This window comes from Actinoplanes rectilineatus, from assembly GCF_000962825.1.
Taxonomy (GTDB): Bacteria; Actinomycetota; Actinomycetes; order Mycobacteriales; family Micromonosporaceae; genus Actinoplanes; species Actinoplanes rectilineatus.
The window spans coordinates 1-41470 of sequence record NZ_JZKF01000080.1; the positions used below are offsets into that span (position 1 = coordinate 1).

Consider the following 41470-nt stretch of genomic DNA (forward strand, 5'->3'; position numbering starts at 1 on the left):
CTGGCAGCCCTCGGCAAAGCCACCTCGGACGCCGAACGACTCGACATCTTCGAAGCCGCCCTGAAAATGATCCGCACCGTGGCGGACCAGGACACCGCCATCGGTCTGGCCGGGATGGCGTCCGCCCTTGTAGGTGTCCGTCTGAGCAGCGTTAAAGTGGAAGAACATTGGAGGAGAATCATGGCCTTTGATCTGAATGATTCCAGCGTCATCCGTGATGCGCGCGCCAAGACTGCCAGGGCCGCCGTCTTCAAGGTCATCAACTACAGGTTCAACAATGATCCACAGGCTGGCGAGATCGCCGACCGGCTGGTCGCCGAAGATCCGGACACCGCTGTCGATCGTGTGCTGGCGGCTGAGTCGATCGAGGTTCTGATCGCCTGAGGCGTCAGAGGTGGAGTGGGGCCGCTGTCTCCGAGGTGCGCAGCGGCCCCACCCGCCGCGGGTTGGAGCCGACCTTCTTGCGGAGGACGTGGTTGATCTGGGCGGCGGGCCAGCGCAGCCACCGCTCCTCCGACGAGTGGATGGTCCGGCCGTCGGCGTGCTTGACGGTCGCCACCATCACGTGTTCGTGGTTGACGGTGGAGACCCGCAGGGCCGTCGGGTCGTCCGACGGGAGCACCGTCTTCTCGGCGTCCCACGCGTCGGTGGCGCTCGAGAACCAGATGATCTCCACGTGGGTGACCGCGTCGCTGTCGGTGGTGGTGAACGCGAACTCGGCGGTGTGCCCGCACTTCGGGTACTGACCGGAGCAGCCCTGCCAGTCCGACGCCGACACCCGGGTCAGGGTGGATCCCGCGCTGGTCAGGGTGGCGTCCGGGAAGAGCTGTGCCACGGTGACCAGCGCCTCGGCGTCGTCGTTGTGGTTGTCGGCGTACGCGAAGACGCCGCCCAGGACCAGCGTGGTGCTCACGCAGACGAACGGGATGAACCCGGAACCGGAGAACAGCCGGTTGATGCCCAGTCCGATCGCCAGCAGCACGGCGCCCACGACGATGGTGCCGACACCCCACAGCATCCCGTCCGCGAGGAAGGCCGCGCCGTCCCCGCTCATCCGGTCCCGCGGGTCCGGCGTCATCAGCACCACGAAGGTGAGCGTCATCGTCCCCAGCGCGAGCAGCACGACCCGCCCGCGGGTGCCGCTGTGCGGGAACAGGAACCAGGTGACCAGCACGAGCACCAACGGCACGAGGGTCAGCGCCCAGCCGATGAGTGCCAGGCCGCCGTCGGCGCAGCCGGTCATCCAGCAGAGGCCCGCGGCGAGCCCGTCCCCGACGACCATCGACGCCGGGGAGGCGCCCAGCCCGATGCCGACCACGGTCGCCAGCAGTACGCAGACGATCCACACCCACAGCCAGTTGACCGTCCGGTCGGCGGCGGGCTCGGTGCGCTGAACACGCTTGCCCTTGGTGCGCTGGGCGCGCTTGCCCTCGGTGCGCTGGACGCGCTCGACAGATGACCGTATGTGCGGCTCGCGCCGTCTATTCCCCGCAGACATAGGGTGCCGATGATACGGAACGATCACCGCGGCCTCGCCTGATGAGACCGGTGACCATCAACTCAACGTATCGGCGTCGATCAGCGATCGATCGCGTGAGCTATCCGGGGATCGGGGTCCAGGAGACGAATTTGCCGGTCCGGTTGTCGCCGGACGACCGGCCCCGCAAACGCCGGTTGATCCACGGCAGCACGTGCTCGCGGTAGTACTGCAGCTCGTTCACGATGCTCCGTGTCTGCGGGTTCGGGTCGACGATGTGCGCCTCCACCGGGTACCCCAGTTTCGCCAGCACGTGGCTCGCCACCCGCCGGTGGCCGGCCTCGTTGAGGTGCAGCCGGTCCGACGACCAGTACTGCCGCTTCTGGATCTCCTTGTCGTGGAACATGTCCACGAACGTCAGGTCCTTGTCCGCGGCGAACGCGGCCACCGTGTCGGTGAGCTGGTCGCCCTTCTTGCGCATCGACGCGCCGAACGGCAGGTGGTCGGACGGGTCCGGGCCGCTGAGCAGCAGCACCCGGACGCCCGCGTCGAGGCAGCGCTGCACCGCCTGCTCGGTCATCGCGATCAGCTTCGTCATGTCGCTGCCCGGCCGCAGCATGTCGTTGCCGCCGCCGTTGAGGGACAGCAGCGTCGGCTTCGGCGACAGGGCCAGGGCCGCGTCGAGCTGGTCGGTGACGATCGGAGCCAGCAGGCGGCCACGGATCGCCAGGTTCGCGTACTCGATCGGCTCGCCCTCACCGGCGGCGATACCGGCCGCGACCAGGTCGGCCCAGCCCCGCTCGGTGCCGTCCGGGAGCGTGTCGCCCAGCCCTTCGGTGAAGCTGTCCCCGATGGCGACATACCGCATCGTCATTCCCGTCCCCCTAGACTCGGCACAGCTGATCACCGTATCGGGTGAAAGGACCGCCGGGTCAGAGACCCCAGTCGACGCTCAGGTACTGGGTCTCCTGGAACTCGCGCAGCCCCTCGCGGGCGCCCTCCCGGCCCAGGCCGCTCTGCTTGACCCCACCGAACGGCGCCGACGGGTCGGAGACCAGGCCCCGGTTGATGCCGACCATGCCCGCGTCGATCGCCTCGCCGATCCGCACCGCCTGTCGCAGATCACCGGCGAAGACGTACGCGGCAAGACCGTATTCGGTGTCGTTGACCAGTGTCAGCAACTCCTCCTCGTCGGTCCAGCGGGCGATCGGCGCGACCGGCCCGAAGATCTCCTCCTGCAGGATGGCCGCCGTCGCGGGCACGTCGGCGAGCACCGTCGGCGGGTAGAACCAGCCCGTCTGCGGCCCGTCCGCCGCCCGGTGGCTGATCCGGGCACCCTCGGCGATCGCCTCCTCGACGGCGGCCCGGACCCGTACCAGCGCCTTCTCGTTGATCAGCGGACCGATGGCCGCGCCGTCGGCGGCCGCGCCCACGGTCAGCTTCTCGACCTCCGCGCCGAACCGGGCGACGAACGTGTCGTAGACCGCGTCGTGCACGTAGAACCGGTTCGCCGCGGTGCACGCCTGGCCGCCGTTGCGGAACTTCGCGATCATCGCCCCGGCCACCGCGGCTTCCACGTCGGCGTCCGCGGTGACCACGAACGGCGCGTTGCCGCCCAGCTCCATCGACGAGTTGACCACGCGTTCGGCGGCCTGCCTCAGCAGGATCCGGCCGATCGGGGTGCTGCCGGTGAACGAGATCTTGCGGACCCGCGGGTCGTCCAGCCAGGTGCCGACGACGCTCGCCGGATCGCTGGTGGTGACCACGGTGACCACGCCGTCCGGCAGCCCGGCCTCAACGAGGAGCTCGACGATCGCGATCGCGGTCAGTGGGGTCTCGGCGGCCGGCTTGAGTACCGCGGTGCATCCCGCCGCGATCGCCGGGCCGATCTTGCGGGTGACCATCGCCGCCGGGAAGTTCCACGGCGTGATCAGCGCGGCGACACCTACCGGCCGGTGCGAGACGAGGGTACGCGCACCGCCGGCCGGCGCGGATCCGTACTCGCCTCCCGGGCGTACCGCCTCCTCGGCGAACCAGCGGAGGAACTCGGCCGCGTACGTGACCTCGCCGGTCGCGTCGGCGAGCGACTTGCCGTTCTCCCGGCTGATCAGCAGGGCCAGCTCGTCGCGGTCCCGCAGCATCAGCTCGAAGGCCTTGTGCAGCACCTCGGACCGCCGCCGGGGTGCCGTCCGCGACCAGTCCCGGAACGCCGCCGCCGCGGTGTCGACCGCCTGCCGGGCCTCGCCGGGTCCGAGGTCGGCGACGGTGGCCACGGTTTCCAGGGTCGCCGGGTCGATCACCGGAATGCTCACAGGGACTCCTCCGTTCGGGGGCGGTACACCTCTAGTGTCCGAGCTGCTGCTATGCCCGTCCATTACCGTTGAGGCAGTCCGACTATGCCCCGGAGGCATGATGGAGTTACGCGCTTTACGGTATTTCGTGACTGTCGTCGAGGCAGGCACGGTCAGCGCCGCCGCGGACCGCCTCCACCTCACCCAGCCCGGCCTGTCCCGCCAGCTGCGCCAGCTCGAACGCGAACTCGGCGTCCCCCTGTTCGACCGGGTCGGCGGCCGTCTCGAACTCTCCACCACCGGCCGCGCCCTGCTGCCGCTGGCCCGTGACGTCCTGACCCGGGCCGACGCGCTGCGCTGGGCCGCCGCCCTGCACGCCCAGGGCGGCCTGCACCGGCTGACCATCGGCGCGCCCACGGTCACGCTGACCGACGTGGTGTCCCCGTTCATCGCCACCCTGGCCCCGGACGACCCGACGATCGACGTGCTGGGCGCGGACGGCCGCACTCCGGCCGAGACGCTGCGCCTCGGCACCGACCTGGCCGTCGGCACCACCCGCGAGCCGCCGCCGCTGGCCTGCCGGCCGTTGGCGGTGCTGCCCGTCTGGGCGTACGTCACAGCCGGCCATCCGTGGTCCGCCCGCGACGCCGTCACCCTGGCGGAGCTACTGGCGGAGCCGCTGATCGTGCTGCCGGCCGCCTTCACCGCACGGCAGGCCCTGGACGCCGCCCTGACCGAGGCCGGGCTGAGCCGGGGCGTGCCGATCGAGGCCGCCAACGGCACGGTCGCCCAGGCGCTGGCCGCGGCCGGACGCGGCATCGCGGTCGCCTCCGACGACCCGCGCTACGGCCTGGTCCCGCTGAGCATCGACCTGGGCGGACGCCGCCTGACCATCCGCCTGACCGCGGTCTGGGATCCGGCCCATCCCGCGGCGGCGACCGTCGAGGCCTTCGCCGCCCGGCTGGGCACCTTCGTCCGGGCCCGCTACGACGCACCCCCCGACTGAGGCTGATCGATACGTGACAAGCTGTCGCCCATGTCTCCCAAGATCCGCCGATCGGCCGGCTCCTTCACACCCCTCGAATCGTGGCTCGCCCGGGCGGGCGTCAAGCGCCGTGATCCGGCCCGGGACCTCGAGGCCTTCGGCAACGGGCAGCCCTTCAAGATGTTCTGCATGACGTGGACCGTCGGGCAGGCCCGCAAACGGCGTGTCGGCGCGGCCGAGGTCGTCGTGCCGAGGGGCGGCTGGCTGCATCTCACCCCGGGCGCGGAGGCCGTGTGGCACAGCTCGCCGGCGCGCGAGACCGTCATCGTCCCGCCGCAGGCCACGCTCGCCCGATCGGACCGGCAGCTGTACTTCCGCAATCAGGCGGCGTTCACCCTGGGGACGCTCAGCGGGCTGCACGACTTCGCCATCCGCAAGGTCGACGAGGAACTGCTCAGGCTGGCCCTGGTCACCGGAGTTCCGGCGGCGGACGGACCGTCGTAGGTACGGCACGACGCTCACACCCACTGCGGGTGTGAGCGTCGAACCGAAGAACTACCTCCGGGTCAGGAGAGGCGGACCGCGAGGGACGACTGCCCGGGCTGGACCGTGACGACGGTCCCGGCCGGGTAGCGCAGCGTGTGGTCACGGTCGGTGGAGATCAGGACCAGCCCCAGGCGGTGACCGGCCGCGAAGACGTGATCCGTGGACTGCAGGTCCCAGCGGAAGGTGTACGACCGCCCGTCCCGCACCGGCGTGGTCCGGGCCGGGGAGAGGCGATTGCGTACGTCCAGCCAGCCCTGCGTGACGATCTCGTACGGGGTGGTGGCCGTCACGTACTCCCGCCGGTTGAAGCACCCCGGATCGCCCTCGATGCCGGGCCCGATGCAGTCCTGGGTGGTCAGCGTGCGCAGTCCGGCGTAACGCTCGGCCGGCCCGTAGTCCACGAGCAGCGCCGTGAGGTAGGGCGAGTCCCCGCTCAGGGCCGCCTTCACGGTCACCGACGGGGTCCCGGAGAGCCGGGTCGCCCTCGTGAACGGCTGCGTCAGGTAGGCCAGCCGGTTCGGGTCGACAGCCGTCTCGTCGGCGGTCAGCGAGGCCGCCGTCCGGGCCGGGTCGTCCACGAACGTCTGCGGGACGGTGGGGGACAGGGCGCTCAGTCGCAGCGACTTCTCCCGTCCGTCGGGAAGCGGCCAGGTCCGCGACGTCACCCACCGGTTCGGGGCGATCTCCACGTCGGCGACCGGCTCCCGCATGATCCCGGTGTCGATCTTGTAGAGCCACTGGTCGAACCAGCGGTGGAGAGTGGAGAGCCACTGCTCACGGCGTACGTTGAAGGGGTCGGTGTGCCCGGCCTGATGCAACCAGATCTTGCGCGGCACACCCCGCGCCGCCAGCGCGTCCCACCACTGACCCGCCTGGAGGGTGCGCACGTTGTCGTCGTGCAGCCCGTGCACCAGCAGCACGCTGGCCCGCACCTCGTCCACGTCGCGCAGATAGTCGCGTTCCGCCCAGTACCGGCTGTAGTCCCCGGTGATCCGGTCCTGATCACGCTCCAGAGCCGCCATGACGGGAGCGCACATCTCCGGATTCTTCCGAGTCAGCACCGCCTTGGCCAGTACGTCGGTGTCCTCACCCTGATACCCGCCGGGCGCGACCACTCCGCCGTTGGCCCGGTAGTAGTCGTACCAGCTGCTGATGGCCGCGATGGGGACGATGGTCTCCAGTCCCTCGACCCCGGTGGTGGCGACCGCGTTGGGCAACGTCCCGTTGTAGGAGGCGCCGATCATCCCGGTCCGACCGGTGGACCAGCCCGCGGTGACCGGAGCGCCGGAGGCGTCGAAGCCGGGCGCCCGTCCGTTGAGCCAGTCGACCACGGCCTTCATGCCGAGGGTCTCGTTGCGGCCGCCGGTGGTCGGGCAGCCCTCCGAGCCGCCGCTGCCCAGGCTGTCCGCGAAGACCACCGCATAGCCGCGCGGGACGAAGTAGTTGTCCAGGTATCCGGCGAAGGTGATCGCCTCGGCCCGGTTCGCGGACACGGCGGCGCTCAGCGCGGCGTCGTCACCGGTCCGGTCGATGTCGTCGTGGTTGGGCACGTCGTTGAGGCCGGCGTAGTACGGGCTGGCCTGGAAGACGACCGGCACCCTCCGGTCGGTGGACGGCCGGATGATCCGGACGGCCACCCGGTCGGGCCGGCCGTCGGCGTCACTGTCCACCTGACTCTGCACCCAGACCTCCTCGCGGACGGCCTGGGTGTAGTCGTAGACCGGCTGGGTGCCCGTCGGCGGCGCCGCGGACGCGGGGACGGCGGGGGCGGTGAGGGCTGCGGTGAGAACGGCGATCCATGCGAGTCGCATCGCGTCACGATATCGCCAGGCATCGATCGCCGGTGTCCCCCGCGGTCAGCGGATCTGGAACTCGAAGAGCGAGTAGCCGTACTGGTTGGACCGCTCGGTGCCGTACATCCGGACGTACCGGGCGACGGTCCTCTTGCCGGCGACACTGACCGTGCCGCCCTTGCCGGCGGTGGTCGACCACAGGGTCTTCCAGGTCTTGCCGTCCACCGAGGTGTCCACCCGGTACCGGACGCCGTGCGCGTTCTCCCACATCAGCGTCACCTCGGAGAGCTCCCAGCGCTGCCCCAGGTCGACCTTGAGCCACTGCGGGTCGGAGAAGGCGCTGGACCACCGGGTGGACGGGTCGCCGTCGGTGGCGTTGATCGCCCGCCACGGGTCGCCCTCGGTGCCGGAGGCGGTGGTGGTGGCGTTCAGTGCCAGGTTCGTCCCGGAAGGGTTCTTCTTGCCGGCCGGGGCCGCGGCCTTGGTCGCGCTGGGCGCCGCAGACGTGGGCGACTCCGAGGGCGACACCGTCACCGAGGCGGAGATCGAGGTGGTGGCCGAGGCGGAGGCGGCGGGGGACGGTGAGGAGGCGGTGCCGGCCGCCGACGGGGTCTCGAAAGCGGGGTACTCCACCGGTGCGGCCCCGGACGTGCCCGGCGTGACCGTGGTGGAGGCGGCCGGCATGGTCTCGTACACGAAGGCGGTGGTCCCCGCGGTCAGCGCGACGGCCAGGGCGACGCCGCCGCCGATCAACCATCCCGTGCGGCGCGGGCCGGTTGCCTGCGCCGCGTCCTGGGCGGGTTCTTCGTGGGGTACGCCTGGCGTGACGGTGCCGAAGCCGCCGAGTCCGGCCGGTCTCTCGTGCGGGACCGGGCCACCCGCGCGCGGGGCCGGTCGCGCGGGCATCCGGCCCAGCCTCAGGCTGTCCGCGCGGGACGACCGCTGCGGGTGCTCCGCGCCGGGATCGTCACCCGTGGGCTGACGGGTGTCATCTGACCCCTCCACAACAGTTCCTCCGGCTCTCGCGCGCAACGACGCGCAGTATCCTGACGTATGACGGTGTCCGGCGATACACCAGGACTGTCCACTTCCGGCCCGGTCACGGCCGGATCGTGCGAGGACGTCCGCAGATGTGATGCCAGTCACTCCACGATGGGCGCGGTTCGCGTTACCGCTGGTCATGCACCGGCTACGTCGCGCAGCCGTTCGATGCCGGTCACGATGGTCCGCAGTCCGGCGGTCAACTCCCGGGACCGCCGTGCGGGGAGCCCGCCCATGACCCGCGACTCGATCGCGTTGAACCGGGGATAGATCTCGCGCAGCAGTGCCGCCCCGGCCGGGGTCAGCCGCAGCTGGACCAGCCGGCGGTCGTCGTGCCGCGGCTCCCGGGCCAGCAGCCCACGGCTCTGGAGTGTGCGGACCACTCCGGTCAGCGTGGCCTTCGAGACGGCGGCCGCGTCGGCGGCGTACCGGGTCTCCAGCCCGTCGCCGATCCACACCGCCCGGAGCACCGCGAAACCGGTCCAGCTCAGGTCGTGCGGGCGGAGCACCTCGGCGGTCACGTGGGCCCGCAGTGCGGCGGCGGCCCGGTGCACGGCGGCGGCCGTCCGTGCCGCGTCGAGGTCCAGGTCCGGTCCGAGTTGTCCGATGCGGGCGCGGGCCGCCTGCTCGCCGGCGTCGAAGGGGTGCCGATCCGTCATGCGGGCCGATGGTAGGCCCCCGGAGTGGATCAGAAGTGCTGGTGGCGGGCCACCCCGGCGGCCGGTGGCGGGATCTCTGCTGGCAAGCTTCCTGCTCGTGCAAGCACTTCGGCTGATTCTCCTCTTCATTCACCTGGTCGGGTTCGCGCTGCTGCTCGGCGGCGCGGTGGCTCAGTTCCTGTCCGGAAGGATCCGGATCAACCCGGCGGTCCTCTGGGGCTCGATCATCCAGCTGGTCAGCGGCATCGCGCTGTCCGCGCCGCTGCGGGGCGGCGGCGACCACGAGCCCGACCCGATCAAGCTCGGCGTGAAGCTGCTCTTCGCCGTGCTGATCTTCATCATGGTGTTCGTCCCGCGGAAGCGGGACGAGGTCAACAAGGGCCACTTCATCGGCATCCTCACGCTGACCCTGGTGAACGCCGCGGTCGCCGTCTTCTGGCGCTGACCGCCCGGACGCGGACGGGGAGGCCCGGCGGCAGGCACTCGCCGGACTCCCGTCCGTGTCCACCGCCCGGGGGATGTCGCGTGGGGTCATCCGCCCGGGGGCGGGTCGAAGTGGTCCCGTGACCAGCGGCCCAGCTCGTCGAGCAGTGGACGGAGCTGCTCGGCCAGCGGGGTGGGGGAGTACTCCACCCGTGGCGGCGCCCCGGCGTGCTGGACCCGGGTCAGCAGGCCGTCCTCCTCGAGGCGGCGCAGCCGTCCACTCAGCATCGGCGGGCTGATACCCGGAATCCGCCGCTGGATCTCGGTGAACCGCATCCCACCGCTGTGCAGCACGACCCAGAGGATCTGCAGCACCCAGCGACCGGAGATCGCCGCGATCGCGCGGGTGGGGGGTTCGGTGACCACTCGGACGTCGTGCATCCGGTCAGACCATCATCACCGGCATGACGTCCGATCGACGTCCGATCAACGTTCGGTCGACGAACGTGTGACCGGCAACACAAGAGACGGTTTTTGCCGGGGTTAGGTCGCTTGTGCGGCTTATATGCGATCTGATCGATTGCTGTCTTCGTGCAGCGGGTGTGCACTAATGCCACCCGGATCGGCCTCGGTCATCGCCGGAGCAGACGTCGGAGCAGCTGTCTGTACAGTCCGCGAACGGGGGGTGACCCGGGTCTCTCGCCCGCGAACGGGCCGGTGAACCGGTACCCTTCGGCGGTCGGGTCCGGATGTCGGATCCGGTGATCATGCCCACGGCGCCCGGGCGGGGGCCGTTGCGTAGGATTTTCGGGCCGCACGATCGCAACAGACGGGAACCGAGAAACGCGATGCCGCTCACTCCAGCAGACATTCACAACATGGCCTTCAAGAAGCCGCCGATAGGCAAGCGTGGATACGACGAGGAGGAGGTCGACGCCTTCCTCGACGAGGTCGAGCAGGAGCTGATCCGCCTTCTGGAGGAGAACGGCGCGCTGAAGGACACCCTCCAGCGTGGTCCCGGAGCCCCGCCGAGCGCGGCCTCCACGATGGTGCTCAACAACGAGTTCGCCGACCTCGCCCAGCAGCTCGAGCGCCTGCAGGAGGCCCGGGCCCGCGCCGAGCAGAACGCGCGCAGCGTCCAGTCGCAGCTCGAGCGCGCCCGCAGCCAGCCGCCGTCCGGCGCGATGCCCACCGTCGGTGACGACGACCGCAACGCCCGGGTGCTGATGATGGCGCAGCGGACCGCCGACGAGCACATGCGTGACGCCCAGCGCGAGTCCGACTCGTTGATCTCCACGGCCCGCAACAAGTCGGAGCAGATCACCAGCGAGGCGCAGCTCAAGGCCGCCACCATCGAGAGCGACGCCCGCCGCAACCACACCGAGGCGATGGAGAGCCTGGTGGAGAAGCGGGGTTCCGCCCTCGACGAGATCGACCGCCTGGGACAGCTCGCGCAGAGCTACCAGGAGGCGCTCACCAACCACGTCACGCAGCAGCTGATGGACCTGACCAGCACGCCGGACGCCCAGTCGTCGCGTGAGCTGTCGTCCCGCGAGCTGCCCTGACGTCCACCCCGCCCGGTGCCGGACACCGGGCGGGGACCCGGTCGCACGAGCCCCGCGGTGCCGGACATCCGGCGGGACCCGGTTGACGATCCCGCGGTGCCGGGCATCCGGCGGGACGCGGTGAACGAACCCCGCGGGGCCGGACACCGGGCGGGGACGCGGTGAACGAACCCCGCGCCGCCGTGGTACATCCCGGCGACAGGTCTCCGGGACGGGGTGTGGTGAACCATGAACGACGTATGGACCGGCGAGGCCGCCGACGGCCGGGTCCGGGTGGAGTTGGACAACGCCGGGCGGCTGCACGACCTGAGGCTCGACCCGAGCGTTGCCTATCTGGCCACCGAGGAGCTGCGGCGGGCACTGATCGCCGCCTTCACCGCGGCGCAGACGGCCGTGACCGGCCCGGCCGGTCCGGGAGGCACCCCCGTCGATCCGGAGCGGCTGACGGCCCTCCTGGACGAGACCACGGACACCGCCGAGCGCCGCTTCGCGGAGATCTCCACCGCGCTGTACGACATCAACCGGCGGGCGGCCCGGCAGTGGTGAGCGCGCGGCTGCACCTGGACCCGGAGATCGTCGCCGCCTGCGGCCGGGAGCTGGCCGGCGTGGCACAGCGGCTGGCCGAGGAGAACGCGGCCCTGCAGGCGACGATCACCGGATCGGCCGGCCCGTGGGGCGCCGACGAGTCGGCAAGCGTGTTCGCGGTGGCCTACCAGGCGGTGCTCGGGCAGGCGATGGTGGCGCTCGGGTCGTACACCGAACAGCTCGGTTTCGCGGCGGCCACCCTGGTCTTCGAGGCGCGCGCGGTGGTCGAGGCCGACGAGGCGGCCGCCGCCGACCTGTACGCCGCAGGCGGCCTGCCCGGAGCCTGAGCCGCTGATGCGGCCGGAGAGCACTCCGCCCGGCGGTGGCGGCCGCCGGGCGGAGCGGTCGGTCAGCGCCGGACCAGGTGCACCCGGTAGACGCTGCGGGTGTTCCCGTCCTCACTGGTCGTCGTCACGATGTGCAGCTGGCCCTCCCGGGTCACCGCCACCGTCGCGTACGGGTCGAGGGTCTCCGCCGTCACCGTCGCCCGGTTCGGGTTCTTCACCAGGACCCGGTACGTGTGCGTGTCCGGGTCGAAGCCGCGGAACAGCACGCCGTCGACACGTAACCCGGTGACGGTCGCGTCGGTCCCGGCACCGGGGGCTTTCGCGTACACCTGAATCTCGGCGACCGTGAGATAGCCGTCCGGCACCGCCGTGAGCACCAGGCAGATCGGACCGGCGGAGCCGGCCGGGACGGGGAGATCCACCGAGAGCGGGCCGGCCGCACCCACCGGCACCGGCGACCCGGCGGGCCGGCATCCGTCGCTGGTGGCGACGCCCGCCTGGATGCTCGCCGGGAGGCCGCCGCCGGACGCGTTGTCCTTGTAGAAGTGGGTGACGACCCGGCTCGGCTCGCGTCCGGCCGGCACGGTCAGGGTGAGTGTCTCGGCCGGGTTGCGGCCCGAGGACTTCCAGTTCGACCAGGCCTTGTCGGTGGTGTCGCCGTTGGTGAGGCCGGTCGTGGTGTAGCCGCCCTCGGTGTACGACGCGGCCACGGTCACCCCGTCGGCGACGCTCTCCGACGGCTCGGTGACCTGGACCCGGACGGTCGCCTTCAGGGTGCGGCCGGGTACCACCGTCGCGGTGCCGGTCAGGGTGACCACCCCGGTGGCGCCGAACGTCCCGGACGACCAGGTGACCGGTACGTTCGCGGTGCCGCCGTGGGTGCCGGTGGCCACCACGGTCGCCGGCAGCGCGGGCTGACCGTTCACGTAGGTCTTGGCGCGGGCCGGCCGGGTGGCGGTGAAGAGATCCACGGTGACCTCGGCGGTCGCCGTGACGGCCTGACCGCGTACGTCGGTGGCGGTGCCCCGGACCTTGACGACGCCCGGCTTGATCCAGCGTTGTCCGGCCGGGACGGTCCAGGTCACCGGCAGGGTGGTGGTCCCGCCGCCGGCCAGTGTCGCGGTGACGGTGGCCGGCAGCGCCGGGGCCCGTCCCGGCACGGTGTAGGTCTGCACGGTCTCGGTGCCGGTCACCGTCTCGTCCTTGATCGTCCAGCGCTGGTTGGTCGCCGAGGAGGGCTGCCAGACGCCGACCGCGGTGCCGTCGGCGGTGCCGCCGCCGGAGACGTCGAGCAGTCGCCGGGCGGCCACGTTGATCAGCGTGTACGTGCCGTCGCCGGTGGTCGAGGCGACCCAGAGCGCGCCGTCGTCGGGGCTTGCGGTGGCGGGCTCCACGACCGGTGTGCCGCCGCGGACCGCGAGGCGCTTGCCGTCCGCGGCGTTGGTGAGCGTCCAGCGGGCCCGGTTGGTGCCGTCCCCGCCGGCCGGGGTGACGGTCCACAGCTGCTCGGCGGTGGCGGCGCCGGTCCGGATGGCCAGGGTGCCGGTGGCGGTGGGGGCCAGTGAGCGGCCGCCGGCCACGCTCTGGAGGCGGTACGTGTGACCGGCCCGCAGGTGGGCGGCCCCGGGATCCGCCGAGGACACCCCTTCGACCAGGAACGTGGTGACGGACTGGCCGGGCACGGTGAGGGTGGCCTGGCCGCCGGTGACGCGTACCGGGGTGCCGCGGACGAGTTTGCCCGTGGCGCTGGTGACGACCGGGGTGACGGTCGCGTTCGTGGCGATCGTCTGGAACTTGGCGAGGTTCAGGCGGACGGTCGCGGGGGTGGTGGCGGCGTTGGCGTGCACGACCGTGGCGCCCTTGCCGTCGGCGCGGACCGCGGCGACGCTGTGCGTGTCGTCCACCTTGACGACGTGGTCGCCGGGCTGCACGTAGTGGGTGAAGTTCCGGATCGTGTCGAACTTCGTGTTGGTCTGGATCGGACAGGTGGTCAGATCATCCGAGCTGTCACAATCGAAGGGAACGTGGATCGAGCCCCACTGCAGGTTGCCCTCGGCGACCATGTTGTCGGCGTCCTCGACCGGCTGCCACAGCACCCAGGCCGACGGCTCCAGCTCCCGCAGGTCGTCGATGATCCGCTGGGCCATGCCGAGGCCGGAGTTCATGCTGGTGAAGTCGTTGCCCCAGCTGCCCTCGATCTCGCTCATCCAGAGCGGGCGCTGTTCGGCCTTGGCGATGTCGCGGACCGCGGTGCGCTGGCCGGTGCCGTAGGTGTGCACGTTGATCCGGTCCACCGCGGCGCGGGCGGGATCGGTCAGGCCGTACCAGTCGGTGATGAGCGTGCCCGGGTTGGTCTCGTCCGGTGCCGCGATCCTCCGGTCCGGCGCGGCCCGGTGAAGCGCTTCGATGATCGCCGCCTGCAGCGCGGGGGAGGCGTGGGCACCCTCCTGACGGCCGCCGGTGGGCTGGCCGTCGGCTCCCAGTTGGGTACGCCAGTAGTTCGTGTTCGGCTCGTTGAGCGGCTCGATGGTGTCCACCGTGATCCCGTGCGCCTGTTCGAGGTACTCGGTGACGCGGACCAGGTAGGTGGCGAAGTCGTCGGCGGTGTCGGCGCGGATCTGGTCGGTGGTGGCGTCGAAGCCGCCGGAGACGTACCCGCTGACGGTCTGGAACCACGGCGGCGAGTTGCTGAAGGTCTCCCAGTGGTCGACCTCGCTCTTGATCCGGTCGACCCACCAGCGCTGGTTCGCGTCGGCGTCCCAGTCCCAGTCCGCCGGGTCGTCCGGGTCCCACCAGTCCTTGTCGGCCGGGGTGTACTGCTCGGACGCCTTCCACCAGCCGGGGACGTCGCCGCCCGGACGCAGGTAGTCCCGTACGGTCGGGGCGTTGCCGCCGCCGATGTTGTAGCGGGCGATGTTGAGGTTCAGGCCGTCGTCGGAGAAGAGCAGGTCGGCGAGGCGTTCCCGGATCTCGTCGGGGTAACCGCCGGTGGCGTGCGCGAGCCAGGCCAGGCTGGTGCCCCAGCCCTCCCAGGCCGGGCCCTGGTAGGACGGGTCGGGTGTGATGGTGACGGCGGACGCGGTGGTGTCCGCGGCGGCGGCCGGTGGCGGCGGTGTGAGGGGAACGAGCACGAGGCCGGCGCCCAGAACCGCGGCGGCCAGGCCTTCTCGGAACGTCATATGTCTCCTCAGGGGAAACCGACTGTTACGGGGGCAATGATGTTTGCGTAAACATCAGCGGCATTGTCACGACGCCCGTCGATCGATGTCAAGCATTCGTGGTAGAGCAGTGGTCATGCCCGCCGATGCGACCGCGCACCCGACACCGAGCCTCCACGCCCGCGAGATCGTCCGCGGGGCCTACGACACCCACGTGCACGTCGCGCCGGACGTGATGAGACGCCGCATCGACGACGTCGGCCTGGCCCGCCGCTTCGCCGAGGTGGGGATGGCGGGCTTCGTCCTCAAGTCCCACTACGTGCCGACCGCCGAACGGGCCGAGGTGGTCCGCGGCGTCGTCCCCGGCGTCGACGCGCTCGGCGCCCTCACCCTCAACGGCTCGGTCGGCGGCCTCAACCCGGTGGCCGTGGAGATCGCCGGCCGGCAGGGTGCCCGCATCGTCTGGCTGCCCACGGTCGACTGCGCCAACGAACGCGCCAGCCGGGCCGCCCTGGCCCCCGGCACCCCGGTGCCGATGTGGGCCGCGCTCCAGGACGAGCTCGCGGAACAGGGCATCGTCGCGCCGGCCATCGAGGTGCTCGACGACGACGGCGCGATCGTGCCCGACCTGATCGCCGTCCTCACGGTGATAGCCAAGCACGGCATGGTGCTGGCCACCGGCCACCTGAGCGGTCCGGAGATCGTCAAGGCGGTGGACGCGGCCGCCGGCGCCGGGGTTCGCGACATCATCGTCACCCACCCCGAGTTCACCTCGCAGCAGCTCGACGTCGCGACCCAGCGGCACCTGGCCGGCCGCGGCGCGCTGCTGGAACGGTGCTTCACCACCCCGTACACCGGGAAGGTCTCCTGGGATCTGGTCTTCGAGCACATCCGGGCGGTCGGCCCGGAACACTCGATCCTCTCCAGCGATCTGGGTCAGCCGTTCAACCCGCCGGTGGAGGACGGACTCGCGCTGCTCGCCGACCGGCTCCTCGGCGCCGGGTTCACCGACGACGAGGTGCACACCATGGCGGTGACCAACACCCGGCGTCTCGCCCGTCCGGGAAATCTCCCGGCAACATCTTGACTACCTGACTGTTACCGCTCACATTCAAATGACCTCCTTCGATGCGGCTGTGCTCACCCCGTACCCCCGGAGAGGCCGCACCGAATCCCCCGCCGTGCCCCACGGAAGGATCCCCATGCACCGGTCGAGGTGGTGGCCGATTCCGGTCATCCTCGCGCTGCTCGCCGGCCTGTTCGCCGCACCCACCGCGGCACAGGCCTCACCGGCCGTGTCCTACACCAACCCCATCGCCGCGCAGCGAGCCGATCCGCACATCTACAAGCACACCGACGGGTACTACTACTACACCGCGACCGTCCCCGCCTACGACAAGATCGTGCTGCGCCGGGCCACCACGCTGCAGGGCCTGGCCACCGCCGCGGAGACGACGATCTGGACCAAGCACGCCAGCGGCGTGATGGGCGCCCACATCTGGGCGCCGGAGATCCACTACATCGACGGCAAGTGGTACGTCTACTTCGCCGCCGGCTCCACCACCGACGTCTGGGCCATCCGGATGTACGTGCTGGAGGGCACCGGCAGCAACGCGCTCACCGCCACCTGGACCGAGAAGGGCCAGATCGCCACGCCGTGGAGCAGCTTCGCGCTGGACGCCACCACCTTCGTCGTGAACAACGTGCGCTACCTCGCCTGGGCACAGTCCGAATCGGGCATCGCCACCAACTCCAACCTCTACATCGCCCGGCTGTCGAACCCGTGGACGCTGGCCACCGCGCCGACCCGGATCGCCGTGCCGACGCTGAGCTGGGAGAAGATCGGGTACGCGGTGAACGAGGGCCCGAGCGTGATCGTCCGCAACGGTAGGGTGTTCATGTCGTACTCGGCCAGCGCGACCGACGCGAACTACTGCCTCGGACTGCTCACCGCGTCCGCGTCCAGCAACCTGCTCGCCGCGTCGTCGTGGACCAAATCGGCCACCCCGGTGTTCACCAGCAACGCCGGCACCGGACAGTACGGCCCCGGCCACAACTCGTTCACCGTCTCCGAGGACGGCCAGAGCGACGTCCTCGTCTACCACGACCGCAACTACAAGGACATCTCCGGCGACCCGCTCAACGACCCGAACCGCCGCACCCGCATCCAGAAGCTGTACTGGAACGCCGACGGCACCCCCAACTTCGGCATCCCGATCCCGGACGGCGCCCACCCGGTGCGGCTGGCCAGTCACAACTATCCGGACCGGTACATCCGGCACTGGGAGTTCCGCGGCCGGCTCGAAGCGAACGTGACAGCCCTGGCCGACTCCCAGTTCCGCATCGTGACCGGCCTCGCCGGATCCGGGACGGTCGCGCTGGAGTCCACCAACTACCCCGGCTACTACCTGCGGCACCGCAACTTCGAGGCGTACGTGGAGAAGAACGACGGCACGGCGACGTTCGCCGGGGACGCCAGCTTCTTCCGGCGGACCGGTCTGGCGTCGTCGAGCGGCATCTCCCTGGAGTCGCAGAACTACCCGGGACGGTACGTCCGGCACTCCAGCAACCTGCTGTACGTGCAGGCGGTGACCGACTCACTCGGCCAGGCGGACGCCACCTTCACCCTCGAATAGCGGCGCACTGCTGCGGACACCGTCCGGGTGGACCTCCTGCCGGATCCGGGCGGTGTTCACATCCGGCGAGGCGTCGATCATCCGCAGCACCATCGTCGAGAACTTGGCCATCGTGTTCCGGCCCGGGATGAAGATCGACCACTCGTCCCGGGCCGGCTCCTCCCGGACCTCCAGCCCGTCCGGAAGCTCTTGCACCGGCGGGCCGTCGACCGGCACCGTGACGATCCAGAACGGGCCCATGCCGTCCTCCGGGGTCTTCAGATCCAGCATCCGCCACGGGTGGCCGATCACCTCCGCTCCCGCGTCCGTCACGGCCGCGACCAGCCGCTCGATCGCCGCATCGATCATCGCCTCGGCCTCGGCCCACTCCTGCGCGTCCCGCCCGGGCGGCGTGCCGTGCACCAGCGCCGACACCACGGTCACCGCCGGGGCGTGGCGCAGCTCCGGCGCGGGCTGCGCGGCGAACACCGACAGCGCCGCCTCGATCGCCTCGTTCTGCGCCCGCTGCTGCTGTTCGACCTCGTCCCGGTGCCCGGTCAGCAGGGCCACCGCCCGGTCCGGCTCGTCGAGCACCTGCCGCACCTGCTTGACGCTCATCCCGGCATCCCGCAGCAGCGTCACCAGCATGGCCCGCTCCACCTGGGTGAAGTCGTACGACCGGTACCCGGTCCGCTCGTCGACCTCAGCCGGAACGAGCAGCCCCTCCGCGTGATAGAACCGCAGGGCCTGCGGCGACAGGTGACACATGTCGCTGAAATCGCTGATCGACAACATGCGTCAAGCGTGACCCCTGCGGTAACCACAAGGTCAAGACCGCGGGTCCGGGCTGCCGTTCTCCCCGATGCACGGCGAGCTGCCACTGAGCGTGAAGTCGTAGTGGTCGGCCCGCTGATAGCCGGCGACGGAGACCCGGTAGCCGTCGGTGCTTTCGACGACAGGGGCGGAGACGACAGCGAGAGCCGCCCGGATCGATCCGGGCGGCTCTCTGAACAAGGGAACCTAGGAGACGACGATGCCGCCTCCGGCTGGGCGGACGTTGGTGACGTCCAGGACGAAGCGGCCGGTCCGGGCGTCCCACACCTTCAGCGTCAGGGTGTCCTTCCCGTCCACCGCGCTCACCAGGAACCGGTACGAGCCGCCCCCGTTGACCGTGCCGGTTCCGGAGTAGACCGCGCCGGAGCCGATGACGATCGCGGGCAGGTGGCCGGTGGAACGGAAGACGTCGCCGTTCGGCAGGGTCAGCCAGGTGCTGCCGCTGCCCTTGCCCGCGCGGGCGGTGAACGCGAAGTCGACGCCCTGGGCGAGCCGGCCGCTGCCGGAGACCCCGGCGGTGCGGGGCACGTAGGTGACCACGCCCGGAACGGTGGTGCCCGCCCCGGCCCCATCGTCGTCGCTCACCGTGACGGTGGGGCGGAAGACGCCGGCGGTCGTGTACTTGTGCGTGCCGGTGCAGGACGTCGAGCGGGATGTCGAACCGTCACCCCAGGCGAACGTGCACGTGAGCGTGTCGGCGCTGCCCGGGTCGCTGACCTGGACGGTCCGGGTGACCGTGGTGCCGGTGGCCACCGGCGCGTCCGGGAACGGGTGGCCGCCCGGTGTCACCACCGCCGGTGACGCGTTGCTCAGGGTCACGGTCGCCGAGTCGCGGCTGGCGCCCGCCGTCAGGGTGACGGTCACCGTCCCGTCGTCGGTGCAGGTGATCGTCGTGGCCGGAGCCGTGTCGTCCGCGAACACACACTCGATACCTTCCGTGCCCTTATATGACCATTTAAGCGGTTTGGAGGTGTTGGTCGCCGAGCCCGTCACCGCGACCGGTGCCCCTTCGAGCCCGCTGACGTCCGGCCCGGCGTGCACCACCGTGACCGGGTCGACACTGGTCAACGTCGGCACGACCGGTTCGATCGACCCGTCCGCCGCGAACGTCAGCCGGTCGATCGTCGTCTCGCGATGGGTGCCGTCGCCGCCCGGAATGGCGAACCGGTGATAGGCGATGTACCACTCGTCGCTGCCGGGGAGGCGTACCACCGAATGGTGTCCGGTGCCGAGAATGCCGAGCGACGCGTCCTTCTGCAGGATCACACCGACCCGGTCGCTCCACGGTCCGAGCGGCGACGTCCCGGTCGCGTAGGCCACCCGGTAGTTCGGGTCCCGGGTGTCGTTCTCCGACCACATGAAGTAGTAGACGCCGTCGCGTTCGACGACGAAACTGCCCTCGTTGTAATCGGCCGGCTTGTAGGTCTTCACCGAAGCGGCCGGGAACGACACCATGTCGTCGTTCAGCTGCACCTGGTAGGAGTTCCCGTTACCCCAGTACAGGTACGATTTCCCGTCGTCGTCGGTGAACACCGCCGGGTCGATCATCTGCCCGCTGTAGGTTCCGCCCGCGACCAGCGGTTTTCCGAGCGCATCCGTGAACGGCCCGGCCGGTGAGTCGGCGACCGCCACACCCAGGTGCTTGACGCCGCCGGCCAGTCCGCCGCTGAAATAGAAGTAGTACTTCCCGTTGTGAGTGGCGATCGTCGGCGCCCAGGCGCTGTCGTCGGCCCAGGTGACATCCGGCCCGAGGTCGAGGATCACCCCGTGGTCGGTCCAGTTCACCAGGTCGGTCGAGGAGAACGCGTGGAATCGCGTTCCCGACCATCCCGCGAATCCGTCGGTGGTGGCATACATCCAGAACGTGTCGCCGAACACCGCGATATTCGGATCGGCGTACAGCCCCGGGATCACCGGCGACGTCATCGCCACCGCGGAGACGGTCCAGGTGCGTGATTCACCGTCGGCTCCCTTGACCGTGTACGCCACCGGAGCCCGGAAATCCTGCACGCTCCCGTCGGCCGGGCTGATCGTGGCCCCGTCCGCCAGGGTGAACGAGGGTGCCAGCGCGGAGACGTCGGTTCCCGGCTTGACCGGCAGCACGACCGTGCCGGCCTCGTCGTCGACGAGAGCGTCCACCTTGAGCGCGTCCAGGGTGACCCCGGCGATCGACGTGGTCCGCCCGGCCAGAGTGAGGATCTCCGCCGCCGACAGCGCCGTGTTGTAGATCCGGAAGTCGTCGACCTCCCCGGCGAAGTAGGGGTCGGCCGCGTACAGCGATCGCCCGATGTACCCGCTGTACGACTTCGACGCGTCGTAGAGGTCGGACGGCTTGACGGTGACGCCCGTTGCGGAGGCCACGCGGATGCCGTTGAGGTACATCGCGGCCTGCGAGCCGTCGACGGTGACCGCGACGTGCTGCCATCCGCTGGGCAGCGCCGCGTCGTCGCTCAGCTTCGACTCGGCCTGCCAGCTGCCCGTGGTGATCGCCGAGAAGAGCACGTTGCCGCCGTTGCGCGGGCTGGTGAACAGGTACTTGTCACTGTCCGGCCCGAGACCGTACAGCCACTGGTTGACGGTCGTCGACGCGGTCCACTTGGTCCACGCCGCCACGGTGACCGCCGGCGCGCCCTGGAGCACCCCGTTCGGGATGGTCACGTAGGGTGAGCTGCTGCCGCCGGACATCCGGAACGACGATCCGGAGACCCCGGAACCCCACGCGGGGGTACGCGTGTAAGCACCGTCGAAGCCGTTTCCGGAGGAGTCGCGGGCGACCGTCCCGGACGTCTCGTCGAACTCGTAGCGCAGTCGCAGCCCAGGGGTGGGTGCCGGCTCCTCGTAGGCGTCCGAGATCCGCTGGTGCTCGGCGGCGGTCACCGGCAGAACCGTGCCGTGGCGGGGTCGCGACGGCAGCGAGTAGGTGGTCTCCGGTGTCCACACTCCGGAGTCGAGGTCGGTCGTCGAGAACGGGACGTAGCCGCGCCCGCCGTACTCGTCGATGAAGAGGTACCACTTGTCCTCACGGTTGGACTTGAAGACCAGCGGACCCTCGCCCCGGTCCAGCGCGCCCGACCCGATGCACTCGGCGACGAGGTCGAAGTCCGTCGACAGCAGGTCGGTCGCCTTCTCCTGGATGAGGAACTTGCTGCACGGCGAGTTCGACGAGTTGTTCCGCTCGTCCTTGGTGATCCGGTGGTACACGCCGTCGTGCTCGATCACCGTCGAGTCGATCACCGAGTAGCCGGGGTCCTTCCAGACCTTCGGTGCGCTGAAGGTGCGGAAGTCGCGGGTGGTCGCGTACATCATCCGGTTGTAGGTGCTGCCGGAGTGCGAGGTGTCGGCCTCGTCGTAGAGCTTGGAGGCCCAGAAGACGACGTACGCGCCGAGCGACGTGGAGTAGAACGCCTCCGGGGCCCAGGTGTTGCCGGCGGTGTCGGGGGAGACCTTGACCAGGCGCTGGTCGGTCCAGTGGACCAGGTCGGTCGACTCCCACACCATGATCGACTTGCTGCCGGTGCGCTGGGAGGCGTCCCAGTCCCCGTTGCCGTAGATCTTGAGGTCGGTGGCGATCTGGTAGAACTTGTCGCCCTCGGGGGAGCGGATGATGAACGGGTCGCGCAGGCCCCCGGTGCCCAGCGTCGAGGTCAGCACGGGCTGCCCGTCGTTGATCTCGCGCCAGCTCAGCGGGTCGTTGCCGTTGCTCAGCGCGTTGTAGACCTGCTCGCCGTTCGCGGAGCCCTCGCCGGTGAAGTAGCTGAACAGGTAACCCTCGTAGGGTGCCGGAGCGGGCAGCGGGGGCACGGTGGCGGTGAACTCGCGACGCGCCGTGGCCGTCCCGTAGGTCACCGTCGCGGTCAGTGACACGGTCGCCGTTGCTGATCCGTGCGCGGGCCGGTGCACCTCACCGGTGGTGCTGATGATCGACGGGTCACCGGACTCCCAGACCGCGGTGGACGGGAGTGTCAGGTTTCCGCGTACGTCATCGATGTTGTGCACGGTCAGAGCCGCAGCCGCGGCATCCGCGTTGGCCTGGTCGTCGAACGCGGCCTTGACCGTGACCGTGAACGTCTTGGTCTCGACCGCCGCGCCCCGCTTGATCGACGCGGTGAGGGTGGCCGTGGCGTCAGGCGAACCCACCGGCGGGCGGGTGATCTTCCCGGCCGCCGTGATCACATCGTCGTCGCTGGTCGCCCAGGTGATCGCCGAGCCGCTCGCGCCGGTGGCCGGCAGGGTGAGATCCGCGGTGAGCCCGCCGGTGTCGCCCAGGCTCAGCGCCGCGGCGTCGCCGGTGACCGCTTCGGTGTTGGCCGGCGCGGCGAGCGTCGCCACCTCGGTGTCCGAGATCGCCCGGTCGTAGACACGGACGTCGCGCATCTGGCCCTTGAGGTACCGGTCGCTGGTGTACAGCGAGCGGCCGAGGTAGTTGGCGCTGGTCACGCCGTTGCCGATGGCGCTCGGCGGGATGCTGACGGCACTGTTGACCGCGACCGGGACACCGTCCTCGTAGAGGGTGCCGGTGGTGCCGGTCTGCGTGTAGGTGACGTGCTTCCACGATCCGCGGGCCAGGTTGTGGCCGTCGGCCGGGCGGATGTTCTGCTCGCCGGACCAGTTGGTGGTCGAGACGGCGGTGCGGAAGGTGTTGCCGGTGGCGAACAGGTACCCGTTGCCGTAGCCGGTGCTCGGGTCGGTGTTGCCGAAGCCGTACAGGAAATAGGGGGTGGCCTGGGTGTTGTCGATTTTGACGTCGAAGGCGACGGTGATCGCGCTCAGCCCGGCGGTGACGTTGTCCGGCACCTTCACGTAGGTGCCGGTGCCGTCGAAGGTGAGGCCCTGCGCGCCGGTCCAGGTGGGGGCCTGGACCGTGCCGTCGCGGCCGTTGCCGGAGGCGTCCGTTGCGGTCGTCCCGGCGGTCTCGTCAAGTTTGTACCAGAGGACGAGACCGTCGGTGACCTCGTCGGCGGCGTGCGCCGGGCCGGCGATCAGGGTGGTGGCTATCAGTGCGAGAGCGGTGAGGGGCGCTGACATGAGGGTCCGCAGACGCATGTGCATCGATCTCTCTGCTGGCAGAAAGCCCCGCTGCGTAACGGGGATGTTGCCAGAGTGTTAGCGTTCACAGCGCCGTCGTCAAGGTCCTCGATGTCTTCGTCCTACGGACCTTCGCCGTCGAGCGGGTCATGTGGACGGTCCGGCCGGCGACCGTCACCCAGGCCGCGACCAGACCGAGATGGAACAGCACCGCGAGAACCGCGAGGACGGTCGCGCCGGTGTGCGCGGCCAGTGCCGAGGTGGCCGTCACGCAGGTGCCCACCGGGAAGGTGAACGACCACCAGGTCAGCGAGAACGGCAGGTGGTCCCGCGCGGCACGCACGGTCACGCTGATCGCCAGACCGGCCCAGAGCAGGGCGAACCCCCACAATGGTACGCCGTAGAGCACCCCGAAAGCAGCCGCCACCGGCGCGTAGGGGGCGGGGAGCACCTGTCCCGTGGCATCACCGAGCGCGTTGGCCGCGGTGATCGACTGGCCGAGTGGTCCGAGCACGATCCACAGTGTCGGTACCGCGGCGGCCGCCCCGACCTTGTGCCGGGCCAGGCGCTGCCAGATCGCGCCGATCAGGATCAGGGACGCGACGAGACTGATGCCGAACATCGCCCAGCAGGCCAGCAGCAGGGTCAGCCGGGCCTGTCCGGGCGGCGCGTACGGGACGAGCAGCGCCCCGGTGGCCGCGGACACCATCGGCGGGACGACCGGGATCAGCCAGCCGCCGAACGCGCTCGCGTCGCCGACGGTGTGCCGGGTGAACTGCAGGTACGGCACGGCCACCGCGCTGGCCAGCCCGGTCAGGGTGCCCGCCGTCCAGAGCGTCGCGGCGATCGCCAGGGCCACGGTGTCGCCGAGCACGTCGCGGCCGAGCAGCAGGGCGCCGGCGCCGACGGTCATCATCGCCATCGGCGGGGCGCCGAAGAAGTGCGCCATCACCGGGTCGTCGCGGTTGGCGAAGAACTCCCGCGGGTGGCGCAGCGCCGCGACGCTCAGGGCGACCAGCAGCGCGGCGGCGAGCGCCCAGACCGCGGTGGCGGCGGTGTGCAGGCCGGGCGGGCGCCAGGGCAGGGTGACCGTGGCGGTGGCGACGATCCCGGTGCCCATGACCGCGGCGAACCAGTTCGGTGTCGAGATCATCATGTACCCAGCCTGCGGGTTCGCGTGCCGGCCGGGTAGCGGGCGTGTGGTTGTGGAGTCACAAGGACGGCTTGTGACCGCGTACCCTCGACGGTTGTGACATTGAGCCCCCGCATGCCGGACCTGGCCGCCCTGGAGATCCTTCTGGCGGTGGCCCGCGCCGGCACGCTGAGCGGCGCGGGCCGCGAGGTCGGGCTGACCCAGCAGGCGGTCTCCGCGCGGCTGGCCGCGCTCGAGTCGCGCACCGGCGTGCGGCTGGCCACCCGCACCACCCGGGGCGCGACCCTGACGGCTGAGGGCGTGGTCGTCGCGCAGTGGGCGGACCGGCTGCTGCGGCTCGCCGAGGAGGTCGACACCGGGCTGGCCGCGCTGCGCTCGGACAGCCGCAGCCGGTTGCGGGTCAGTGCCAGCCTGACCGTCGCCGAGCACCTGCTGCCGAGTTGGCTCGTCGCTCTGCGCGCGGACGCGGCCCGGCGCGGCGAGACGCCGGTGCGGGTGGTGCTGACCGCCACCAACAGTGACCACGTGATCGAGCAGGTGCGCGACGGTTCGGCCGATCTCGGGTTCATCGAGGGGGTGACCGTGCCGGCCGGCCTGCGCAGCCGGGTGGTGGCCCGGGACTCGCTGGTGCTGGTGGTGACCCCGGATCATGACTGGTCCTCGATCCCGGTCGCCGAGCTGGCGGCCACCCCGCTGGTCACCCGGGAGTCCGGCTCGGGGACGCGGGAGGTGCTGACCGTCGCGCTGCGGGACGCCGGGCTGGAGCAGGTGGAACCGGCGCTGGAGCTGTCGACGACGGCGGCGGTGCGGGCCGCGGTGCTGGCCGGCGCCGGTCCGGCGGTGCTGAGCCGGCTGGCGATCACGGACGACCTGGCGGCCGGGCGGCTGCGGGAGGTGCCGGTCGCCGGGCTGAGTCTGGAACGGGAGCTGCGGGCGATCTGGACCGGTCCGCGGACGCCGCCGGCCGGGGCGGTGCGGATCCTGCTGAGCCATATTCATAGCTGATCCATAGCCGTGATCACTTGCTCCGTGAGACTCCACAGAGGTTCAGCCCTCGCCCTGGCCGTCGGCCTGATCGTCGGTCCGCGCTCACCGGTGGCGCGGTCAGCGGCAAGGTCACCAGCCCCGGCACCAGCTCGCCCAACCTGCTGCTGCAGGTCCCGGACGGCTCCGGTGGCTCGGACCCGACGGACCCGGCCGGTTGCACCGGCACCAACGCCACCGCCACCGCCATCCCGGACGCCGGCTCGGCGATCAACAGCGCGATCACCATCTCCGGCTGCGGACGGTCGGCCTCCTCGGCGTCCACGGTGTACGTCGACATCACCCACACCTACCGAGGTGACCTGGTCGTCACGCTGGTCGCGCCGGACGGTTCGACGTACGCGCTGAAGAGCAGCTCCACCAGCGACAGCACCGACAACGTCGACACCACCTACTCGGCGAACCTGTCGAGCGAGGCCGCCGACGGCACGTGGTACCTGCGGGTGCAGGACGTGTACTCGTCCGACACCGGCACGCTCGACACCTGGACCCTCACGGTCTGACCATTCGTGATTCCTCCCGGGGGCGGGCCCGTTCCGAGTCTTCTCGGAGCGGGCCCGCTCTGCTCCGGCGCGTCGCGGACGGGGGCACCGGCGTTATCAGGAGATGCGACGACGAAGTCTGCTGGTGGGTGCGGTGGTGGTGGCGGGCGCCGGGGTCACGGCGACGGCGGGGGCCTGGGCGGCGCTGGGCAGTGGGCCGGAGCCGGCCCGCCCCGGCGCGGAGGCCGGTGACGAGCGGCTGGAACGCCGGCATTCCGGCGCCCGGGGCCAGATGGTCGACTTCTACACGGCGGTGCCCGCGGGGTACGGCGACGGCCGGGGCCTGCCGGTCTGCCTGGTGCTGCACGGTGGCTCGAAGCGGCCGGCCGACTTCGCCGCGCTCGGGCTGGGCGGGTTCCTGACCGAGGCGGTCCGGCGGGGCGCCCCGCCGTTCGTGCTGGCCGGCGCGAACGGCGACCGCCTGGCCTGGCGGCGGCACCCGGGCGACGACCCGCAGCGGATGGTGCACGAGGAGATCCCGGCCTGGTGCGACGACCGGGGTTTCGACACCGCCCGGTTCGCGGCGTGGGGCTGGTCGATGGGCGGCTCCGGATCGCTGCTGCTGGCCGGGAGGTTCCCCGGTTTCCTGCGCGCGGTGGCGGCCTTCTCCCCGGCGGTGACCCCCGGCGACGAGGTCTTCGCGTTGCTGCACCGGCTGTCGCGTGTCCCGGTGGGCCTGTGGTGCGGCACCGACGACGACCTCCTCCCGAACGTGCGGGCGGCCGGGCGCGCGCTGCCGGTTCCGGCCGCCGTCGCGGACTTCGGCCCCGGCCGGCACGACTTCACCTACTGGAGCCGCCGGATCCCGGCCGCCTTCTCGTTCCTGGGCGCGGCCCTGACCTCACCCTGAATCGGTGCTGTACGTGGAAGGGTGGAAGGGAGCGCCGGCCCGCGGAGATGTGGATCCGGGGCGCTGTCGGCCGGGCGGCGCCGAGGATGTGGGAGCAGAAGGGCTGTCGTGACTCTGCCGGTGATGGGATCGTCTGTTGTGGACTCTGAGCTCTTTCGCCGGCTGCTGCGCCGGCACGCGGCGGCCGTTGTCGTGATCACCGCACCCGGGCTGGTGGCGGCGGGGGTGCCGCCGACCGGGTTCACGGCCACCTCGTTCACGTCGGTGTCACTCGATCCGCCGCTGGTGTCGTTCAACCTGGCGCGGGCGGCGTCGGCGTGGCCGGCGGTCGACGCGGCCGCGGTGGTGGCGGTGCACGTGCTGGGCCGCGGGCAGGAACGGGTGGCCCGGACCTTCGCGGCCCGGGGCATCGACCGGCTGGCGGCGTACGGCCAGTGGCGCGCCGGCCCGGAGGGTGTTCCCCTGCTGGAGGGGGTGCTCGCGCGGGTGGTGTGCCGGGTCGTCGACCGGGTGGCGGCCGGGGACCACACCATCGTGCTGGCCAGCCCGGAGCGCGGCGACCATCACGTGGACGAGTCGGAGACGCCGCTGGTCTATCACGCCGGACGGTACGCGGGCTTGAACGGATCGTAATGAAGTGATTACCGTCAATGCATGAGGCTCTTTCGAGTGTTCCTCGTGCTGATGGTGCTGGGTGCTTCCCTATCGCTGTCGCGACCCGTCGCGGCTGCCACCACCTCCTTCGGCCCCACCGACTCCGCCGGCCGCGAGCTCGTCCTGCGCGGCTTCAACGTCTCCGGCAGCACCAAGCTGCGCGAGACCGGATTCCTGCCGTTCCGCAGCACCGCCGACGCGGTCGCCTCGGCCACCGCGATGCGCGAGCTGACCGGCGCCAACGCCGTCCGATTCCTGATCAGCTGGGAGGGCGTGCAGCCCACCGCCGGCACGATCGACACCGCGTACCTGGACAGGGCCGCCGCCCAGATCCGGGCCTTCACCGACCGCGGCATCCGGGTCCTGCTCGACTGGCACCAGGACCTCTACTCGGCCCACCTCTTCCACTCCGACAGCTGGTACACCGGCGACGGCGCCCCGCAATGGGTGATCGACCTCGGCGACTACCCGACCGAGTCGTGCGGCATCTGCGTGCTGTGGGGGCAGAACATGCTCACCAACAACGCGGTCCGCGAGGCGGCGTACGACTTCTGGCACGTCAGCACGATCCAGGACGCGTACCTGTCCCAGGCGAGGAGCGCGCTCACCCGGCTGTCGTCGACGCTGCCGGCGAGCTCGTTCGCGATGGTCCTCGGCGTCGACCCGTTCAACGAGCCGTTCGACGGCGGGCTCGACGGCGCGTCCGGCACCACCTGGGAGCAGAACTACCTGCTGCCGTTCTACCAGCGGTTCCGGACCGTGATGGACCAGTCCGGCTGGACCGCGAAACCGCTGTACGCCGAACCGCTGGTCTTCTGGAACACCACCTTCGGCGAGGCCGGCGGCCTGTCCACCATCCCGGCCCTGGGCACCCGGTACGTCTTCAACAGCCACTACTACGACGGCGCCCGGATGACCGTCGACCCGACCGCGGCCGGTGACGGCACGTACACCGCGGCGATGAACCGGATCCGGGACCGGGCCACCGCCCTGGGCACCGGTGCGATCGTCTCCGAGTTCGGCAACGCCATGTCCGGGACGAGCAGCAGTGGGCGTACCCCGTGGATGGTCCGTGCGATGTACCAGGGCCTGGATTCCCGGCTGTCCGGCGCGAACTTCTGGAACAACGCCGCCACCGCCGGGACGGTGCTGTCCGGGATGCAGTGGCACTGGGACACCTACAGCGGCAAGCACAGCGAACTGATGAACGGCAACCCGGACAAGGTGCAGACCACCGGCGACGCCTGGAACGGCGAGGACCACTCGGTGATCGCGGGCGGGGCGCTGCGCCTGGACACCCGGGTCCTGGACCGGCTCTACCCGAGCGCGGTGGCCGGGACCACGGTGGCCTTCGCCTACGAGGACCTGGCCCGTGACGGGTACGCCGGAGCCGGCACCCAGCGCGCCTGGCTGACCGTGCCGTCCCGGCTGCCGAATCTCGCCACGGTGGTGTCCGGCCGTCAGTACGGCGTCCTGGTCTGGAAGGACACCGGTCTCGCCGCCCCGACCGAGCTGCACCTACCCGCCTCGTTCCCGACGGCGCGAACGATCGTGCTCGGTGACCTGGCCGCCGGGGCGGTCGCGGTGACCACCGAGACCGGCGCGACGACGGCCCGCAAGCTGCAGCTGACCGGCACCGGAGCGACCGGCGCCACCCACGTGGCGCTGGTGGTCAACAACGGCGACGGCGCGACCATCCCGGCCGCGACCCTGACCGCCGCCCGCACCGAGCTGCTGGCCTGGGCGGCAGCCCTCGGCTGACCGAGTCCATACTGGATCGATGCATGTGCCCGTGGTGATCATCGGGGCCGGGCCCGCCGGCCTGGCCCTGGCCAACTTCCTGCAGAAGTCCGGCATCGGCTGTGTGGTTCTCGAGGCCCGCGACCGGCGGCACGTCGAGGAACGGCAGCGGGCCGGCGTGATCGACCACTACGCCGGCCGGCTGTTCGAGGAGTTCGGGCTGGCCGAGCAGGTGATCGGCGGCGCACCGGTGGAGACCCTGCTGGAGATCCGGGTCGAGGGCGTGCCCCGGTTCCTGGACGGCCCGCTGCTCTCCGGCGGGCGGCCGAGCCGGCTGGTCCCGCAGCAGTTCCTGGTCCGGCGGCTGATCACGGCCTTCGAGGAGGGCGGCGGTGACCTGCGGTTCGGCGCCGCCGACGTGCACCCGCACGACTTCGCCGGCGACCGCCCCCGGGTCACCTACCGCGACCCGGACGGCGTGACGCACGAGCTGACCTGCGACCACATCGCCGGCTGCGACGGCTTCCACGGGGTCAGCCGGCGCAGCGTCCCGGACGGGGAACTGACCACGTTCACCTTCGACCACGGCATCGGGTGGTACACGGTGCTCGCCGACGCTCCCGCGCCGCGCTACCCGCTGATGGCGGTCAGCCGGCACGGCTTCGCCGCGCAGTTCGCCCGCGGGCCGCACGCCAGCCGCTTCTACCTGCAGCATCAGCCCGGCGACGACCCGCGGAACTGGCCGGACGCATACACCTGGGAGCAGCTGCGGCTGCGCCTGGGCGACGACAACCTGCCGGAGGCGGCGATCAGCGGCCGTGAGGTCGTCGAGATGCGCAGCTTCGTGGCCGAGCCGATGCGTTCCGGGCGGCTCTACCTGGTCGGCGACGCCGCCCACATCATCACCCCGATGGGCGCGAAGGGGATGAACCTCGCCCTCGTCGATGCGTACGCGCTGGCGACAGCCCTCGTCACCGCGGTCCGGGACGGTGACGACGCGGGCCTGCGGAACTACTCCGACACGTGCCTGCGCCGGACCTGGGACTACCAGGAGTTCTCCCGCTGGTTCACCGAGATGGTCCACGACTCGGGCGACCCGGCACCGGACGCGGCGTTCCGGCGGCGGCTGGCGCTGGCCCGCCTGGACCGGTTGTTCACCTCACCGGCCGCGGGTGCCGCGTTCGCCGACATGATGGCGGGAACCGCGCTGTAGACACGTCCCGCGGTCGGGGTGCGAAACGCGGACCCGGACGACGAAACTCGTCTAGGGCTCGACGACGGGTCGGCCGGCCCGGCCCACCACCCGGAACGGGCGCCCGCCGTCGTCCAGCACGGTCGTCCCGTCCCGCCCGCCGGAACGCCACCGCAGCTCCAGGTCGAACCGGCAGTCGCAGTCCCGGCTGTCCGCCCGCAGCACCATCACCTGATCCGCCGGTCCCACGCTCACCACCGGGCCGCCGGCCGGGCGTACCGACGGGACGGCCTGGTCCAGGTCGGTGCTCAGCAGGTCACGGACCCGGCGCCCGCCGGTGCAGTCGCACGGCAGCACCAACTCCAGCCCCGGCCGGGGCGCGGGACGGCGGTCGCGGAGCAGGACGCGTACCCCCAGAAGACGCACCGGAGCCGGGCCGGCCGCACGGACCGTGACCTCGATCCGGTTGCCGCCGGTGTGTGCCAGATCGCCCGGCACCCCGCCGCCGGCCGCCCGGCGTGCCGCCACGAACGCCTGCCGTGACCCGGGCCAGTAGAACCGGTCGTTGCCGTAACGGTCCCCGGCCCGGTCGCAGCACCAGCGCGCGGCGGCCCGCAGCGCGGCGGCCCGGATCGGCCCGGCACTGTCCCCGGGCGGTTCGCCGAGCGCGCCGGCCACCACCGCCGCAAGCGCCACCATCGCGACGACCCCGAGCGAGGAGGATTTCTTCTGGTACGAACGACGCCAGCGCGCCAGCCCCGCGGCGAACGCCGGGTCGTTCCCGGACCGCCAGAGGAACGCCCGTGCCACCTCCTCGGCCCGCCCGTCCCCGTCCGGGTCGGCGCGCAACGCGGCCAGGAACGCCGGCGGGACCGTCCCGGGTCCGGCCTGCTCAGCCAGGTTCGCGAGGCTCCGCCACCGGCGCCGCCCGGACCATCGGCCGGCGGTTGCGGCGGTGTGCCGGATCGCCGCTGTCAGAGCCGAGAACTGTTCGTCGTCACGCACCCAGGAACGCTCCCGTCTCATCGCCAGGACTTGGGCCGGAATCGTACGCATAGACACCGTCTCGTATCCCTTTCGCCCGAGCACCGTTTGCGGAGGAGGAGGTGAGCGCATCGTGGACAGGACGAGCCTGGTTTTCTGGTTCGGGCAGGCGCGGACGACGGCGGCGACCGTGGCCGCGGCGGGGACGGCGTACCCGGGGGTGGTGTGGAGGTCCCGGCATCCCGGCGAACGCCCACCGCCGGCCGCCTGCGCGGTGACGTTCGCCGAGGTCGTCCGGGGGACGCTGGCCGGTGTGCCGGGCCGGGTCACCGTGGTGCACCCGGCCTGCTGGGGTCCCGCCGACCGGGCCGAGGTGACCCGGGCGGCGGCGTCGGCGGGGTTGCCCATGCCGGTGTTCGTGAGTACCCCGGTGGCGGTCGCCCACGGGGTCGGCGCCGAACTGCTGAAGGGGCGCGCGGCGGCGGTCCTGGTGCTCGACGGGTCCGCGGTGGAGATCGCGGCGATCACCCGTACGCGCACCGGATTCAGCATCGCGGGTGATCCGGGCGAGCTGACCGCGGACCCGCGGACCCCGGACGGCCGGATGCGGATCTGTGCTCAGGTGGGGGCGACCGTCGCGGGGTCCGGTGTGGACCGGGTGGTCCGCGCCTACCTCGCCGGCGCCGGTGCCGAGGTGGTGCTACGGGATCTGGCGGGACCCGGATCGGCGCACCCGGATCTGGAACCGGTGGTGTTGCACGGCGCGGTGCTGGCCGCGAACCCGCCCCGCGGTGTGGGCCGTCGCCGGCTGCTGGGTGCGGCCGCGGCGTCGGTGGCGGTGGCCGCGGCCGTCCCGTTCGTGACGCTGCCCCGCGACGCCGGCCCCCGGTTCGTGGCGGCCGTGCCGGTGCCGTCACCGCCGCCCGGCCCCGGTCCGGTGGTCTACGCGTTCAGTTCGGAGTCGGGCCGGCTGTCCGCCGTGGACACCGGCGCCGGGGTGGTCACCGAGCTGGGCCGGGCCGGTGGTGGCACCGGCGCGTTCGGGTTGACGCCGGATGCCCGGACGGCGGTCCTGGAGAGCGCCGACGGGGTGCGGCTCTTCGACGTGATCGCCGGACGGGTTCGCCGGACCGCGGGCGTTCCGCGGCTGCTCGGCACGGTGGTCGCCGCGGACGGCAGCCGGGTCTACGCGTTGCAGGCGGCCGGCGCCAAGGGCCAGGCGAAGATCCACACCGTGGACGTGGCGACCGGCGACCGGACCGGTGGGGCCGTCGATCTGGGCCGCAACGGCGGGGAACTGGTCGCCGCCCCGGACGGGCGCACGCTCTACGCCCTCGAGTTCGCCGTTACCGAGGTGGACCGTGGCGTGGAGCGGGTCACCGCCCCGGCCCGGCTGACCGTGGTGGACACCGCCTCCGGCCGGGTCCGGATGCGCCAGGAACTGCCCGCGGGCACCTCCGCGGTGGTGCCCGGACCGGACGGCGTGTACGTGCTGGCCACCGACACCGTCACCGGGTTCGACGTGGCGGCCGGCCGGCTCGGCGAACCGGTCCGGTTGCCGGGCCGGCCGACCGCGCTGGACGTCACCCCGGACGGGCGGACCCTGTTCGTGCTCTGCGAGCGGGAGACCGTGGACGGTTTCCGGGTCGACGTGGTGCCGGTGGACCGGGCGGGCGGGACGGTCCGGACCGGGTTCGCGGTGCCGGGGGCGGAGCGGGCGCACGCCATCGGGATCGCCCCGGGCGGACGCCGGGCCTACCTGGCCGGCAGCGCCCTGGGCTGGTTCGACGTGGCCGGTGAGGTGGCCGGCCCGCCGGTCGAGGTGGGCGGCGAGGTCTCCCAGATCGGGTTCAGTGGCACCGACGTCTACGTGCTGGCGACTGGGGAGCGGTCGGAGGACCGCCGGTCGGCGCTGACCGTGGTGGACAGCGTGACCGGGCGGGCCTCCGCGCCGATCCGGTTGCCCACCGGGCCGGCGCGGATCGCGGTGCCCGGCGGTGTTCTCGACAGTCCGACCGTGTCCTCGCCTAGCGCGACGAGCTCAACGGCAGCGCCCGCACCAGCATCCGGTGGGAGCGCCAGCCCGGAAACGGGATCAGATCGCCCACGTGCCGGAAACTGAGGCCCTGCAGCGCCCGCCAGACCCGGACGTTGGTCTCGGTCACCGCGAGGCTGACTCGTTCCTCCGTGCGCACGTCGAGCAGGTCGCTGAACATCTGCACGCCGAGCCGGTGCCGGCGCAGCTCGGGCAGCACGAACGTCTCGCAGACGGCGAACGTCCGGCCGTCCCACTCGCGGACCAGGTCCGGGTCGTCCGGGTCCGCGAGGTCACGCCACCACAGGGTCTCCGGTGGCAGGGGGCAGCCCATCACGGTCCCGGCCAGTTCGCCGTTGACGTAGCCGAGGGTGGCCTGGAAACCGGGCGCCTCGGCGGTCCAGCGCAGCCGGTCGGTGAGGGACGGGTCACTGTGGTCGGGCAGGTGCAGGTCGGCGGCGTGCACCCGGCGGTAGAGGTCGGCGAGCGCGTCGAGGTCGACCTGGTCGGTCACGACCACGCTGGTCTCATCTGTCGTCGGCATGAATCCCCGTTCAGGTTCAGTAAGGCGAGGCTAACCTAACTGCCGTTCACAGGTTCGGCAAGTCGGCCCGGTCCCCCGGATGCGTGATGGGGGAAAGAGCCGATCTGGTTTACCCTCTTTCGGTAGGCGCGTCGTGCCGTGTCCGCTCCGGTTCTTCTTTTCGGCGACGCGTTCCCGCCTTCGGCATGGTGAAGCAATTCTCGGATTTATCTGCAATCGCATTCCTGTTTGGCGGCCCGCCGGCTTCTGTCACGTATCCGACCTGCGGATATGCAAAGCAATAGGAAATGGACAAAGCGGAGAATTCGACCACGCTCACTAGATGGTGGGAATTAGCGATGATCGACTTGAATTGTTGGTGGTGCTGCGCGCTAAGGTCTGCGGACCCCATTTCTGGTGGCGATTTCCCGCATTGCTGAAAGGCGAAACCTTGGCTGCCGCCGTCATGATTGTCAGTTCCGTCGTGCTGTCCGCGTTCGCCGCGATCACGCTGTGGTGGACCATGCACGCCTGGCGAACCCCGGAGACCCTGGCCGCGACCCGGTTCGCCGAGCCGGACGGCGATCACAAGCTGACGTTCTCCCTGCTCCTGCCGGCCCGGCACGAACAGGCCGTGCTCGAACACACGGTGGACCGGCTGCTGCGCTCCACCCACCAGGGCTACGAGATCATCATCATCGTCGGCCACGACGACCCGGACACCGCCGCGGTGGCCGAACGGATCGCGCTGCGGGCGCCGGGACGCATCCTGGTGATCACCGACCACAACGAGGTGAAGAACAAGCCCCGGGCGCTCAACACCGCCCTGCCGTACGTGCGCGGCGACGTGGTGGGAGTCTTCGACGCCGAGGACGTCGTCCACCCCGAGCTGCTGGAACACGTCGACCACGCGTTCCGGTCCACCCACGCCGACGTGGTCCAGGGCGGCGTCCAGCTGATCAACTTCCAGTCCAGCTGGTTCAGCCTGCACAACTGCCTGGAGTACTTCTTCTGGTTCCGCAGCCGGCTGCACCTGCACGCGAACAAGGGGTTCATCCCGCTCGGCGGCAACACCGTCTTCGTCCGCACCGACGTGCTGCGCGGCGCCAACGGCTGGGACGGCACCTGCCTCGCCGAGGACTGCGACCTGGGCGTACGCCTGAGCAGCCGGGGCGCCAAGGTGGTCGTCGCGTACGAGGCGTCGCTGGTCACCCGCGAGGAGACCCCGGACACCATCGGCAGCCTGGTCAAGCAGCGCACCCGCTGGAACCAGGGCTTCCTGCAGGTGCTGCGCAAGGGGGAGTGGCGCCGGCTGCCGTCGATGCGCCAGCGTGTCCTGGCCCGGTACACCCTGGTCGGCCCGTTCCTGCAGGCCTTCTCCGGCGTCGCGATCCCGGTCGGCGTCGGCGTAGCCCTGGCCACCTCACTGCCGATCGGCGTCGCCCTGGCCACCTTCGTGCCGGTCGTCCCGATGCTCGCCAACATCGTCTTCCAGACCATCGGCCTGCGTGACTTCGGCAAGCAGTACCACCTGAGCGTCACCGCCCGCGACTACGCCCGGCTCATCCTCGGTGCGTTCCCGTACGCCCTGATCCTCAGCGTCGCCGCGCTGCGAGCCGTCTGGCGCGAGTACACCGGCCGGCGCAACTGGGAACTGACCGCGCACGTCGGCGCCCACCTGCAGGGCAACGCCACTGCCGAGACCACCACGGCGGGTGCCGCATGACCACGACCAACGACTCCGTCACCACCGTCGTCATCCCGAAGGCGCGCGCCGCGCGGCCCGGGACCACCCCGTCGCCCATGCCGGTGCCGATCCCCGAACCGGCCCGGCCCCGGGAGATCAGCCACGCCGAGAAGGCCCTCGCCGTGGGCCTCACGGCGATCGTGCTCGCCGTGATCGGCATCAACATCAGTGGCTACCCGATGGTCAACGACGACGAGGGCACCTACCTCGCGCAGGCCTGGGCCGTCGCCCACGGGCACGGACTCGCCCACTACACCTACTGGTACGACCACCCGCCGCTCGCCTGGATCCAGCTGGCCGGGCTCTCCTGGCTGCCCGGACTGCTCGGCAGCGAGGGCAGCACCGTGGCCACCATGGGACGCGTCGCCATGCTCCCGGTGGTGGCGGCGATCCTGCTGCTGATCTACCTGGTCAGCCGGCGCGTCGGCATGGCGGTCTGGTCGTCCGCCGCGGCCCTGGTCGTCTTCGGCCTGTCACCGCTCACCGTGGTCATGTACCGCGGGGTCTACCTGGACACCTTCGCCGTGGTCTGGATGCTCGCCGCGCTGGCCCTGGTCCTCTCCCCGCGCCGGAACCTGTGGCACTTCACCGCGGCCGGCGCCGCCACCGCGGTCTCCCTGCTCAGCAAGGAGACCATGCTGGTCACGCTGCCCGCGGTGGTCCTGGCGCTCTGGCAGCACAGCGCCCGCAGCACCACCCGCCCCTGGGCGATCGGCGGCTACGTCAGCGGCCTCACCCTGGTCGGTGTCTTCTATCCGCTGTACGCCCTGCTGCGCGGCGAGTTGTTCCCCGGCGAGGGGCACGTCTCGCTGGTCGGCGCCTGGCAGTTCCAGCTCGCCTCGCGGGCCGGCAGTGGCAGCATCTTCACCGACGGATCGATCGCCCAGGGACTGCTGAACTCCTGGCTGGACCACGACCCGGTGATCCTGGTCGGCGGGCTGATCGCCACCGTCGTCTGCCTGCCGGTGCGCCGGCTGCGCCCGCCCGCGGTGGCCGGCGCGATCCTCACCCTGATCGCGTTGCGTCCCAGCGGCCACCTCCCGGTGATGTACGTCGTGCAACTCCTGCCGTTCTTCGCGATCGCCATCGCCGGCGTGCTCGACCTGGCGGTCCGGCTCGCCCCGGCCCGGCAGCGCTGGGCCCGGCCGGCGGCGCTGGCCGCCCTCGCCCTGATCGCGGCGACCCTCGTCGCGCCGCGCTGGTGGACCGGCAACGCACGGGCCATGCACGACAACTACCACGCGGAGTACGTGGCCGCCGCCCAGTGGCTGCGCACCCAGGTGCCGGACCCGAAGAACACCACCGTCGTGGCCGACGACGTGCTCTGGCTGGAATGCGTGGACGCCGGATACCCGCCGGAGAAGGCCATCTGGTTCTACAAGCTCGACCTCGACCCGGAGGTCGCCGCCCGGCTGCCCAACGGCTGGCGCGACGTCGACTACCTGGTCTCGACACCCGCGCTGCGCGGCGACTCCAAGACGCTGACCGCGGTCAACACCATGCTGGCGAACTCGACGGTCGCCGCCCGCTTCGGCGAGGGCGTCGGCCGCATCGAGATCCGCCGGATCACCAAGGAGATCCCATGACCACCCAGGCTCAGGGCCGGGCGGCCGTCGGCATGCCACACCAGGCGACCGTCACGCCCGGCGAGAAGACGCTGCCACTGGACCAGTACCGCAAGGGCGGGCGCACCCGGGCCGTGCTGCCCGGCCAGATCGGCGTCCGCCCGGCGCCCCGCACCCTGCGGCAGAGCATCATCGTGCCCACCTACAACGAGCGCGACAACGTCCCGGCGCTGCTGGCCCGGCTCGCCGCCGCACTGCCGCACCACGACACCGAGATCGTGTTCGTCGACGACAGCGACGACGGCACGCCGGAGGTGATAGCCGAGGCCGCCGCCGACTTCCCGATGCCGGTCACCGTGCACCACCGTGACGACGGGGTGGGCGGTCTCGGCGGCGCGGTGGTCGAGGGCATGCGGCTCGCCCGCGGCGAGTGGATCGTGGTGATGGACGCCGACCTGCAGCACCCGCCGGAGATCGTCGCCGACCTGATCACCGCCGGTCTGCGGGACGGCGCCGACCTGGTCGTCGGCAGCCGGTACGCCCGCGGCGGCAGCACCGGCGGACTGGCCGACGGCTACCGCCGACTGGTCTCCCGCGGCTCCACCCTGCTGGTCAAGACCCTGTTCCGGAACAGTCTGCTGTCGGTCAGCGACCCGATGAGCGGGCTGTTCGCGATCCGGGCCTCGTCACTGGACGTCGATCAGCTCCGCCCGCTCGGCTACAAGATCCTGCTCGAGCTGATCGTCCGGAACCGTCTCGGCCGGATCGTCGAGGTCCCGTACACGTTCCAGGCCCGGCACGCCGGGGAGTCCAAGTCCACCGCCGCCGAGGGGATCCGCTTCCTCAAGCACATCGGCGGTCTGCGGTTCGGCGTCGGCCGGCTGCGGATGCTGGCGTTCGCCCTGATCGGCGTCTCCGGCCTGCTGCCCAACCAGGCCGTGCTCTGGGCGCTGCTGCACGGCACCGCGATGCACTACACGGCCGCCGCGGTGGTGGCCAACGTGGTCGCCGTCCTCTGGAACTTCGCCCTGACCGACTCGCTGCTCTACCGCAACCACCGGCGGCGCGGCCTGCTCAGCCGGTTCAGCCGGTTCTTCCTGATGGGCAACGCCGACCTGCTGGTCCGGATCCCGCTGCTGGCGTTGCTGGTCAGCGGCCTGAGCCTGGGCGTCCTGGCCGGCAACATGCTGACCCTGGTGGCGTCCTTCGTCCTTCGTTTCCTGATCTCCGACAGGCTGATCTATCTGACGGGAAAGAAACAATGAACCCAACACGTCCGCTGCTGAGCCGGTCGAACCGGCTGCGGATAGCCCAGTTCCTGGTGCTCGCCCTCACCCTGTTCCTCGTCCTGCCGCAGCGCCCGGTCTCGGCCGCCGCCAACCTGATCGCCAACCCGGGCCTGGAGTCGATGGCCGGCGACGGCTTCCCGGTCTGCTGGGAGCAGTCCGGCTGGGGCGACAACGGCCACACCTTCGCGGTCAGCTCCGACGCGCACAGCGGCGCCCGGTCGATGTCGGTCACCCTGACCAACGCCGGCAGTGGTGACCGCAAGGCGATGATGCTCGAGGACGCGTCCTGCGCACCCAACGTCACGCCGGGCCACCAGTACGACCTCTCGGTCTGGTACAAGACGTCCACCCCGAACACGGTGATGACCATGTTCCGGCACGACGTCGCCCAGGGCTGGGTGTACTGGACCGACCTGGCCACCATGCCGGTCGCCACCGCCTGGACCCAGCAGACCGTGCGGACCCCGCAGATCCCGGCGAACACCGACCAGATCGTCTGGGGCGTGACGATCTACGGCAACGGCACGCTGAAGACCGACGACTACACCATGAGCGACGCCACGCAGGCGGCCCCGGGCGAGGCGTGCAGCGCCGGTGACAAGTGCGTCAAGGGCGCCTGGGCGGTCATGCCGTTCAACTCACCGGTCCGCAGCATCCACGCCGTGGTGCTGCGCAACGGCAACGTGCTGCTGATCGCCGGATCCGGCAACGACCCGGACGCGTTCGCCGCCAAGACGTTCAAGACCGCGATCTACAAACCGGGCACCGGCGAGTTCACCGCGGTGGCCACGCCGGAGGACCTGTTCTGCGCCGGGCACGTGCAGCTCAAGGACGGCCGGATCCTGGTGATGGGCGGCAACAAGGACTACGCGGCGGCGGACGGCAGCCACGGCTACAAGGGCCTGAAGAACTCGTACATCTTCGACCCGGCGACCAACTCCTACCAGCGGGTCAACGACATGAGCGGCGGCAGTTGGTACCCGTCCGCGACGATCATGGGCAACGGTGACGTGATCTCGCTCGGCGGTCTCGGCGAGGACTCCAACGGCACGGTCCTCACCCAGTACTTCTCCGACGCGCAGCAGCGCTGGCTGAGCACCGGTGAGGCCAAGCAGACCTGGAGCTTCTGGGGCCTGTACCCCTCGATGATCCTGATGCAGGACGGCCGCCTCTTCTACTCCGGCAGCCACGTCTTCGGCAACGGCCTGCCCGGATCCGGCTCGTCCATCTACGACTACAACGCGGGCACCATCACCGAGGTTCCGGGTCTGCGCAAGAAGGACGAACGCGACCAGTCGATGAGCGTCCTGCTGCCGCCGGCCCAGGACCAGAAAGTCCTCACCATGGGCGGCGGGAACAACGAGACCAACCCGGACGCGCACCGCCTCACCGACATCATCGACCTGAAGAAGCCCAGCCCGGTGTACACCGCTGGACCGCAGATCCCGCAGGGCAAACTGGACGGCGGCGTACCGCAGACCGGCGCCCAGGGCAAGATGTACGTCTCCGCGGTCCTGCTCCCGGACGGCAAGGTGTTCGAGACCGGTGGCGCCCTGCACAACCGGGCCACCCCGGTCTTCGAGGCCTCGATGTACGACCCGGCCACCAACCAGTTCACCGCCGGGATGGCCACCGACCCGGTGCCGCGCGGCTACCACTCGTCGGCGTTCCTGCTCCCGGACGGCCGGGTGATGGCGGTCGGCGACAACCCCGGCAACGGCACCTTCGACATGCGCGTCTCGGTGTACTCGCCGCCGTACCTGTTCCAGGGCGCCCGCCCGCAGATCACCAGCGTGGCGAGCAACCAGTGGGCGTACGGCACCGCCAACCGGATCACCGTGGACAAGCCGATCGTCAAGGCCGAGCTGATCCGCCCGGCCGCGGTGACCCACTCCAGCGACCCGAACCAGCGGTTCGTGGACCTGCCGATGACGGTCAACGGCAACACCGTCGACCTGAACCTGACGAGCAACCCCAACCTGGCGCCGCCGGGCTGGTACATGCTGTTCGCCGTCGGCGCGAACGGCGTTCCCTCCGTCGCGAAGTGGGTGAAAATCGGATGAATCGGGTACGCATGACCGGCCTGATCGTCGCCGCGGTGGCGGTGACCGGGGTGGCCGGGTGGGCCGCCGCCGCGGATCGGCAGCCGGAGACCGCGGTCTGGACGGCGTCGGCCGCCCAGCGGACACTGAGCGCCTCGGCGACGACGCCGGTCGATCCGGCGGGCAGTCCGGGGAAGGCCGCCGAAGCCTCCGGCTCCGGCGCCACCTCCGGCTCCGGTGCCACCTCTGGCTCCGGTGCCACCTCTGGCTCCGGTGCCACCTCTGGCTCCGGTGCCACCTCCCCGAACAAGTCCAACAAATCAGGAAAGTCGGGCATAGAGGGTGGCGCGGAGGCGGCCAAGGTGGACCGGCAGGCCAAGCCGAAGCCGTTCGTTCAGGAGTTCGCCGCCCAGCCCGGCGTTGTTCGGCAGAAGGCCAAGAAGAAGCCGACCAAGCCGGAGAAGGTTCCGGCGACCGTCGACGGCTGCGACCGGAACTACGGGACGATCGCCCAGTGCATCCCGCTGGCGTTCCCGCGGGGTGTGAAGGACAAGTGCACCTGGCTCCGGCAGCAGGGGTTCAAGGAGATCAAGGTGGCCGGGACCGACAAGCAGAAGCTGGACTCGGACCGCAACCGGATCGCCTGCGACAAATGACCGGTGGGGCAGGCCGGAGGTCCCGTCCGGCCTGCCCCACCCCCACCCCGGTGTGTTGATTTCGGGCGCCCAGAGCGCCCAAATTCAACACGCGGCCAGGGGTGTGTTGATTTCGGGCGCCTAGAGCGCCCAAATTCAACACGCGGCCAGGGGTGTGTTGATTTCGGGCG

The 41470-nt window shown here is 71.0% G+C and carries 35 protein-coding genes; 21 read left to right on the forward strand and 14 right to left on the reverse strand.

What is annotated here, in order from left to right:
* Nucleotides 1–384: hypothetical protein (locus WH85_RS51870; protein ID WP_045746790.1), on the forward strand; the 384-nt coding region annotated here is incomplete at its 5' end.
* A gap of 4 nt (nucleotides 385–388) precedes the next feature.
* Here WH85_RS51870 and WH85_RS37005 read toward each other — a convergent pair.
* The 3 genes from WH85_RS37005 to WH85_RS37015 all read right to left on the reverse strand — a co-directional run bounded on the left by WH85_RS37005 (nucleotide 389) and on the right by WH85_RS37015 (nucleotide 3789).
* Complete coding sequence (locus tag WH85_RS37005; RefSeq protein WP_045746791.1) at nucleotides 389–1498, reverse strand: hypothetical protein; 1110 nt, start codon at nucleotides 1496–1498, stop codon at nucleotides 389–391.
* 100 nt (nucleotides 1499–1598) lie between these two features.
* Complete coding sequence (locus WH85_RS37010) at nucleotides 1599–2351, reverse strand: SGNH/GDSL hydrolase family protein (RefSeq protein ID WP_245674252.1); 753 nt, start codon at nucleotides 2349–2351, stop codon at nucleotides 1599–1601.
* Nucleotides 2352–2409: 58 nt separating this feature from the next.
* Nucleotides 2410–3789 carry an NAD-dependent succinate-semialdehyde dehydrogenase gene (locus WH85_RS37015; RefSeq protein WP_045746792.1) on the reverse strand — a complete coding sequence of 460 codons (1380 nt, stop codon included), beginning with the start codon at nucleotides 3787–3789 and terminating at the stop codon, nucleotides 2410–2412.
* A 127-nt stretch (nucleotides 3790–3916) separates the two neighbouring features.
* Between WH85_RS37015 and WH85_RS37020 the strand changes: the two genes are divergently transcribed.
* Both WH85_RS37020 and WH85_RS37025 read left to right on the forward strand, forming a co-directional pair.
* Entirely contained in the window at nucleotides 3917–4774 is an 858-nt protein-coding gene (locus WH85_RS37020; RefSeq protein ID WP_245674253.1) for a LysR family transcriptional regulator, read from the forward strand.
* 30 nt (nucleotides 4775–4804) lie between these two features.
* Nucleotides 4805–5257 (forward strand): hypothetical protein, encoded by a 453-nt coding sequence (locus tag WH85_RS37025; protein ID WP_045746793.1) that lies wholly within the window; start codon nucleotides 4805–4807, stop codon nucleotides 5255–5257.
* A gap of 62 nt (nucleotides 5258–5319) precedes the next feature.
* On the opposite strand, the gene WH85_RS37030 is transcribed toward WH85_RS37025, so the two are convergent.
* From WH85_RS37030 to WH85_RS37040, 3 genes are all read right to left on the reverse strand, one after another.
* Nucleotides 5320–7110 (reverse strand): Xaa-Pro dipeptidyl-peptidase, encoded by a 1791-nt coding sequence (locus WH85_RS37030; protein ID WP_045746794.1) that lies wholly within the window; start codon nucleotides 7108–7110, stop codon nucleotides 5320–5322.
* A gap of 45 nt (nucleotides 7111–7155) precedes the next feature.
* Complete coding sequence (locus tag WH85_RS51050; protein WP_169792535.1) at nucleotides 7156–7998, reverse strand: discoidin domain-containing protein; 843 nt, start codon at nucleotides 7996–7998, stop codon at nucleotides 7156–7158.
* A gap of 272 nt (nucleotides 7999–8270) precedes the next feature.
* Nucleotides 8271–8792 carry a MarR family winged helix-turn-helix transcriptional regulator gene (locus tag WH85_RS37040; RefSeq protein WP_045746795.1) on the reverse strand — a complete coding sequence of 174 codons (522 nt, stop codon included), beginning with the start codon at nucleotides 8790–8792 and terminating at the stop codon, nucleotides 8271–8273.
* 97 nt (nucleotides 8793–8889) lie between these two features.
* Here WH85_RS37040 and WH85_RS37045 point away from each other — a divergent pair, with 97 nt between their 5' ends.
* Complete coding sequence (locus WH85_RS37045) at nucleotides 8890–9237, forward strand: hypothetical protein (protein ID WP_045746818.1); 348 nt, start codon at nucleotides 8890–8892, stop codon at nucleotides 9235–9237.
* A gap of 86 nt (nucleotides 9238–9323) precedes the next feature.
* Here the strand turns inward: WH85_RS37045 and WH85_RS37050 are convergent, their stop codons facing one another.
* Complete coding sequence (locus WH85_RS37050; RefSeq protein ID WP_045746796.1) at nucleotides 9324–9656, reverse strand: winged helix-turn-helix transcriptional regulator; 333 nt, start codon at nucleotides 9654–9656, stop codon at nucleotides 9324–9326.
* Nucleotides 9657–10063: 407 nt separating this feature from the next.
* Between WH85_RS37050 and WH85_RS53885 the strand changes: the two genes are divergently transcribed.
* The 3 genes from WH85_RS53885 to WH85_RS37065 all read left to right on the forward strand — a co-directional run bounded on the left by WH85_RS53885 (nucleotide 10064) and on the right by WH85_RS37065 (nucleotide 11652).
* Nucleotides 10064–10780, forward strand: coding sequence for a DivIVA domain-containing protein (locus WH85_RS53885; RefSeq protein WP_045746797.1), 717 nt, complete (start codon nucleotides 10064–10066; stop codon nucleotides 10778–10780).
* A 228-nt stretch (nucleotides 10781–11008) separates the two neighbouring features.
* Nucleotides 11009–11326 (forward strand): YbaB/EbfC family nucleoid-associated protein, encoded by a 318-nt coding sequence (locus WH85_RS37060; RefSeq protein ID WP_045746798.1) that lies wholly within the window; start codon nucleotides 11009–11011, stop codon nucleotides 11324–11326.
* Complete coding sequence (locus WH85_RS37065; RefSeq protein WP_157411452.1) at nucleotides 11323–11652, forward strand: PE domain-containing protein; 330 nt, start codon at nucleotides 11323–11325, stop codon at nucleotides 11650–11652. The genes WH85_RS37060 and WH85_RS37065 overlap by 4 nt, the downstream gene beginning before the upstream one ends.
* A gap of 62 nt (nucleotides 11653–11714) precedes the next feature.
* Here WH85_RS37065 and WH85_RS37070 read toward each other — a convergent pair whose 3' ends face one another.
* Nucleotides 11715–14831: an RICIN domain-containing protein gene (locus WH85_RS37070; protein WP_045746800.1), complete on the reverse strand. Its 3117-nt coding sequence runs from the start codon at nucleotides 14829–14831 to the stop codon at nucleotides 11715–11717.
* 115 nt (nucleotides 14832–14946) lie between these two features.
* Here WH85_RS37070 and WH85_RS37075 point away from each other — a divergent pair, with 115 nt between their 5' ends.
* Together WH85_RS37075 and WH85_RS37080 are read left to right on the forward strand one after the other, a co-directional pair.
* Entirely contained in the window at nucleotides 14947–15897 is a 951-nt protein-coding gene (locus WH85_RS37075) for a DUF6282 family protein (RefSeq protein WP_045746819.1), read from the forward strand.
* A 115-nt stretch (nucleotides 15898–16012) separates the two neighbouring features.
* A complete protein-coding gene (locus tag WH85_RS37080) occupies nucleotides 16013–17446 on the forward strand; it encodes a family 43 glycosylhydrolase (RefSeq protein ID WP_045746801.1) in 1434 nt (477 codons plus the stop codon).
* Here the strand turns inward: WH85_RS37080 and WH85_RS37085 are convergent.
* The 4 genes from WH85_RS37085 to WH85_RS37100 all read right to left on the reverse strand — a co-directional run bounded on the left by WH85_RS37085 (nucleotide 17408) and on the right by WH85_RS37100 (nucleotide 24440).
* Nucleotides 17408–18220, reverse strand: coding sequence for a MerR family transcriptional regulator (locus WH85_RS37085; protein ID WP_045746802.1), 813 nt, complete (start codon nucleotides 18218–18220; stop codon nucleotides 17408–17410). The two genes, WH85_RS37080 and WH85_RS37085, sit on opposite strands and share 39 nt — an antisense overlap.
* Nucleotides 18221–18253: 33 nt before the next feature.
* The gene (locus tag WH85_RS37090; RefSeq protein ID WP_045746803.1) at nucleotides 18254–18439 is read right to left on the reverse strand and encodes a hypothetical protein; all 186 of its coding nucleotides are present in this window, start codon (nucleotides 18437–18439) and stop codon (nucleotides 18254–18256) included.
* A 6-nt stretch (nucleotides 18440–18445) separates the two neighbouring features.
* Nucleotides 18446–23302, reverse strand: a complete 4857-nt coding sequence (locus WH85_RS37095; protein WP_045746820.1) for a family 43 glycosylhydrolase — start codon at nucleotides 23300–23302, stop codon at nucleotides 18446–18448.
* Between the two features lie 67 nt (nucleotides 23303–23369).
* Nucleotides 23370–24440, reverse strand: coding sequence for a TDT family transporter (locus tag WH85_RS37100; RefSeq protein ID WP_045746804.1), 1071 nt, complete (start codon nucleotides 24438–24440; stop codon nucleotides 23370–23372).
* Nucleotides 24441–24533: 93 nt separating this feature from the next.
* On the opposite strand from WH85_RS37100, the gene WH85_RS37105 reads away from it, so the two are divergent.
* The 6 genes from WH85_RS37105 to WH85_RS37130 all read left to right on the forward strand — a co-directional run bounded on the left by WH85_RS37105 (nucleotide 24534) and on the right by WH85_RS37130 (nucleotide 30480).
* On the forward strand, nucleotides 24534–25442 hold the full coding sequence (locus WH85_RS37105) for a LysR family transcriptional regulator (protein ID WP_045746805.1): 909 nt from the start codon (nucleotides 24534–24536) through the stop codon (nucleotides 25440–25442).
* Nucleotides 25443–25459: 17 nt separating this feature from the next.
* Entirely contained in the window at nucleotides 25460–25984 is a 525-nt protein-coding gene (locus WH85_RS37110; protein ID WP_045746806.1) for a proprotein convertase P-domain-containing protein, read from the forward strand.
* 103 nt (nucleotides 25985–26087) lie between these two features.
* Nucleotides 26088–26873 carry an alpha/beta hydrolase-fold protein gene (locus WH85_RS37115; protein ID WP_045746807.1) on the forward strand — a complete coding sequence of 262 codons (786 nt, stop codon included), beginning with the start codon at nucleotides 26088–26090 and terminating at the stop codon, nucleotides 26871–26873.
* 123 nt (nucleotides 26874–26996) lie between these two features.
* Nucleotides 26997–27506 (forward strand): flavin reductase family protein, encoded by a 510-nt coding sequence (locus WH85_RS37120; RefSeq protein ID WP_045746821.1) that lies wholly within the window; start codon nucleotides 26997–26999, stop codon nucleotides 27504–27506.
* 21 nt (nucleotides 27507–27527) lie between these two features.
* Nucleotides 27528–29288: a cellulase family glycosylhydrolase gene (locus WH85_RS37125; protein WP_045746808.1), complete on the forward strand. Its 1761-nt coding sequence runs from the start codon at nucleotides 27528–27530 to the stop codon at nucleotides 29286–29288.
* 19 nt (nucleotides 29289–29307) lie between these two features.
* Nucleotides 29308–30480, forward strand: coding sequence for a 4-hydroxybenzoate 3-monooxygenase (locus WH85_RS37130; protein WP_045746809.1), 1173 nt, complete (start codon nucleotides 29308–29310; stop codon nucleotides 30478–30480).
* Nucleotides 30481–30531: 51 nt separating this feature from the next.
* Here the strand turns inward: WH85_RS37130 and WH85_RS37135 are convergent, their stop codons facing one another.
* On the reverse strand, nucleotides 30532–31464 hold the full coding sequence (locus WH85_RS37135) for a hypothetical protein (protein ID WP_157411453.1): 933 nt from the start codon (nucleotides 31462–31464) through the stop codon (nucleotides 30532–30534).
* Nucleotides 31465–31576: 112 nt separating this feature from the next.
* Here WH85_RS37135 and WH85_RS37140 point away from each other — a divergent pair, with 112 nt between their 5' ends.
* The gene (locus WH85_RS37140; RefSeq protein WP_157411454.1) at nucleotides 31577–33565 is read left to right on the forward strand and encodes a beta-propeller fold lactonase family protein; all 1989 of its coding nucleotides are present in this window, start codon (nucleotides 31577–31579) and stop codon (nucleotides 33563–33565) included.
* On the opposite strand, the gene WH85_RS49360 is transcribed toward WH85_RS37140, so the two are convergent.
* On the reverse strand, nucleotides 33471–34022 hold the full coding sequence (locus tag WH85_RS49360) for a GNAT family N-acetyltransferase (RefSeq protein ID WP_083449543.1): 552 nt from the start codon (nucleotides 34020–34022) through the stop codon (nucleotides 33471–33473). The two genes, WH85_RS37140 and WH85_RS49360, sit on opposite strands and share 95 nt — an antisense overlap.
* Before the next feature lie 445 nt (nucleotides 34023–34467).
* Between WH85_RS49360 and WH85_RS37150 the strand changes: the two genes are divergently transcribed.
* From WH85_RS37150 to WH85_RS47720, 5 genes are read left to right on the forward strand one after another with little or no spacing between them, the layout of a single operon-like run.
* Nucleotides 34468–35727, forward strand: coding sequence for a glycosyltransferase (locus WH85_RS37150; RefSeq protein WP_052721069.1), 1260 nt, complete (start codon nucleotides 34468–34470; stop codon nucleotides 35725–35727).
* Complete coding sequence (locus WH85_RS37155; RefSeq protein ID WP_045746813.1) at nucleotides 35724–37334, forward strand: ArnT family glycosyltransferase; 1611 nt, start codon at nucleotides 35724–35726, stop codon at nucleotides 37332–37334. Before WH85_RS37150 ends, WH85_RS37155 begins: the two co-directional genes overlap by 4 nt.
* A complete protein-coding gene (locus WH85_RS37160) occupies nucleotides 37331–38578 on the forward strand; it encodes a glycosyltransferase (protein ID WP_245674254.1) in 1248 nt (415 codons plus the stop codon). The genes WH85_RS37155 and WH85_RS37160 overlap by 4 nt, the downstream gene beginning before the upstream one ends.
* On the forward strand, nucleotides 38575–40665 hold the full coding sequence (locus WH85_RS37165) for a galactose oxidase early set domain-containing protein (protein ID WP_052721070.1): 2091 nt from the start codon (nucleotides 38575–38577) through the stop codon (nucleotides 40663–40665). The genes WH85_RS37160 and WH85_RS37165 overlap by 4 nt, the downstream gene beginning before the upstream one ends.
* Nucleotides 40662–41300, forward strand: a complete 639-nt coding sequence (locus tag WH85_RS47720; RefSeq protein WP_157411455.1) for a hypothetical protein — start codon at nucleotides 40662–40664, stop codon at nucleotides 41298–41300. The genes WH85_RS37165 and WH85_RS47720 overlap by 4 nt, the downstream gene beginning before the upstream one ends.
* Nucleotides 41301–41470: the final 170 nt, after the last annotated feature.

What these genes read in the sequence shown, in the direction of transcription:
- WH85_RS37005 (WP_045746791.1), bottom strand. Translation starts at nt 1,498, where the DNA reads ATGTCTGCGGGGAATAGACGGCGCGAGCCGCACATACGGTCATCTGTC.
- WH85_RS37010 (WP_245674252.1), bottom strand. Translation starts at nt 2,351, where the DNA reads ATGACGATGCGGTATGTCGCCATCGGGGACAGCTTCACCGAAGGGCTG.
- WH85_RS37025 (WP_045746793.1), top strand. Translation starts at nt 4,805, where the DNA reads ATGTCTCCCAAGATCCGCCGATCGGCCGGCTCCTTCACACCCCTCGAA.
- WH85_RS37030 (WP_045746794.1), bottom strand. Translation starts at nt 7,110, where the DNA reads ATGCGACTCGCATGGATCGCCGTTCTCACCGCAGCCCTCACCGCCCCC.
- WH85_RS51050 (WP_169792535.1), bottom strand. Translation starts at nt 7,998, where the DNA reads ATGCCCGCGCGACCGGCCCCGCGCGCGGGTGGCCCGGTCCCGCACGAG.
- WH85_RS37040 (WP_045746795.1), bottom strand. Translation starts at nt 8,792, where the DNA reads ATGACGGATCGGCACCCCTTCGACGCCGGCGAGCAGGCGGCCCGCGCC.
- WH85_RS37050 (WP_045746796.1), bottom strand. Translation starts at nt 9,656, where the DNA reads ATGCACGACGTCCGAGTGGTCACCGAACCCCCCACCCGCGCGATCGCG.
- WH85_RS53885 (WP_045746797.1), top strand. Translation starts at nt 10,064, where the DNA reads ATGCCGCTCACTCCAGCAGACATTCACAACATGGCCTTCAAGAAGCCG.
- WH85_RS37060 (WP_045746798.1), top strand. Translation starts at nt 11,009, where the DNA reads ATGAACGACGTATGGACCGGCGAGGCCGCCGACGGCCGGGTCCGGGTG.
- WH85_RS37070 (WP_045746800.1), bottom strand. Translation starts at nt 14,831, where the DNA reads ATGACGTTCCGAGAAGGCCTGGCCGCCGCGGTTCTGGGCGCCGGCCTC.
- WH85_RS37075 (WP_045746819.1), top strand. Translation starts at nt 14,947, where the DNA reads ATGCCCGCCGATGCGACCGCGCACCCGACACCGAGCCTCCACGCCCGC.
- WH85_RS37080 (WP_045746801.1), top strand. Translation starts at nt 16,013, where the DNA reads ATGCACCGGTCGAGGTGGTGGCCGATTCCGGTCATCCTCGCGCTGCTC.
- WH85_RS37085 (WP_045746802.1), bottom strand. Translation starts at nt 18,220, where the DNA reads ATGTTGTCGATCAGCGATTTCAGCGACATGTGTCACCTGTCGCCGCAG.
- WH85_RS37095 (WP_045746820.1), bottom strand. Translation starts at nt 23,302, where the DNA reads ATGCGTCTGCGGACCCTCATGTCAGCGCCCCTCACCGCTCTCGCACTG.
- WH85_RS37100 (WP_045746804.1), bottom strand. Translation starts at nt 24,440, where the DNA reads ATGATGATCTCGACACCGAACTGGTTCGCCGCGGTCATGGGCACCGGG.
- WH85_RS37115 (WP_045746807.1), top strand. Translation starts at nt 26,088, where the DNA reads ATGCGACGACGAAGTCTGCTGGTGGGTGCGGTGGTGGTGGCGGGCGCC.
- WH85_RS37120 (WP_045746821.1), top strand. Translation starts at nt 26,997, where the DNA reads ATGGGATCGTCTGTTGTGGACTCTGAGCTCTTTCGCCGGCTGCTGCGC.
- WH85_RS37125 (WP_045746808.1), top strand. Translation starts at nt 27,528, where the DNA reads ATGAGGCTCTTTCGAGTGTTCCTCGTGCTGATGGTGCTGGGTGCTTCC.
- WH85_RS37130 (WP_045746809.1), top strand. Translation starts at nt 29,308, where the DNA reads ATGCATGTGCCCGTGGTGATCATCGGGGCCGGGCCCGCCGGCCTGGCC.
- WH85_RS49360 (WP_083449543.1), bottom strand. Translation starts at nt 34,022, where the DNA reads ATGCCGACGACAGATGAGACCAGCGTGGTCGTGACCGACCAGGTCGAC.
- WH85_RS37150 (WP_052721069.1), top strand. Translation starts at nt 34,468, where the DNA reads ATGATTGTCAGTTCCGTCGTGCTGTCCGCGTTCGCCGCGATCACGCTG.
- WH85_RS37155 (WP_045746813.1), top strand. Translation starts at nt 35,724, where the DNA reads ATGACCACGACCAACGACTCCGTCACCACCGTCGTCATCCCGAAGGCG.
- WH85_RS37160 (WP_245674254.1), top strand. Translation starts at nt 37,331, where the DNA reads ATGACCACCCAGGCTCAGGGCCGGGCGGCCGTCGGCATGCCACACCAG.
- WH85_RS37165 (WP_052721070.1), top strand. Translation starts at nt 38,575, where the DNA reads ATGAACCCAACACGTCCGCTGCTGAGCCGGTCGAACCGGCTGCGGATA.
- WH85_RS47720 (WP_157411455.1), top strand. Translation starts at nt 40,662, where the DNA reads ATGAATCGGGTACGCATGACCGGCCTGATCGTCGCCGCGGTGGCGGTG.